Source organism: Gordonia sp. (in: high G+C Gram-positive bacteria) (assembly GCF_047606305.1).
In the GTDB taxonomy this organism is placed as follows: Bacteria; Actinomycetota; Actinomycetes; order Mycobacteriales; family Mycobacteriaceae; genus Gordonia.
Genome location: NZ_JASGER010000043.1, coordinates 1 through 44,717 on the forward strand (window position 1 = coordinate 1; position 44,717 = coordinate 44,717).

General features: G+C 69.6%; 39 protein-coding genes. 19 read left to right on the forward strand and 20 right to left on the reverse strand.

Going from position 1 to position 44,717, the window contains the following annotated elements; all coding sequences use genetic code 11:
• Positions 1-1,435, reverse strand: a 1,435-nt coding sequence (gene nadB, locus QM634_RS06305) for an L-aspartate oxidase (protein ID WP_415041919.1), incomplete at its 3' end; no start/stop codon positions are given.
• 119 nt (positions 1,436-1,554) lie between these two features.
• Positions 1,555-2,349: an alpha/beta fold hydrolase gene (locus QM634_RS06310; RefSeq protein WP_415041920.1), complete on the reverse strand. Its 795-nt coding sequence runs from the start codon at positions 2,347-2,349 to the stop codon at positions 1,555-1,557.
• Positions 2,350-2,460: 111 nt separating this feature from the next.
• Between QM634_RS06310 and QM634_RS06315 the strand changes: the two genes are divergently transcribed.
• Both QM634_RS06315 and QM634_RS06320 read left to right on the forward strand, forming a co-directional pair.
• A complete protein-coding gene (locus QM634_RS06315) occupies positions 2,461-3,852 on the forward strand; it encodes an ABC1 kinase family protein (RefSeq protein ID WP_415041921.1) in 1,392 nt (463 codons plus the stop codon).
• Between the two features lie 36 nt (positions 3,853-3,888).
• The gene (locus QM634_RS06320; protein ID WP_415041922.1) at positions 3,889-5,379 is read left to right on the forward strand and encodes a DUF3068 domain-containing protein; all 1,491 of its coding nucleotides are present in this window, start codon (positions 3,889-3,891) and stop codon (positions 5,377-5,379) included.
• Here the strand turns inward: QM634_RS06320 and QM634_RS06325 are convergent.
• Together QM634_RS06325 and QM634_RS06330 are read right to left on the reverse strand one after the other, a co-directional pair.
• Entirely contained in the window at positions 5,376-6,107 is a 732-nt protein-coding gene (locus QM634_RS06325; RefSeq protein WP_415041923.1) for a TMEM165/GDT1 family protein, read from the reverse strand. The genes QM634_RS06320 and QM634_RS06325 overlap by 4 nt on opposite strands.
• 191 nt (positions 6,108-6,298) lie before the next feature.
• Positions 6,299-7,303 (reverse strand): alpha/beta hydrolase, encoded by a 1,005-nt coding sequence (locus QM634_RS06330; RefSeq protein ID WP_415041924.1) that lies wholly within the window; start codon positions 7,301-7,303, stop codon positions 6,299-6,301.
• 388 nt (positions 7,304-7,691) lie between these two features.
• On the opposite strand from QM634_RS06330, the gene QM634_RS06335 reads away from it, so the two are divergent.
• Complete coding sequence (locus QM634_RS06335) at positions 7,692-8,534, forward strand: 3-hydroxybutyryl-CoA dehydrogenase (protein ID WP_415041925.1); 843 nt, start codon at positions 7,692-7,694, stop codon at positions 8,532-8,534.
• An 89-nt stretch (positions 8,535-8,623) separates the two neighbouring features.
• Here the strand turns inward: QM634_RS06335 and QM634_RS06340 are convergent, their stop codons facing one another.
• Positions 8,624-9,676 (reverse strand): alpha/beta hydrolase, encoded by a 1,053-nt coding sequence (locus tag QM634_RS06340; RefSeq protein WP_415041926.1) that lies wholly within the window; start codon positions 9,674-9,676, stop codon positions 8,624-8,626.
• A 60-nt stretch (positions 9,677-9,736) separates the two neighbouring features.
• On the opposite strand from QM634_RS06340, the gene QM634_RS06345 reads away from it, so the two are divergent.
• The 6 genes from QM634_RS06345 (at position 9,737) to QM634_RS06370 (ending at position 17,610) form a co-directional block, all read left to right on the forward strand.
• On the forward strand, positions 9,737-11,410 hold the full coding sequence (locus tag QM634_RS06345; RefSeq protein WP_415041927.1) for an FAD-binding dehydrogenase: 1,674 nt from the start codon (positions 9,737-9,739) through the stop codon (positions 11,408-11,410).
• 30 nt (positions 11,411-11,440) lie between these two features.
• Positions 11,441-11,890, forward strand: coding sequence for a hypothetical protein (locus tag QM634_RS06350; protein WP_415041928.1), 450 nt, complete (start codon positions 11,441-11,443; stop codon positions 11,888-11,890).
• A 117-nt stretch (positions 11,891-12,007) separates the two neighbouring features.
• Positions 12,008-13,033, forward strand: coding sequence for a Dyp-type peroxidase (locus QM634_RS06355; RefSeq protein ID WP_415041929.1), 1,026 nt, complete (start codon positions 12,008-12,010; stop codon positions 13,031-13,033).
• 28 nt (positions 13,034-13,061) lie between these two features.
• Positions 13,062-13,856 carry a family 1 encapsulin nanocompartment shell protein gene (locus QM634_RS06360; RefSeq protein WP_415041930.1) on the forward strand — a complete coding sequence of 265 codons (795 nt, stop codon included), beginning with the start codon at positions 13,062-13,064 and terminating at the stop codon, positions 13,854-13,856.
• Between the two features lie 89 nt (positions 13,857-13,945).
• Positions 13,946-15,685: an ABC transporter ATP-binding protein gene (locus tag QM634_RS06365; protein WP_415041931.1), complete on the forward strand. Its 1,740-nt coding sequence runs from the start codon at positions 13,946-13,948 to the stop codon at positions 15,683-15,685.
• Between the two features lie 32 nt (positions 15,686-15,717).
• Entirely contained in the window at positions 15,718-17,610 is a 1,893-nt protein-coding gene (locus QM634_RS06370; RefSeq protein WP_415041955.1) for an ABC transporter ATP-binding protein, read from the forward strand.
• Positions 17,611-17,679: 69 nt separating this feature from the next.
• Here QM634_RS06370 and QM634_RS06375 read toward each other — a convergent pair whose 3' ends face one another.
• A complete protein-coding gene (locus QM634_RS06375) occupies positions 17,680-18,606 on the reverse strand; it encodes a hypothetical protein (RefSeq protein WP_415041932.1) in 927 nt (308 codons plus the stop codon).
• A gap of 166 nt (positions 18,607-18,772) precedes the next feature.
• Between QM634_RS06375 and QM634_RS06380 the strand changes: the two genes are divergently transcribed.
• On the forward strand, positions 18,773-19,963 hold the full coding sequence (locus QM634_RS06380) for an acyl-CoA dehydrogenase family protein (protein ID WP_415041933.1): 1,191 nt from the start codon (positions 18,773-18,775) through the stop codon (positions 19,961-19,963).
• Positions 19,964-19,966: 3 nt separating this feature from the next.
• On the opposite strand, the gene QM634_RS06385 is transcribed toward QM634_RS06380, so the two are convergent.
• A complete protein-coding gene (locus tag QM634_RS06385; RefSeq protein WP_415041934.1) occupies positions 19,967-20,857 on the reverse strand; it encodes an RDD family protein in 891 nt (296 codons plus the stop codon).
• 66 nt (positions 20,858-20,923) lie between these two features.
• Here QM634_RS06385 and QM634_RS06390 point away from each other — a divergent pair, with 66 nt between their 5' ends.
• Positions 20,924-21,922 carry a stage II sporulation protein M gene (locus QM634_RS06390; protein WP_415041935.1) on the forward strand — a complete coding sequence of 333 codons (999 nt, stop codon included), beginning with the start codon at positions 20,924-20,926 and terminating at the stop codon, positions 21,920-21,922.
• 4 nt (positions 21,923-21,926) lie between these two features.
• Here QM634_RS06390 and QM634_RS06395 read toward each other — a convergent pair whose 3' ends face one another.
• From QM634_RS06395 to QM634_RS06415, 5 genes are read right to left on the reverse strand one after another with little or no spacing between them, the layout of a single operon-like run.
• Positions 21,927-23,339 carry a DUF58 domain-containing protein gene (locus tag QM634_RS06395; protein WP_415041936.1) on the reverse strand — a complete coding sequence of 471 codons (1,413 nt, stop codon included), beginning with the start codon at positions 23,337-23,339 and terminating at the stop codon, positions 21,927-21,929.
• Positions 23,339-24,310 carry an AAA family ATPase gene (locus QM634_RS06400; protein ID WP_415041937.1) on the reverse strand — a complete coding sequence of 324 codons (972 nt, stop codon included), beginning with the start codon at positions 24,308-24,310 and terminating at the stop codon, positions 23,339-23,341. Before QM634_RS06400 ends, QM634_RS06395 begins: the two co-directional genes overlap by 1 nt.
• On the reverse strand, positions 24,307-25,581 hold the full coding sequence (locus QM634_RS06405) for a DUF4350 domain-containing protein (RefSeq protein WP_415041938.1): 1,275 nt from the start codon (positions 25,579-25,581) through the stop codon (positions 24,307-24,309). The genes QM634_RS06400 and QM634_RS06405 overlap by 4 nt, the downstream gene beginning before the upstream one ends.
• The gene (locus QM634_RS06410) at positions 25,578-26,261 is read right to left on the reverse strand and encodes a DUF4129 domain-containing protein (RefSeq protein ID WP_415041939.1); all 684 of its coding nucleotides are present in this window, start codon (positions 26,259-26,261) and stop codon (positions 25,578-25,580) included. The genes QM634_RS06405 and QM634_RS06410 overlap by 4 nt, the downstream gene beginning before the upstream one ends.
• Complete coding sequence (locus tag QM634_RS06415) at positions 26,258-27,124, reverse strand: hypothetical protein (protein ID WP_415041940.1); 867 nt, start codon at positions 27,122-27,124, stop codon at positions 26,258-26,260. Before QM634_RS06415 ends, QM634_RS06410 begins: the two co-directional genes overlap by 4 nt.
• A gap of 279 nt (positions 27,125-27,403) precedes the next feature.
• Between QM634_RS06415 and QM634_RS06420 the strand changes: the two genes are divergently transcribed.
• On the forward strand, positions 27,404-27,793 hold the full coding sequence (locus tag QM634_RS06420) for a nuclear transport factor 2 family protein (protein ID WP_415041941.1): 390 nt from the start codon (positions 27,404-27,406) through the stop codon (positions 27,791-27,793).
• 3 nt (positions 27,794-27,796) lie between these two features.
• Here the strand turns inward: QM634_RS06420 and QM634_RS06425 are convergent, their stop codons facing one another.
• Positions 27,797-28,474, reverse strand: coding sequence for an SDR family oxidoreductase (locus QM634_RS06425; RefSeq protein WP_415041942.1), 678 nt, complete (start codon positions 28,472-28,474; stop codon positions 27,797-27,799).
• A gap of 26 nt (positions 28,475-28,500) precedes the next feature.
• Between QM634_RS06425 and QM634_RS06430 the strand changes: the two genes are divergently transcribed.
• From QM634_RS06430 to QM634_RS06445, 4 genes are all read left to right on the forward strand, one after another.
• Positions 28,501-28,965 carry a hypothetical protein gene (locus tag QM634_RS06430; RefSeq protein WP_415041943.1) on the forward strand — a complete coding sequence of 155 codons (465 nt, stop codon included), beginning with the start codon at positions 28,501-28,503 and terminating at the stop codon, positions 28,963-28,965.
• A 56-nt stretch (positions 28,966-29,021) separates the two neighbouring features.
• A complete protein-coding gene (locus QM634_RS06435) occupies positions 29,022-29,888 on the forward strand; it encodes a hypothetical protein (protein ID WP_415041944.1) in 867 nt (288 codons plus the stop codon).
• Between the two features lie 716 nt (positions 29,889-30,604).
• Positions 30,605-31,075 (forward strand): MarR family winged helix-turn-helix transcriptional regulator, encoded by a 471-nt coding sequence (locus QM634_RS06440; protein ID WP_415041945.1) that lies wholly within the window; start codon positions 30,605-30,607, stop codon positions 31,073-31,075.
• Positions 31,076-31,155: 80 nt separating this feature from the next.
• Positions 31,156-32,403 (forward strand): MFS transporter, encoded by a 1,248-nt coding sequence (locus tag QM634_RS06445; protein ID WP_415041956.1) that lies wholly within the window; start codon positions 31,156-31,158, stop codon positions 32,401-32,403.
• A 65-nt stretch (positions 32,404-32,468) separates the two neighbouring features.
• On the opposite strand, the gene QM634_RS06450 is transcribed toward QM634_RS06445, so the two are convergent.
• The 7 genes from QM634_RS06450 to QM634_RS06480 all read right to left on the reverse strand — a co-directional run bounded on the left by QM634_RS06450 (position 32,469) and on the right by QM634_RS06480 (position 40,515).
• A complete protein-coding gene (locus QM634_RS06450; protein ID WP_415041946.1) occupies positions 32,469-32,804 on the reverse strand; it encodes a hypothetical protein in 336 nt (111 codons plus the stop codon).
• Entirely contained in the window at positions 32,801-33,466 is a 666-nt protein-coding gene (locus tag QM634_RS06455) for a hypothetical protein (RefSeq protein WP_415041947.1), read from the reverse strand. Before QM634_RS06455 ends, QM634_RS06450 begins: the two co-directional genes overlap by 4 nt.
• Before the next feature lie 47 nt (positions 33,467-33,513).
• Positions 33,514-36,069 carry an ABC transporter permease gene (locus tag QM634_RS06460; RefSeq protein ID WP_415041957.1) on the reverse strand — a complete coding sequence of 852 codons (2,556 nt, stop codon included), beginning with the start codon at positions 36,067-36,069 and terminating at the stop codon, positions 33,514-33,516.
• A gap of 14 nt (positions 36,070-36,083) precedes the next feature.
• Positions 36,084-36,950 (reverse strand): ABC transporter ATP-binding protein, encoded by an 867-nt coding sequence (locus QM634_RS06465; protein WP_415041948.1) that lies wholly within the window; start codon positions 36,948-36,950, stop codon positions 36,084-36,086.
• 118 nt (positions 36,951-37,068) lie between these two features.
• Positions 37,069-38,898 carry a phosphoenolpyruvate carboxykinase (GTP) gene (locus tag QM634_RS06470; protein WP_415041949.1) on the reverse strand — a complete coding sequence of 610 codons (1,830 nt, stop codon included), beginning with the start codon at positions 38,896-38,898 and terminating at the stop codon, positions 37,069-37,071.
• 197 nt (positions 38,899-39,095) lie between these two features.
• On the reverse strand, positions 39,096-39,410 hold the full coding sequence (locus tag QM634_RS06475) for a DUF6802 family protein (protein ID WP_415041950.1): 315 nt from the start codon (positions 39,408-39,410) through the stop codon (positions 39,096-39,098).
• 55 nt (positions 39,411-39,465) lie between these two features.
• On the reverse strand, positions 39,466-40,515 hold the full coding sequence (locus tag QM634_RS06480; RefSeq protein ID WP_415041951.1) for a hypothetical protein: 1,050 nt from the start codon (positions 40,513-40,515) through the stop codon (positions 39,466-39,468).
• A gap of 73 nt (positions 40,516-40,588) precedes the next feature.
• Between QM634_RS06480 and trmB the strand changes: the two genes are divergently transcribed.
• From trmB to QM634_RS06495, 3 genes are all read left to right on the forward strand, one after another.
• On the forward strand, positions 40,589-41,332 hold the full coding sequence (gene trmB, locus QM634_RS06485) for a tRNA (guanosine(46)-N7)-methyltransferase TrmB (protein WP_415041952.1): 744 nt from the start codon (positions 40,589-40,591) through the stop codon (positions 41,330-41,332).
• A complete protein-coding gene (locus tag QM634_RS06490) occupies positions 41,329-42,018 on the forward strand; it encodes an NYN domain-containing protein (protein ID WP_415041953.1) in 690 nt (229 codons plus the stop codon). The genes trmB and QM634_RS06490 overlap by 4 nt, the downstream gene beginning before the upstream one ends.
• Positions 42,019-42,207: 189 nt before the next feature.
• A partial coding sequence (locus tag QM634_RS06495) for an MMPL family transporter (RefSeq protein WP_415041954.1) occupies positions 42,208-44,717 on the forward strand: 2,510 nt, incomplete at its 3' end.

The following is a 44,717-nucleotide window of genomic DNA, read 5'->3' on the forward strand; positions in this document are numbered from 1 at the left end:
GCGCCGCGTCCTCGTGGTCGCGACGAGCGCGCAGGTCCTGCACCGGGGCGGCCGCGAGCTCGGCCGCGACGGCGCGCAGGCCCTCCTCGTCGCGGCGCAGGGCGACGCGGCGGGACATAAGGTCCTGCAACTGCTCGCGCGGCAGGATCCGACGGGCGGCGGGCGCGGGGTCGGGCACATGCTCGACGGGGGTCGTCGCACGGCGGGCGATGGCCTCGTCGGCCGCCCGCCCACCCATGACGAGTCCCTCGAGAAGGCTGTTCGACGCCAGTCGGTTGGCGCCGTGCAGCCCGGTGCGCGCGGTCTCGCCGGCGGCGAGCAGGCCGGGGATGTCGGTGCGACCGGACTCGTCGGTGACGACCCCGCCGCAGAAGTAGTGGGCGCCGGGGACGATGGGGATCAGCCCGTCGGCGATGTCGACGCCCGCGGCCTCGATCCCGGCGCGGACGGTCGGGAAGCGGCCGGCGAAGTCGTCCATGCCGTTGATGTCGAGGTAGGCGCAGTCGGCGCCGGTGCGCTCGATCGCCGCCTCGACGGCCCGCGCCACGACGTCGCGCGGGGCGAGATCGCCCATCGGGTGCACGCCCTCGGTGACCGGGTTTCCGTCGGCGTCGACGAGCCGGGCACCCTCCCCGCGCAGCGCCTCGCTGACCAGCGAGCGCCGTCCGCGCGCACCGGCGACGTACAGCATCGTCGGGTGGAACTGGATGAACTCGACGTCGGCGACCCGTGCCCCGGCGCGCAGGGCGAGCGCGATGCCGTCGCCGGTGGCGCCGCCGGGATTGGTGGTCGCGGCGTAGAGGTGGCCGGCACCGCCGGTCGCGAGCAGGACGGTCGGGGCAGCGAGCACGCCGGTCGTCTGCGCCGATGAGCCGTCGTCGATCAAGTAGGCGACCCCGGCGACGGCCCCGTCGTCGATGAGGATCTCGGTGGCCGACGCATGGTTCAGGCACTCGAGGTCGAGGCCGTCGGACATCGCCTCGTTGGTCGCGCGCTCGAGGCTGCGCTGCACCTGGGCGCCGGTCGCGTCACCGCCGGCGTGGATGATGCGGCGCACGCTGTGTCCGCCCTCGCGGGTGCGCAGCAGTCGGCCGTCGGCGTCGCGGTCGAACCGCGCACCGTCGTCGATCAGTGCGGAAACGGCCGTCCAGCCGTCGGCGACGATGGTCTCGGTGGGACCGGGCGCGACGAGCCCGGCGCCGGCGGCCAGGGTGTCGGACACGTGCAACGGCACCGAGTCCTCGGGATTGTCGGGCAGCACGACGGCGATGCCGCCCTGCGCGTAGAACGTCGACGTCGGGCGTTCGACCTCACCGGAGTCCGCCCCCGACCCCTTGTTGAGCACGACGACGCGCAGGCCGGCGCGGGCCGCGCGGAGGGCGGCGGTGAGCCCGGCGACGCCGGCTCCCACCACGACAAGGTCGGCACTGCGCATCGGGGCGCCTCCCGGTAGTTTTCGACTGATAATCGAAAACTCTACTCTCTCCGCCGACGACCGCCCACTCGGCGAGATTCACCGCCCACTCGGCGAGAATTACCGCCCACTCGGCGGGGTCAGCGGAGGAAGTCGGCGGCGAGCTGTCCCCACGTGGCGTGGTCGGTGGGGGTGTCGGCGACGTGGAGCTCCGCGTTCGGAAGCGCCTCGGCGAGGATCTCCCCCGACGAAACGGGATGCGTCGGGTCGCCGGTCCAGCTGAGGATCAGCGTCGGCTGGATGATCGTGGCGAGCTGATCGCGCGGCGGCAGGTCGGTCTGCGCGGCGCCGCGGAACACCGCGGGCAGCACCTCGCGGGTGCACATGATCGGTGTGATGTTGCGCTTGCCGTCGGCGAGTGCGGGCGAGGCCGGAACGTCGACGCTGAGTTTCGCCAGCGCGGCGATCCCCTCGTCCTGCACCAGCTGCGCCGACCCCATGCGCACGCCGTTGGTCGGCCGGCGGGTCTCCCAGAACGTCGGCGGGTTGCACAGCACCAGGCGACGGAAACGGTCGCGCCGGGTCAGCACCGCGCTCAGGATCGTCGCCGACCCCATCGACGACCCCATCGCATCGACGCGCGGCCCCACCGGCGGCTGCACGGCCTCGATGAGGCCCAACAGGTCTTGTCCCAACTCGTACCAGGTGTACTCGAGCGGATCGGTGCCACCGCTGGAGCGGCCGTGCCCGCGGGCGTCGTAGCGGATCAACCGGTGCTCGGCCGACACCGGCCGCCAGTCGAACTGCCCGGCGCTTTCCTGGGTGTAGGCCGCCGAGTTCATGCCGTGCGCCCAGATGACCGGCGAGCCGGTCCCCGTCGAGTTGTAGGCGAGCCGCGCGCCGCGGACGTCGGCATACCGGAATGGCGGGGTCATGGCCGCAGCATACGGGCGGTCGAGGAAAGCGAGGGGGATTCGACTCGGTGGGACCTAGGCCCCACCGCACGGATTCGAGGTCAGCGCGGGTGCTCGGTAGAATCGAGCGCCATGAGTGCAGGACGACCCAACCCGCGGCGCGATGCCCCGAAGAAGGTGCGCGCCACCTTGCCGACGGTCAACCCGCTGCACGAGCTGGGCCGCGCCGGTGTCACCGGCTTGGCCGCCGCAGCCGGCGTCGGCCGCTTCGCGACCAAGGCCGCCCTCGGAGCCGCGGCAGGCCGCAAACCGTCGCGGCGCGACATCGCCCACGAGGTCCGCAACACCTTCGAGGGCCTCGGCCCGACCTACGTGAAGCTGGGCCAGCTGATCGCCTCGAGCCCCGGCGTCTTCACCGAGGAGATGTCGGCCGAGTTCGAGTCCCTCCTGGACGACGTGGCGCCGGCCGACCCGAAGGCCATCGCCGCGCTGTTCAAGGAGGAGTTCGGCAAGCGACCCGACGAGGTCTTCGCCGAGTTCGACCCGACGCCGATCGCCTCGGCCTCGATCGCGCAGGTCCACACCGCCACGCTGCACGACGGCACCGACGTCGTCGTCAAGATCCAGCGGCCCGGCATCGGCGACCGCCTCGCCCCCGACGTGGCCATCCTCGAGCGGGCCGCCGGCCTGATCGAGATCAGCGAATACGGTCGCATGCTCTCGGCCCGCCACGTCGTCGAGGACTTCGCCAACGGGCTCGACGAGGAGCTCGACTTCCGCAACGAGGCGGCCGCGATGCGCGAGTGGTTTGCCTGCCTGCAGTCCAGCGACTTCGGCGACCAGGTGCGCGTGCCGACCGTCTACGACGACTACACGACCCCGCGCGTGATGACGATGGAGCGCATCTACGCGACTCGCATCGACGACGCCGCGGCCGTGAAGGCCGCCGGGCACGACGGCGTCGCGCTGTGCCGCACCCTGTTCCTCTCGCTGATGGAGTCCGCCTTCCACGGCGGCCTGTTCCACGGCGACCTGCACGCCGGCAACGTCCTCGTCGACGAGGACGGGAAGCTGGTCCTGCTCGACTTCGGCATCGTCGGCCGCTTCACCCCACGCACCCGGCGGATCCTGCGCCAGCTCGTCTACGACTTGATCGTGCGCAAGGACTACGAATCGGCGGGCCGCGGGATCTTCCTGCTCGGGGCGGTGCACAAGCCCGGGTCGACGACCAAGGGCGGCGCGGACATCAAGCAGGTCGCGATGCCGATGACGAGCACCGAGCTCGGCGAGATGTCCTACACCGACCTCGGCCGTCAGATGGCGGCGGTCGCCAAGGCCCACGACGCCCGGCTGCCGCGCGAACTGGTGCTCGTCGGCAAGCAGCTGCTCTACGTCGAGAAGTACATGAAGCTGCTCGCCCCGCGTTGGAAGGCGATGGCCGACCCGCAGATCTTCGGCTACATGTCGTCGATCATGAAGGAGGCCGAGCGGGATCGTCGTGCCGACAAGGCCGCCGAAGGCTAAGGCCCCCGTCGGGCCGCGCCCGTTAAGGTGGACGCCATGAAACGTTTCGTCCTGGGCGCGCTGGCATTCCTCGGTTTCGCCTGCCTCACCGCGGCCGTCGGGACGAAACTGTTCCTCGTCCCGCAGCTGCGCGTCGTGCCGCTCGACCTGGACATCACCAGCGTCGCGACGACGGTCCCCGCCGACGGACAGGCCGGCAACCGCTTCCCGGCAACGATCTTCGACCGCTGCTCGATCCGCGGCAAAGAGGCCAAGACCCTGCAGGCCCACCTGACCCAGCAGCGGCGCTCCCGGATCGTCGAGCCCTCCGACCGGCGCCAGGCGACGGTCCAGTCCGCGCAGACCGTCCGCATCGACCGGATCCGCGCCGACGGCAAAGAGTCCGATCCGACGATGGCCAAGGGCGGCGAGGAGCGCACCTGCGGCGACGCCCTGCTGAACGCGACCATCGACCGGGTTTCGGTCAACCGCCGGACGTCGGTGCCCAACGGTGCGGTGAACTCGATCCAGACCGAGGCGACCCCCGACGGCGGCAAGCCCGGCGACGTGTCCGTCGTAGCCAAGCGCGAGGGCTTCCAGTACAAGTTCGGGTTCAACGTCAAGAAGCGCGACTACCTCTACTACGACCTGACGACCCGCCAGGACACCCGCGCCAAGTTCGTCGACGAGAAGACGATCGACGGGGTGAAGACCTACCACTTCGTCACCGAGGTGCCCGAGACCGACCTGTCGACGCTGGAGACCCCGCAGGGCAACGCCGCGCTCGGCACGATGTTGACGATGCCGGCGCGCTGGTGGGGCATCAGCGGCAAGGGCGTCAAGCCCGGCGACAAGATCGCGATGCACCGCTACGCCTCGTCGACGCGGCACGTGTGGGTCGAGCCCAAGACCGGGACGATCGTCGACGGCCGCGAGGACCAGAAGCAGTACTTCAAGTCCCCCGACCAGACCGAGGACGTGCCGGGGCCGGTGCGCGAGTTCACCATGCCCGCGCTGCAGGGGACGTTCCAGTGGAGTCCCGAGACCTCCAAGGAGCAGGCGGCCCGGGCGCAGAAGTACATGAACCAGCTGCGCTTCGGCCAGGACCTGCTGCCGCTGATCCTCGGCGGTGTCGGCGCGGTCCTGCTGCTGCTGTGGGCGCTCGGCACCTACCTGACCCGCGGCTCGAAGAAGGACGCCGGTCCCGACGACACCCCGACCACCGTCGAGCCCGCGATGGGCGAGGTCCCCGACGACCGGCCGGCGCCCGCCTGGCGCGAGGAGTCCCCGTGGCGCCCAGAGGAGGCGCCGGGTGCGTCCACCGGCGTGACGACCACCGGAAGCGTGCCGATCATCGTCGCCGATCCGGCGGCACCGACCACCCAGTTCCCGTCGACGTATCCGCCGCTCGGCGACCAACCGCCGGTCGACCCGAATGCGCCGACCACGGCCGTGCCGGTCGATGACGAGGCCCACTGGCACTACAACCAGCACGGCCAGTACGTCGCCGACCACGAGGACCCGCCCCAGCCGGGCGAGGGCCGCTAGCGCCGGGTCAGCTCCGGCTCGTCGCCGGCCGACGACCGCTCGGCCGCATGCCGTCGCGCCACCGCCGCCCGGCGGGCGTGTTCGCGGCGGATGACCACGACGCCGGCCGCCAGAATCGCGGCGGTCAGCACCAGCGTGCCGACGATCAGAGCGGGGCTCGCGTCGCGGAGCCCCTCGTAGAGCAGCCACCCGCCGAAGGCGAAGAACAACGTCGCCGCGCCGCGGCTGATCACCGTCGGCGGCAGGTTCTTGGCCAGGGCCGCGCCCAGGAGGATCGCCAGTGCGTCGGCGGCGACCATGCCGAGGGTCGACCCGATCCACACGCCGAACCAGTTGTTGTTGGTGGCCAGGGCGATGGTCGTGAACATCGTCTTGTCGCCGAGCTCGGCCAGGAAGAACGCGCCGGTCACCGCCAGGAAGGCCGACGGTCCCAGGCGCGCCGGGCGCATCGGCCCCGGGTCGATGGTGTCGCCGCGGATGGTCCACAGCGCGAAGACGATCATCGCCAGGCCCGCGACCACGGCGGCGAGGTGCGTCGGGATGGAGGCGCCGAGGAAATGGCCGACCGCGACCGACACGAGGTGGATGAGCGCGGTGGCCGTCGCGATGGCGGCGATGACCAACCAGGACCGGTAGCGCATCGCGAACATCATCGCCATCAGCTGCGAACGGTCGCCGAGTTCGGCGACGAACACGACGCCGAAGCTGAGCACCAGAGCAGCAAACATGCGCTCGACGGTAATAGTCCCTCAGCCGGGTCGCAACAGATGGATTAGCCGTATTTCCGCAGGTAGGGGGCACAAAATATCGGTTTTGGGTTGCCTAACTCATCGACCCGGGAAGCCTTCCGCGTGGAGGGCGAAAAGAAACCCGGGGCCACCGCGTTTGCGGTGACCCCGGGTTTCATCGGTCTCTCGGACTAGCTGCTGCCCATGCTGCCGGTGCCGAAGTTGTTGACCCCGCTGCCGCCACCGTAGAAGGACGGGCGGAAGGTCTTGTAGTACGACTCCTTGAAGCGACGCTGCCAGTAGTCCCACCAGTGTCCGCCGTCGGGCGAGATGTGGGTGGTCAGGCGCGCGCCCACGGTGGAGACGCGGGTGATGTACATCTGGCTGCTGATCGACGCGGCGGTCTCCAGCGGCACCATCTGCACGAAGCGCATCGGGTCGAAGTTCGGACTGCCCGGGTTGATCGCCGTGTCGTACTTGCTGGTGATGCCGGTGCCCGAGGACACGTACACGTAGTGGCCGGCCAGGTTGCCCGCCGACAGGAACGGGTCGTTGGCGAACCACTGGCCGCCGGGGTACACGCCCCACATGTTGTTGGCGTCGCCGCCGACCTGGGCGACCGAGGTCTGGATGCCCTGGGTGAAGCCCGGCATCGTGACCGTCGGGTAGCCGCTGTAGGAAGCGACCGAGCGGTAGAAGTTCGGGTGGCGCGACGCGAGGTTCAGCGCCGAGGTGCCCGACATCGACAGACCGCCGATGGCGTTGCGTCGGTTGTCCGAGCTGTACTTCTTCTTCATGTAGCGCGGGAGCTCACGGGTGAGGAAGGTTTCCCACCGGTTGAGGCCCAGCTTCGGGTCGCGACGCTCCCAGTTGGTGTAGAAGCTGCCGGCACCGCCGAACGGGAGCACCAGGTTGACACCCTTGCCGCGCATGAAGCGGGCGACGTTGGTGTTGATCAACCAGCCGGTGTCGTTGTTCGGGGCACGCAGGCCGTCGAGCAGGTAGATCGTCGGGGCGTTGGGCCGGTTGGCCGGCACGACGTACACCGGGATCGACTTGTGCATGGCGCGCGAGTAGACGCGGTCGGTCGCCCGGCGGGCGTCCGCGTCCGGTGCGGTGACGGCCGTGGCAAGGCCGGCGCCGACCATCAGCGTCATGGCTCCGGCGATCAGCCGCGAGCTTGCTCGAGTCAACATTCGTAATAGTCCTTTGATTGGACAGCCCGCACCTCGTGGGCGGTGGGCTGCTTCGTCTTCTGGAATTGCGCGGGCGTCCCGTCGTTTCGGACGACGTGACTCCGGTCGCCGACAAGTGTAACGGCTAGATAACGAGCGGGCAAAAGGTCGCGGATCGCCGGGCTCCCCGGCGGCGGTGCGACGTGCATCCGTCAACCCTATGACGTGGGGGTATTCAACCCACATCGGATCTGTCACAGATTAGGCACAGTGCCACTCCAACAACAGCGGCACCACCGGCCCCATCGAACGGGTCTCGTCTTGGAGTCGCGGGCCGGGTGCGGTTGGATCAAGCGGGAACCACGCCCGCGCGACGACGCGGGCCTCGACTCGATCAGGAGCGGTGTTGATGAAGAAGGTCGGAGTTATCGGCGGCGGCACGATGGGGGCGGGTATCGCCGAGGTGGCCGCGAAGGCCGGTTCGACGGTGCGCGTGCTCGAGCGCGAGGAGGCCGTAGACGCCGCCCGCGAGCGGATCGCCAAGAGCCTGGCCCGCGGCGTGAAGTCCGGCAAGCTGAGCGAGGAGGACTCCAAGGCTGCGCTGGACCGCATCACGGTGACCACCGACATCGACTCCTTCGCCGACTCCGACCTGGTGATCGAGGCGATGCCGGAGATCGAGTCGTTGAAGCTGGAGTACTTCCACAAGCTCGACGCGATCATCCGCGAGGACGCCGTCCTGGCGACCAACACCTCGTCGATCCCGGTGATCCGCCTGGCGAATGCCACCAAGCACCCCCAGCGCGTGCTGGGCATGCACTTCTTCAACCCGGTGCCGGTGATGAACCTCGTCGAGATCGTCACCACGCTCAAGGTCGACCCCGCCGTCGTCGCGAAGGTCAAGAAGTACGCCTCGGAGACGCTCGGCAAGAAGACCATCGAGTCCAAGGACCAGGCCGGCTTCATCGTCAACGCGCTGCTGGTGCCGTACCTGCTGAGCGCGATCCGCATGTACGAGACCGGTTTCGCCAGCGCCGAGGACATCGACGAGGGCATGGTGAACGGCTGCGGCCACCCGATGGGACCGCTGCGCCTGGCCGACACCGTCGGACTGGACGTCTGCCTGCCGATCGCGGAGAGCCTTTACGCCGAGTTCAGCGAGCCGCAGTACGCGCCGCCGGTCCTGCTGCGCCGCATGGTCGACGCCGGCTACTACGGCCGCAAGTCCGGCCGCGGCTTCTACGAGTACTGATCGCCCAGCTTTCCGCCGAGCGTGCCCAGAATCTCAGCGACCGTGCCCAGAATCTCGCCGAGCGTGCCCAGATTTTCGCCGAGCGTGCCCTAGCCGGTGACCCGGCGCAGGAAGTCGATCGACTCCTGCAGGGCCCGCTGCCCCTGCGGCGTCCCGAGTTCGAACTGGAACTCGTGCTGCAGCTGGGCGGGCTCGGACTTGTCGTAGATCAGCGTCGAGACGTCGACACCCTTGTCCCGCAGGGCCGCGGCGAACGGGATGCTCTGCGTCGGGGTGAGGGCATCGGCGTTGCCGCCGCTGATCCACGTCGGCGGGTACTGCGCGGTGATGTGGCGGATCGTCGACATCTGGTCGCGGCCCGTCGACGGTGAGTCGCGCTGCCCGGTGTAGGCCCACAGCGTGTTGTCCACGCCCCAGCTGAAGATCCGCGCGATCGTGCTGTGCGGGTGGTCCGACGGTCCGAGCGTGTACGCGTCGTAGACGCCGCAGTTGAGCAGCGCCCCGCGCAGTCGCTGCGGTCCGATGCCCGGCGTCACGCCGACCTGCTGCGCGAACGCCGGGTTGGTGACGATCGCCGACAGCTGCGACGCGAGGTTGGCGCCCGCCGAGTCGCCGGCCAGGACCAGGCGGTCGGGGTCGATGCCGTACTCGGCGGCGTGGTCGACGAGGAAGCGCAGGCCCTCGTTCAGCTGCTCGACCGCCAGCGGGTATCGACGGTCGGGGGCCAGGGAGTAGTTCAGCGACACCACCGTGAAGCCCGCACCGGCGATCCGGCTCAGGTAGTGCGCCATGTCCGTCTTGTCGCCCGACAGCCAGCCGCCGCCGTGGATCCACACGACCGTCGGCGCCGATCCCGTCGCACCGTGGGCGCGGTAGACGTCGAGCATCGTGTCCGCCGGGTACTTGCCCGCGACCGGCGACTCCTTCCCGACGTAGGAGACGTTGCCGGTGACCCGCACGTTCTTGTCGGCGAATTGCGCGTTGCGCTCGTGCATCGCGGCGCCGCCCTTGTCGAACACCTGGCGCGTCAGCACGGCGCCCGGGGTCGGGGTCACCTGGAGCAGGAAGACGAGCACGGCCAGGACGAACACGGCGAGGCTGAGGAACCACCACAGCCATCCGCTGGTGACAATCCGTTTCATGGCGTACAGCATGCCCGACGGCCTGTCCTGGTGCCGGGATTCCCACTACGCTCGGCACCCATGGGTTCCCACTCGGACTTCCCCGCGGATGCGATCGTCGTCGGCTCGGGCCTGGCCGGCCTCGTCGCCACCTACGAACTGACCAAAGCCGGCAAGAAGGTCCTGGTCGTCGACCAGGAAAACCGCAACAACCTCGGCGGCCAGGCGTTCTGGTCGCTCGGCGGGCTGTTCATGGTCGACACCCCCGAACAGCGGCGCCTGGGCATCCACGACTCCGAGGAACTCGCCCTCACCGACTGGATGGGCTCGGCCGGCTTCGACCGCGACGACGAGGACTACTGGGGCCGCCAGTGGGCGCGCGCGTACGTGCATTTCGCCGCCACCGAGAAGCGGTCCTACCTGCACGACCTCGGGCTGCGCATCACCCCGGTCGTGGGCTGGGCCGAGCGCGGCGGCGGGTTCGCCGACGGCCACGGCAACTCGGTGCCCCGCTTCCACCTCACCTGGGGCACCGGCCCCGAGGTGGTGCGCGTCTTCAACGAGCCGGTGCTCGACGCCGAGCGCCGCGGCTTGGTGCGCTTCGCCTTCCGGCACCGCGTCGACGACCTGATCGTCGAGAAGGGCGCGGTCGTCGGGGTGCGGGGGTCGGTGCTCGAATCGACCGACGCCCAGCGGGGCGTCGAAACGTCGCGCGAGGTGACCGGCGACTTCGAGTTCCGCGCGCCGCAGACGATCGTCACGACCGGCGGCATCGGCCACAACCACGAACTGGTCCGCGCCAACTGGCCCGTCGACCGGCTCGGCCCGGTGCCGAAGCACATGATCGCCGGCGTGCCCGCCTACGTCGACGGCCGCATGCTCGGCATCGCCGAGGCCGCCGGCGCGAACCTGGTGAACCGCGACCGCATGTGGCACTACACCGAGGGCATCCACAACTGGGACCCGATCTGGCCCGACCACGCGATCCGCATCATCCCCGGCCCGTCGTCGCTGTGGCTGGACGCCAACGGTGAGCGGCTGGCCCCGCCGAACTTCCCGGGCTTCGACACCAACGCGACGATGAAGGCGATCCTGGCCACCGGATACGACTACTCGTGGTTCATCCTCACGCAGTCGATCGTCGAGAAGGAGTTCGCGCTCTCCGGGTCCGAGCAGAACCCCGACATCACCGAGAAGGACCTGAAGGTGACCGCGAAGAGCCGCCTGGCCAAGGGTGCGCCCGGTCCGATCAAGGCCTTCCTCGAGCACGGCGAGGACTTCGTCACCGCCGGCAGCCTGGCCGAGCTCGTGACCAAGATGAACGCGATCAGCCGCGGCCCGGCGCTCGACCTCACCCAGGTCGAGCGGGTGGTGTCGGCCCGCGACGCCCAGCTGGACAACAAGTTCTCCAAGGACGCCCAGCTGATGGCGATGACCAATGCCCGCCAATACCTGGGCGACAAGGTCGTGCGCGTGGCCAAGCCGCACAAGCTGACCGACCCCAAGCACGGCCCGATGATCGCGGTCCGGCTGAACATCCTTACCCGCAAGACCCTCGGCGGAATCCAGACCAACCTCGACTCGCAGGTGATGAACGCCGACGGCAAGCCGGTCGCCGGGCTGTACGCCGCCGGCGAGGTCGCCGGTTTCGGCGGCGGCGGCGTCCACGGCTACAACGCGCTGGAGGGCACCTTCCTCGGCGGCTGCATCTTCTCCGGCCGTGCGGCGGGTCGGGCCGCGGCGCGCAACGCCTGAGTGTCGGTGGTCGCCGCTACGGTTCTGCGCATGGAGAACCTCATCGGTGAACTCGGAGCGGCGATGACGGCGGCCCCCGCCGACCGGAAGACGAAGCTCGACGCGCTGTGGGGCGCTCTCGCCCCCTCCGATCACGCGGCGCGGTGTATCGCCGCGCACTACATCGCCGATGCCCAGGACGACCTCGACGCCGAGGTCGCGTGGGACGAACGGTCGCTCGCCGAATCCGCGCACGTCTCGGACGCCGAGCTGCAGGCAATCCACCCCTCCCTGTCGGTCGTCGGGTTCCTGCCGTCGTTGCATCTCAACCTGGCCGACGGCTATCGGCGCCGAGGAGAGTTCGGGCAGGCGCTGGGCCACCTCGACAAGAGTCGCGAGTTCGACTTCGCCCTCGACGACGCTGATCCGGGATATACGGCCGGTATCCGCGAGGCGCGGGAATCAGTCGCCGCCAAGATCGCCGCGCAGGACCGGTCGTGAGCCGGGCCGACCCAGCCTGACCTGCGAAAACCAAAGCTCGCCTAAGCGAGTTACGTCCGTCACCGTTTCGCCCATGACACGGGCGGGCGGCCGGTGGTTCCACTAGCGTGGAGAATCGTGGCCGAGCCGCAGATGATCATCACCCGCAAGCATCAGCACGCGATTTTCCTCGTGCTGACGCTCAACGCCGGCGCGAACGTCACCGAGGTCCGCGACGTCATCGAGGGCTTCTCGGGCACCGTCCGATCCGTGTCCTCACGCGACCCCGCGGCCAACCTCGTGGGCATCCTCGCGATCGGTTCGCAGGCGTGGGACCGACTCGTCTCCGGTCCCCGACCGGCCCTGCTGCACCCGTTCAAGGAGCTGCGCGGACCGCACACGGCACCGTCGACCCCGGGCGACCTGCTCGTCCACCTGAAGTCCGACACCGCCGGCCTCTGCTACGAGGTCGCCACCAAGGTCACCGACGCGTTCGGCGACAACGTGACGGTCGTCGACGAGGTGCACGGCTTCCGCTACTTCGACCTGCGCGACCTCATCGGCTTCGTCGACGGCACCGAGAACCCCGTCGGCCAAGATGCCGTCGACGCGATCACCGTCGTCGACGACGACGAGAGCCTGCAGGGCGGCAGCTATGTCGCGGTCCAGCGCTACGTCCACGACATGGCGCGCTGGTCGGCGCTCTCGACCGAGGACCAGGAGCGTGCGATCGGCCGCACCAAGGCCGACAACATCGAGATGGACGACGACGTGAAGCCGTCGAATTCGCACATCGCGCTCAACGTCATCACCGACGACGAGGGCAACGAGTTGGAGATCCTGCGCGACAACATGCCCTACGGCTCGGCCGAGGGTGATCGCGGCACGTTCTTCATCGCCTACTCGGCGTCGCCGGAGATCACCGAGCGGATGCTGGAGAACATGTTCCTCGGCGACCCGCCCGGCAACACCGACCGTCTCCTGGACTTCACCACCGCGGTCACCGGCAGCCAGTACTTCGCGCCGCCGGTCGAGTTCCTCGACGAGCTGCCTCCCCCGCCGCAGGGCGAGGACGAGACCGTCGCGGATGCGTCGCCCGCCGACGTCGACGGGCAGGAGCCGGCGACCGTGGACGGATCGCTCGGCATCGGATCACTGCGCTGACCACCCACCCCCGCACGAGAGGAAACCCATGAACAACCTGCACCGCGAACTCGCCCCCATCTCGTCGGCCGCGTGGGAGGAGATCGAGGAGGAGGCGTCGCGCTCCTTCAAGCGCAACGTCGCCGGCCGTCGTCTCGTCGACGTGGTCGGCCCGCTCGGCCTGGATGCCGCGTCGGTCGGCACCGGCAAGACGCACAAGATCGATTCGCCCGCCGAGGGCATCCACGCGTCGCTGCGCGATTCGCAGTCGCTCGTCGAGCTGCGCGTGCCGTTCACCGTCACCCGCGAGTCCATCGACAACGTCGACCGCGGCGCCAAGGACTCGGACTGGGATCCGGTCCGCGACGCCGCCCGCGACCTGGCGCTGGCCGAGGACCGCGCGATCTTCGAGGGCTACACCGCCGCCGGCATCGACGGCATCGGCTCCAAGGCGCTCGGCCCGATCAAGCTGCCCGCCGACGTCGCCGACTACCCGCAGGCACTGGCCGAGGCGCTGTCGGCGCTGAAGCTCGAGTCGGTGGACCGCCCGTACTCGATGGTGGCCTCGACCAAGCTCTACAACGCGATCAGCGAGACCTCCGACCACGGCTACCCGGTGCGCCAGCACCTGCAGCGCCAGCTGGTCGACGGCGAGATCCTCTGGGCGCCGGCGCTCGACGACGCGTATGTCATCTCCACGCGCGGCGGCGACTTCGAGATGACCATCGGCCAGGACGTGTCGATCGGCTACGACTCGCACGACGCCGACGTGGTGAACCTGTACTTCATCGAGTCCTTCACCTTCCTCGTCTACACCGGCGAGGCCGCGGTCGCGCTCAAGTAAGTCGGATTTGTCCGATTAGCCGACTCCCTCCCGGTGGGAGCCGGTAAATCTCGTGGCGCGCACCCCGTTTTACCAGTACCGTCGGCGGGGTGCTGATCCGCCTCCTGCGCATCTATCTGGCCCGATACAAGCGCAATATCGCGATCGTGATCGTGCTGCAGCTCATCGCCACCGGCGCCATGCTGTACCTGCCCACGCTCAACGCCGACATCATCGACGACGGCGTCGCCAAGGGTGACACCCACTTCATCCTGCGCACCGGAGCCATCATGCTCGCGGTCACGCTCGTGCAGGTCGCCTGCAGCGTGACGTCGATGTACTTCGGCTCCCGCACGTCGCTGGGCGCCGGCCGCGACATCCGCCACGACCTGGCCCACACGATCAACTCCTTCTCCCAGCGGGAGGTCGGCAAATTCGGCGCGCCGTCGCTGATCACGCGCACGACCAACGACGTGCAGCAGGTCCAGATGCTCGCCGTGATGAGCGTCAGCCTCCTGGTGATGGCCCCGATCATGTCGATCGGCGGCATCATCATGAGCATCCGGGTCGCACCGGGGATGTGGTGGCTGATGGCCGTCGCGGTCCCCGTCCTCGGCGTGTTCATGGCCCTGATCATCGGCCGGATGATCCCCGGCTTCCGCGCCATGCAGGAGCGCATCGACGCGGTGAACCGGGTGCTGCGCGAGCAGATCACCGGCATCCGCGTGGTGCGCGCCTTCGTCCGCGAGCCGGAGGAGATCACCCGCTTCGCCGCCGCCAACAACAGCCTCGCCGACGCGTCACTGCGGGTCGGCCGGATGTTCGCGCTGATGTTCCCGATCGTCATGGGGATCACCAACCTCACGATGGTCGGCATCATCTGGTTCGGCGGCCACCAGATCGTCGACGGCCACCTCGAGATCGGGGCGCTGACCGCGCTGATGAGCTATGTCATGCAGATCATGATGGCGGTGATGATGGCGTCGTTCCTGGCGATGACCGCACCGCGCGCGGCCGTGTGCGCCGAGCGGATCATGGAGGTCCTGCAGACCCGTTCGAGCGTCAACCCGCCCGCCGCCCCGCTCGCCTTCACCGGCGACCCGTCGACCGTGTCCTTCCGCGGCGCCACCTTCGCCTACCCCGGCGCCCAGGAGCCCGTCCTGGACGGCCTGACCTTCGACGCCGCACCCGGCACGACGACGGCGATCGTCGGCTCCACCGGCTCGGGGAAGACGACGCTGCTCTCGCTCATCCCGCGGCTGATCGACACCACTGGCGGCGAGGTCCGCGTCGGCGGTGTCGCGGTGAACGAACTCGACCCGGACCTGCTGCGCTCGGTCATCGGTTTCGTCCCGCAGCGGCCCTACCTGTTCTCCGGCACCGTCGCCTCCAACCTGCGCTACGGCAAGGCCGACGCCACCGACGAGGAGCTGTGGGAGGCGCTGCGGATCGCACAGGCGGAGGATTTCGTCCGGGAGATGCCCGACGGCCTGGAGTCGGCCATCGCGCAGGGCGGCACGACCGTCTCCGGCGGCCAGCGCCAACGCCTGGCGATCGCCCGGGCCGTCGTCCGGCGACCGTCGGTCTACCTCTTCGACGACGCCTTCTCCGCGCTCGACGTCGCCACCGACGCCCGGCTGCGGGAGGCGCTCGAACCGGTCACCCGCGACGCGACCGCCATCACCGTCGCCCAGCGCATCTCGACGATCTCCGGCGCCGACCAGATCATCGTCCTCGACCACGGGCACATCGTCGGCAAGGGCCGCCACGAGCACCTGCTGACCGACTGCCCCACCTACGCCGAGATCGCCGAATCCCAGCTCGCCGTCAACGCCGGGGGTGCGTCGTGACGCGCGGCGGCGGCGGCCGCGGCGGGCCCGGCATGATGGCCGCCGGCCCGGCGGAGAAGGCGCGCTCCTTCGGACCGTCGATCAAGCGGCTCATCGGGCTGCTGGGCCACTACCGGATCGCGATGGTCGTGGTGCTGCTCGCGATCGTCGGATCGGTCGTCGCGACGTCGGTGGCCCCGCGCGTCCTGGGTCGCGCCACCGACCTCATCTTCAACGGCGTCATCGGCGCGCGGCTGCCCGCGGGCGTGAGCAAGGACCAGGTGGTCGCCGGGCTGCGCGCCAAGGGCCAGGGCACCTTCGCCGACATGGTCGCGTCGATGAACCTGACCCCCGGCGTCGGCGTCGACTTCAGCGCCGTCGCCCACGTGCTCGCCTGGGTGCTCGGGCTGTACATCGGGGCGAGCCTGCTGAGCTGGCTGGCGTCGTACCTGCTGAACATCGTGGTCGTCGGCACCATCACGCGCCTGCGCGCGGACGTCGAGGAAAAGGTCCACCGACTGCCGCTGCGTTACTACGACGAGGCGCAGCGCGGCGACCTGCTCAGCCGCGTGACCAATGACCTGGACAACCTGTCGCAGACGCTGCAGCAGACGATCATGCAGTTCCTCAACTCGGTGCTGACCGTGATCGGCATCCTGGCGATGATGCTGTGGATCTCGCCGCTGCTGTCGGTGATCGCGCTGCTGACCATCCCGGCCGCGGGCATCGCGACCGCGCTCATCGCCAAGCGCTCCAAGCCGCACTTCCTGCAGCAGTGGTCCTCCACCGGCAAGCTCAACGCCCAGATCGAGGAGGCCTTCACCGGCCACGAGCTGGTGACCGTGTTCGGCCGCCAGCAACAGGTGATGCAGTCCTTCGACGAGCGCAACGAGAAGCTCTACGCGGCGAGCTGGCGGGCCCAGTTCATCTCCGGGATCATCATGCCGACCATCATGTTCCTGGGGAACGTGAACTACGTCGTGGTCGCGGTCGTCGGCGGGCTGAAGGTCGCGTCCGGGTCGCTCAGCCTGGGCGACGTGCAGGCCTTCATCCAATACTCGCGCCAGTTCACCCAGCCGCTGACCCAGATCGGGTCGATGTTCAACCTCATGCAGTCCGGCGTCGCGTCGGCCGAGCGGATCTTCGACATCCTCGACGCCGACGAGGAGCTGCCCGACCCGTCCGCTCCCGACACCCCGGACGTCGACCACGGCCGCATCGAGTTCTCCGACGTGTCCTTCCGCTATCTGCCGGACGTGCCGCTCATCGAGGACCTGTCCCTGCTCGCGCAGCCCGGTCACCTCGTCGCCATCGTCGGGCCCACCGGCGCGGGCAAGACGACGCTGGTGAACCTGATCATGCGGTTCTACGACATCGACGAGGGGGCGATCACCCTCGACGGCGTCGACACCCGCGCGATGACGCGCCGCGATCTGCGGTCGCGCACCGGCATGGTGCTGCAGGACTCGTGGCTGTTCGGCGGCACCATCTACGACAACATCGCCTACGGCAATCCGGCGGCCACCCGCGAGGAGGTCCTCGAGGCGGCGCGCGCCAGCCACGTCGACCACTTCGTGCGGACCCTGCCCGAGGGCTACGACACGATCATCGACGAGGAGGGTGGCGGCGTCAGCGCCGGCGAGCGCCAGCTCATCACGATCGCCCGCGCCTTCCTGGCCAAGCCGACGATCCTCATCCTCGACGAGGCGACGAGCTCGGTCGACACCCGCACCGAGCTGCTGATCCAGCAGGCGATGGCCGCGCTGCGCAGCGACCGCACCTCCTTCGTCATCGCCCACCGACTGTCGACGATCCGCGATGCGGACACGATCGTCGTCATGGAGCACGGGCGGATCGTCGAGAAGGGCACGCACGACGAACTGCTCGAGGCCAAGGGTGCGTACTACCGGCTCTACCAAAGCCAGTTCAGCGGCGCCCTCGACTAGCGCTCGCGCGTTGGAATTGTCCTCGCGCGTCGACGATCGTGGCCGCGCGATGACAATTCCTACGCGCGACTAGGCGGCCAGGAGGCCGAATCGGATCAGCCACGGTCGGAGCAGCGCCTCCAGTGTGCCGCGCACGAGATCGTTCCAGGTCCAGCGGACGACCATGAACCCGAGTGCGCGCAGCTCGTCCTCGCGCCGCTTCTCGCGCACGACGGCATCGGTGACGCTCTCGCCCGGCCTGCGCAGGCGCCCGAACTTGACCATTCCGTCGAATTCGCCGATCAGACTGTCGCCCCAGCAGAAGTCGCACCGATAGACCCCACTTGGACAGCGGAACTCGCGTTGGAGCAAGGGAACCGGCAGCCGCGCATCGATCATCTGCGCGCGACTCCATGATTCTCCGACGCTCTCGCCGCCGCGGTGCGCGCACTGCAATCCGCGCCGCGCTGCACGCACCCCGTAGCGCCGGCCGGCCAACACCTCGGCCAGGTGGTCGCGCTCCACCCCGGCCCGCAGGACACCGTCGAAGGCGGTCACCGCCTGGGCGAAGTCGCCCGACGTTGCAATGTCGACGGCGGTGCGCGCCAGCGACGTCGTGGCAATGCCGTCGACGTCGGTGACGTCCCCCGGTGCCAGCAGTGAGGAGTGCAGATGCCGGTCGTCGCTGACGTTGCCACCGCGACCGGCACCACTCGTCAGGTGGACGCGTCGGCGATCCGGGCGCAGCAGCGCCAGGTCGTGGACGGCGGCGGCCGACGCGTGGCTGAGCGGGTGGCCGCCGCTCGCCTCCGACGTCGCGACGGCAATCGACCGCAGGCGGTAGAGCCGGTCGGCGCCCCGCGGACCGTCGAACTCCTCGCCCGCCACGACGAACACTCCGGGCGTGAGGCGGATCAGTTCGCCGGAGCCGACCGCCGCGCGGAGTTCGTGGTCGGAGATGTCGGCCGCCAGGGCCGCCTGTCGGCGGACGAGACCGTATCGGTCCTTCGGGTACATGCCCCTTAGACGCACGACCCCAGCCTGGTGGTTCCACACGTCGGTGTGCGCGTTCGGCTCCCGCGGGCACATTGTCATCGCGCGTCGACGATCGTGACCGCGCGACGACAATCCCCTCGCGGGACCCACTGGACGCAGAACCTTACCGCCGAGTAAGGTATCGGCCATGGCTATCAACACCGAGCTCCCGGAGAAGCTGAACTCCGCCGCTGAGCAGGCACACCTCGCCGCCGAGCACATCTTCCGGCCGATCTCGCGCAAGTACGACAAGGCCGAGCACGAGTACCCGGTGGAGCTCGACGACTTCGCCAAGCTGGCCAAGCAGGCCGCCGAGCGCGACAAGGCCGAGGGCAGCGAGAAGCCGGCCGCCGGTGACACCGTCAACGGCGCCAACCTGCGCGGTGTCCTGACCGCTGCGGAGATGAGCTGGGGCGACGTCGCCCTCATGCTCTCCATCCCCGGCCGCGGCCTGGGCAACGCGGCCATCGCCGCGGTGGCGAGCCCCGAGCAGCTGGAGCGCTTTGGCGACGTCTGGGCCGCCATGGCGATCACCGAGCCGTCCTTCGGCTCCGACTCGGCCGCGGTCACCACGACCGCCACCGTCGACGGCGACGACTACGTCATCAACGGCGAGAAGATCTTCGTCACCGCCGGTTCGCGCGCCAGCCACGTCGTCGTGTGGGCGACGCTGGACCGCTCGATCGGGCGCGCCGCGATCAAGTCCTTCGTCGTGCCGATGGACACCCCGGGCGTCACGGTCGCCCGCCTCGAGCACAAGCTCGGCATCAAGGCCTCCGACACCGCCGTCGTCGTCTTCGACAACGTCCGCGTGCCCAAGGAGAATCTGCTCGGCTCGCCGGAGATCGACACCAAGAAGGGCTTCGGCGGGGTCATGCAGACCTTCGACAACACGCGGCCCGTCGTCGCCGCGATGGCCGTCGGCGTGGGACGCGCGGCCCTCGAGGAGATGCGCCGGCTCATCGAAGAGGCCGGGCACGAGATCGACTACGACAAGCCCGCCGCCGCGCAGCACGCCGCGGTCGCCGAGTTCATCCGCCTCGAGTCGGACTGGGAGGCCAGCTGGCTGCTCACCCTGCGCGCCGCCTGGATGATGGACAACCGCGAGCCCAACTCGGTCGAGGCGTCGATGTCCAAGGCCAAGGCCGGGCGCACCGTCACCGACATCACCAACAAGGCGGTCGAGGTCGGTGCGACCGTCGGCTTCACCGAGACGATGCTGCTCGAGAAGTGGGCCCGCGACTCGAAGATCCTCGACATCTTCGAGGGCACCCAGCAGATCCAGCAGCTGATCATCTCGCGCCGCATCCTCGGCAAGTCGAGCGCCGACCTCAAGTAGCCGCTACCGCGACGGCGTGAACAGCGCCTCGCGCAGCCGCTGGTTGCGCCCGATCCGCTCCGCGTCGCGCTTGTAGCGCTCGGCGGCGATGGCCTCGAGCACGCGCTCGGGGCGCGCCGACGGCGGGGGCGGCGGCGAGACGAAGCGCAGCGCCTGGTTCATCAACTGCTGCCCGGTGACCGCCTGCACCTGCGGCGTGTACGTCGGGAAGCGCATCAGGAACCCGCGGATCCCGTTGGCCAATGTCGGCGGAAGCGGCGCCAGGTCGGCGGTCGACGCCCATTCGGCCAGTTCGGGCGGCATGACGACGTGCTGGGCGGTCGGGGCGGAGAACCGGTCCCGGATCACGTAGGTGCCTGCCAGGAGGTCGCCGAGCCGCTTGTGCTTGGCGTTGATCGCCGCGGTCACCAGCGCCGGCACACCGAAGGTGTAGTACATCTCCGGGATGCCGATGAGCGCCCGCGCAAAGGCCTGCCGCGCGGTGATCGGCGCGGCGTCGTCGTTGACGGTCCGCAGCCCGCAGATCAGGTGGCCGAGAGTCTTGCCGCGGGTCAGCGTCTCGACCGTCATCGGCAGCAGCAGGAAGCAGGTCAGGTTCCACATCAGGAGCAGACCCATCCCGAAGGCGCCGTCGATGCGCACCCGCGACACCATCTCGAAGAAGGCGATGAGTCCGGCGATGAACAGCCCCCAGCCGATGACGTAGTCGATCAGGCCGGACAGGGTCCGCAGCCCGATGTTCCCCGGCGGCAGGTCGAGGGCGACCGCCTCGCCCGACACGAAGTCGTCGCGCCCGACGCCCTTGGTCCCACTGTGCGACGGCGCGACCGGCGGCGGCAGCGGGCGCAGCGGCGCGGGCGGCACCGCATAGGGGCCGGGGGCGGGGCGGGACATGCCCACGACTCTAGCGACGATTCGATGAGCCGACACCGGCTCGGACCGCTGACTAAGGTGTGAGCCGTGGACTTGGACGCCTATCTCGACGCACACCGGGCCGAGTGGAATCGGCTCGACGACCTGGTGCGACGCCGCGGATTGACCGGCGCGGAGTCCGACGAGCTGCTCGACCTGTACCAGCGCGCGGCCACCCACCTGTCCGTCATTCGCTCGACCGCCCCCGACGCGCAGACCGTCGAATACCTCTCGACGCTCGTGGCGCGCGCCCGCTTCCGGGCGACCGGTTCCCGACCGTTCTCCTGGTCGACGGTCGCGACGTACCTGACGCGCACCCTGCCCGCCGGCTTCTACCGCCTGCGGTGGTGGTGGGTGCCGATCATGGTCGGCTCGTTCGTCGTGATGACCCTGATCACCGTCTGGTGCCTGAACCACCCGACCACCATGGCGTGGCTGCTGCAGCGCTCGGGCGGCAAGAACTACGTCGACCACGCCTTCGCCGACTACTACACCGACCACCAGGCGCAGTACTTCGCCTTCCAGGTGTGGACCAACAACTTCCGGCTGGCGTTGCTGGCACTGGCCTTCGGCATCTTCTTCTTCCCCGTGGTGTGGGTGCTCTACGAGAACGTGCTGGGCGTGGCCCAGGCGGCCGCGGTGATGATCGACAACGGCCGCGCCGACGTCTTCTTCGGCCTGATCCTGCCGCACGGGCTGCTGGAGCTGACCTGTCTGTTCATCTCCTGCGGCATCGGCCTGAAGCTGTTCTGGACATGGGTCGCCCCCGGCCACCGGACCCGCACCGCCGCCCTCGCGCAGGAGGGCCGCACGGCGGTCTCCATCGGCCTGGGGCTGGTGGTGCTGCTGCTGGTCTGCGGCATCATCGAGGCCTTCGTGACGCCGTCGCCGCTCCCGACGTTCCTGCGCATCGGCATCGGCCTCACCGCGTGGCTGGGCTTTCTGGCCTACGTCTTCATCCTCGGCCGCAAGGCCTACCTCGACGGCGCCACCGGCGACCTGGAGAGCGAGATCGACCGCGGCTCGCAGGCCCCCGTCGCCGCCTGACGGGCTACAGCAGCCCGCGCGCCTTCAGTGACAGGTAGTGGTCGGCCAGCGCCGGGGGGAGGTCCTCGGGCCCGCGGTCGATCACCGCGACGCCGAGCCGGGCGAGCACGGCCGCCGTCTCCTCGCGCTGGGTGAGCGTGCGGGCGGCCGCCGACGCCCGGTAGGCCGACGTGGAGTCACCGCGCTCGGCGAGCATGTCGTCGAGGGTCGGGTCGGAGACCGACGCGATCACCACCTGGTAGCGCTGGGCCAGCACCGCCAGCGTCGGCAGCAGCGACTCGGCGATGGCGGCCGGTTCCAACGGCGTGAGCAGCACGACCAACGCGCGCTGCCCCACTGACCTCGCCACCTCGGCACCCAGCAACCCCCAGTCGGCCTCGAGCAGCGCCGGTTCCAGCGGCGCCATCGCGGTGACCATCTCGTTGAGGAGGTTGACCCGCCGCGTCGCGCGGACCTTCTTGTGGATGACGCGGTCGCCGGCGATGAAGTCGATGCGGTCGCCGGCGTGCGATGCCAAGGCGGCGAGCAGCAGGGCGGCGTCCATCGCGGCGTCCAGGCGCGGCTGGTCGCCGATGCGCCCGGCCGAGGTCCGCGACGTGTCCAGCACCAGCACGACGTGTCGGTCGCGCTCGGGCTGCCACGTGCGCACGACCGTCGCCCGTCGGCGGGCGGTGGCGCGCCAGTCGATCGAGCGGACGTCGTCGCCCTCGACATAGTCGCGCAGCGAGTCGAATTCGGTGCCCTGACCGCGGGTGCGGACCGCCGACCGACCGTCGAGCTGGCGCAGCGAGGCCAGCCGCGACGGGAGGTGCTTGCGCGAGTCGAAGGCGGGCAGGGCGCGCACCGAGCCGGGCAGGAACAGCGAGCGCTGTCGACCGCCCAGGCCCAGCGGCCCGTTGCGGCGCAGCGTGATCCGGATGGCGAGCCGGTCACCGCGGCGGGTGGGCTGCAGGCCGACGTCGAAGAACTCCCGCTCCCCCGGCGCCAGCGAGAGGTTCCGCCGGTTGCTCAGCGGGCCCGGCGGAGCGGGGTCGCCGGACAGGTCGAGCCGCACCCGTTCCCACCATGCGGCGAGGTCGGCGACGAAGCCCGGGTCGCGGGCCTTCTGCTGGTGCACCGGGGCGGTCGCGCCGGCGCCGGCCGACGGCTGCCACGCGTCGCGGAGGCGACCGCGGTAGCGACGGCCCGAGGAGTTCACGACCGACAGCCGGGTCGTCGTGTGCTCGCCGAGGCGGATGGGTGCGGTCTTGGCGCGCGTCACCGTCACCGCCGACGTCGGGCCGGCCACCAGCACGTCGAGCAGCAACAACGCGACCGCGATCGCGATCCACGCCCACACCGTCGCGCCCGACGGCCAGATCAGCACCGGGATGGCGCCGAGGGCGACGAGCAGCGCGAAGCGGCCGGTGACGAACATCAGCGCGGGACGGGCACGGAGTTGATCGCGGCGTCGAGTACCGCCGAGACGGACACGCCTTCCAGTTCCGCCTCGGGCCTCATGCCGAGGCGGTGGGCCAGCGTCGACTGGGCGAGCGCCTTCACGTCGTCGGGGGTGACGAAGTCGCGTCCGGACAGCCACGCCCACGCCCGGCTCGTGGCGAGCAGGGCGGTCGCGCCGCGCGGGCTCACGCCCAGCGAGAGCGACGGCGACATGCGGGTCGCACGGGCGATGTCGACGATGTAGCCCAGGACGGCCGGGGCGACCGACACCTGGCGCACCGCGGCCACACCGGCGGCGATGTCGTCGGGGGAGGCGACCGCCGTCATGCCGGCGCCGGCGAGGTCGCGCGGGTCGAAGCCGGCGGCGTGGCGGGACAGGATCGAGATCTCGTCCTCGCGCGGCGGCAGCGGCAGCGTCACCTTCAGCAGGAAGCGGTCGAGCTGGGCCTCCGGCAGCGGGTAGGTGCCCTCGTACTCCACGGGGTTCTGCGTGGCGGCGACGACGAACGGCTCGGGCAGGGCGCGCGGCACACCGTCGATGGAGACCTGGTGCTCCTCCATGGCCTCGAGCAGCGACGCCTGCGTCTTGGGCGGCGTGCGGTTGATCTCGTCGGCGAGCAGCAGGTTGGTGAAGACCGGGCCCTCGCGGAAGGTGAACTCCGAGGTCGCGTTGTCGAAGACCAGGGAGCCGGTCACGTCGCCGGGCATGAGGTCGGGGGTGAACTGCACGCGCTTGGTGTCGACGTCGAGTGCGGCAGCCACCGAGCGCACGAGCAGTGTCTTGGCGACGCCGGGCACGCCCTCGAGGAGGATGTGGCCGCGGCAGAGCAGGGCGATGAGGATGCCGGCGACCGCCGAATCCTGTCCCACGACGGTCTTGGCGACCTCGCCGCGGACCGCGGACAGTGCGGCGCGGGCCCGGTCGGAATCGGTGTTCGGTTGAGTCATAGTGCGGGTCTGACTTCCTCTTCAAGGGTGGACAGGTTTGCGGCGAACTGGACGAGACCGGCGTCGCCCGTGGGGAGTGGTCCGACGAGCAGGGCGTGGATCTCGCCCGGTGCGCGGCCGGTGGCGCGGGAGACGGCGGCGACGATGTCGTCGATCGGGGCGTGGCGGGAGACGCCGAGTCGTCGGGGGATGGTCCGCAGCGCATGCTCCCGCAGTTGCGCGGCGGCGCGGGCGGCATCGCCGGAGGATTGGTAGAGCCGGCCGCGGGCCTCGGTCGTCTCGGCCGCCTTCACCACCGCCGGCAGCGGCTCGGCGACCAGCTGGCCGAAGCGGCGGCCGCGCCAGATGCCGACGGCGACCATGACGAAGAAGCCGAGCCAGATCATCGGCCACACCCACGGCGGGACGTCGGGTTTGAGTTTCGGATCCGCCTTGGGCTTGGGGGCGTCGTCGTCGTTGTTCTTGTCGTTCTGGTCGGGGGCGAACCAGTTGACCGCCGACCCCGCGCCGAGGACCCGCACGCCGATGCCCGCGTGGTCGGCGTTGAGGATCTCGTTGTTGGTGAACCAGAGCTGCGGCATGATGACGATCTCCGGTCGCGACCCGGTCGCCGGGAGCACGACCACCGCCGACGGGGAACCCGGCACACCGGGCGAGGATCCCGCGGTGCGGAAGCAGCCGACCGCACCGGCGTTCAGCACGCGGATCGCATAGTCGGTGTAGCCGGCGGAGTCCTCCGGGTGGATCCCGGCGACGTTGCACCCGGCCGGGCCGGCCGTCGTGGCGTAGATGTTGGAGACGTCGGCGTCGACGCCCCACGCCGGCAGCATCGTGTTGGTGGGGCCGAGCAGCACGATCCGCTTGGCGCCCCGCGACTTCGCGAGGAGGATCCGCGAGGTGGCCTTGGAGGCCTCCCCCGCGCCGGACACGACGACCACGGTGTTCGACGAGGCGTCGGAGAAGTCGCGCACCTGGCGCTGGGTGCGGGCGACGGTGACCTTCACGCCGTGGGTCTTGAGCGTCTCGGCCAGGGCTGCGCCGCCGTCGACGCCGTAGTTGGCCGGGTCGCCGGGGCGGAAGTTCTTGTCCTGCGGCCCGACCTTCCCACCGCCGACGATCACCGCGATCGCCAGCGCCACCACCAGGCCGATGACCAGCAGGACCAGCCCGACGACGATGGCGACCGTGCGCTTGGACCCGCTCGGCTTCTCACCGGTCGGCGGGGTTGACGGGGGTACGGGGGCGAGCGGCGCCGCGACGGGGGCGCTCATCGGTTCACCGGCGGCAGCAGGGGCAGGGACATCTCGGCCAGCTCGTCGTCGACGAAGCCGGTCGGTTTGGTGTCGCGCAGGTCGGTGTCCAGGTGGACCAGCGCCGACGCGGAGTCGGCGCTCGCGTGCCGACCGCCGTAGGCGACGGCGTCGAAGGCGTCGGCGGCCGAGTGCAGGGCCAGCGCCTGGGCGCCGAACACGTGGCGCAGGCGGCGCGCGACGTCGTGGGCGGTGGCCGACTGGGCGCCGAGCAGCAACGTCCGGTCCGAGGCGGTCTGCGCGATGGCGCGCATGGCGTTGACGACGGCGCCGTCGTAGTCGCCGGCGGCCAGTGCCGCGGCGGCAGCCTGTCGGAACTCTTCCTGGGTGCCGATGACGCCGCCCAGGACCGCGCCCGGCTCGCCGTCGCCGGCCCGCTCGTCGCGCGGTCGGGTCTCGCGCCACACGCGGTAGGCGATGTAGGCGGCCGCGATCAGCAGGAGGATGAGCAGGATGACGCCGATCGTCTTGGGCCAGCCGCCGTTGAAGAGGTTCTGCAGCCAGTCGAAGGTGTGGCTCTCCTCCTTGGGCTTCGACTTGGGCGCCTCCGGCTTGAGGTACCGCGACTTGGACAGCTCGTCGAGCAGCCAGCGGCGCGCGGTCGGGTTGTCCGGGTCCAGCGCGAGGATCGTCGTGCTCATCGGGCCGCCTCCGCGGCCAACAGCTCGACGTCGAAGGCCTCCTGCCGGATCCGGGCGTCGACGTAGGTCATGACGGCGAAGCCGGCGACAACCGGCGACACCAGGGCGGCGCCGACGAGCATGCCCAGTCGCGGTGGGAACGACGAGTTGGCGGCCAAGAGCATGAACACCGCATAGGCGATGCTGGTGAGCATGAGTGCGCCGAAGAGCGTGGGGACTGTTTGGCGGAGGGCGCCGCGGCCGAACAACCCGAGCGCGCGCGGCACGCAGCGGCTGAGCGGTCCGCCCTCGACGGCGACGACGGTCTGCGCCAGCAGTGCCGGGGTGGCGAGGAAGAGGTAGACCGCCACCACCGCGGCGAGCAGGAACGGCTGCGCCAGCACGAGGAGTGAGAACACGGTCCCTTTGACCAGCCACACCAGGAGGAAGCCGACGACGATCGCGGGACCGGCGAGCAGGACCGCGCTGACGAGGTCGAGCGTGAGCAGGCCGACGGCGCGGTTGCCGAGGATGCCCAGCGCGGTGCGGAAGGACATCGGCGTGCCGGTCGCGCGCGCGTGCATCGGTGCGGCGAGCAGGCCGGTCAACACGACCGGTCCGACGAGGGCGGCGATGCTGATCGCGACCGTGCCCATGGTCGTCTCGACGTGGAAGACCGCTGCCGCAACGGCGATGGCCGGGACCCAGACGATCGCCCACGCAAGGGCCACAATGCCGAGGTTGCCACCGAGGGCGCCGACCGACCCGCTGAGGATGTCGGCAGGCCGCAGGGGACGCAGGGGCACCGACCCGGGTTTGTGAGCGGCCAGGCCCGCCTGGACCGACGGTTGGGGCTCGGGCAATCGGTGGTCGAGTGCCGACATTCTTTGGTGGTCGAGTGCCGACGAGCCGCTAGGCGAGTCGGTGTATCGAGACCCCGGAACGGTGTATCGAGACCCCCGCACCTCCTGCCACTCTGCATCCACCGGCGCGCCTGCGGGAGTCGCGGGATCGACGTTCGGCGCGGTCCACGACGAGGGGGTGTCGTCAGCCGACATCTGCCCTCCTTGGTCGTAGATCCGCGAACACTCTAAGCAAACACCATCCTGCTGCTACGGTGACTAGAACCTGTTCTAGTTTTGTCATTCGAGGAGAACACCCAGATGGCTGATGCCGCCGACCTGACCGCGACGATCAACAGCGTCGTCGACTCCTACATCGACCTGCTCACCGACGGTACGCCGGAGCAGATCGCCGACCTTTACGCCGAGGGCGCGAGCGTCGAGGACCCGATCGGTGCACCGCTGCGCTCGACGCGCGACGAGCTGGTCGAGTTCTACGGACTCATCTGCAACCTCGACGAGCACAAGGCCACGCTGAAGTGGAAGAAGGTCGTCGGTGACACCGCGGTCTTCGAGTTCCACCTCTTCACCAAGGCGGGCGATTCGGGCTTCGAGATCCAGCCGGTCGACATCATGGTTTTCGACGAGAACGGCAAGATCAAGTCGATGCGCGCCGTCTGGGATCCGGCCACCGACCTCAAGCAGGTCTAGCTCCTACCGACGGCCGGTCGGCCGCAGCACCACCTCGACGGGGTGCGCGTCAGCGGGCGTGCCCACCGCAGCGGCGACCGCAGCGGCGACGGTGCCCGGGTCGAGGAACTTCTCGGGTGCGTACTCGTCGCCCTCGATGGCGACGATGTCGCGCTGCATCTCCGTGTCGATGCGCCCGGGGAAGATCGAGGTGACGCGTAATCCCGGCTCCTCGAGCCGCAGCGCATCGGCGAGCGCCCGCAAACCGAACTTGCTGGCGGCGTACGGCGCCCACCCGGCGTTGGCGCGCATCCCGGCGCCCGAGTTGATGAAGACGACGTGGCCGTCGGCCGCGCGCAGCGCCGGCAGCAGGAGTCGGGTGAGTTCGGCGGCGGCGACGAGGTTGACCTCGAGAAGCCGGTGCCATTCCTCGACGGGAGTCTTGGCAATCGGCTGAAGTTTCGACGCGATGCCGGCGTTGTGGACCAGGACGTCGAGCTCGGTGATCCCCTCCACTGCGGTGGCGACGGCGGCATAGTCGGTCAGTTCAACCGCGAAGGTCGTTGCATTCAGCGACGCGGCGAGGTCGTCGAGCTCCGACGACGGTCGGCCGCCGAGCAGAAGGTCGTGGGTTGGTGCGAGGGCCTTGGCGATCTCGGCTCCCAGGCCGCGGCTGGCTCCGGTGATCAATGCGGTGGGCACGGATCGACAGTACCGACCCGAGCACCGTGGCGGTGCGCGATGATGGCCGGATGGATACCAACCGTCGCCTCACCCCCGCCTTGATCGCCGCGCTTGTGGTGGGCCTGGTGCTTGCCGCGGTCTTCGGCCCGCGCGCCTATGACAAGGACATCCTGTCGTACGAGTTCTCCGGCGATCCCGGTGATCGCGCCGAGGTCCTCGACCGCGCCGTGCGCGCCGACTTCGGCTTCATCGTCGGCTACACGCTGGTGTTGGGTGCGCTCGCGTTGATGCTGCGCTCTCGGGCCAGGACCGAACGCATCCACCGGATCGCGAGCGCCTTCGTCGTGATGACGGTTGCCGCGGCGATGTGCGACTACGTCGAGGATGCGGCGCTGCTCCAGCACAACGGCACCTGGTCGGCGCCCTTCGCCGCGGTCAAGTTCCTGATGATCGTGCCCGTGGTCATCGGTATCCCTGTGCTGTGGATCGTGAACCGACGACGCTCGTAGCCGACTTCCCGAGTCACTTGAACAAGCCGATAGCTCCTTAGACTCTGTTGTCGTGAATGGCCGGTGGCAGCGTGTCTGATTCTGTGCTGGGGGTTGTCTGGCTGATTTGGTTGGTTCTCTTCGCCGGGTCAGGCCTCATCATTGGCTCGGCTCTTAGCCGTCGATCGCTTTGGATCATGCTGCCCGCGACCGCGATCTTCTCAATCGTTGCCGCAATGGCCGAAGGCCCCACCGCTTTCGCTCTTCCGTGGGCGCTTTACGCGGTCATGCTGCTTCGCTTGGAGCACCTGGCATCCATTCCCAAGGTCGGCCGGCCCGTACCTCCCGAGAGGTACACACCGCGCAACGCCTACGAGAAGGCGAGCGACCTGAGCCCCATAGTGATCGCCCTCGTACGCACCGGCAACCTCCGCGCCAGTGTGTGGGCCTTAATATTCCTGCTGTTCTTCGTCGCGAGCGGTATCGCACTGATGGTGAGCGCGGACGCTTCGGCTTCCGCCATCGCCGTGGGCACCGCTCTCATCGTCACCGGACTCGCACTAGCATTTCGGTACCGCCCCAACCGTCTACTCAGCCGCCGTCCTTACACGCGACGCCCGAACGGTCTCGATGTTCACAAACATCGGTGGTTCGCTCCCCGGGTTGCCGAATTCAACCGCGGATGTGTGCGGGTGCGCGGTCGCACTCTCTGGTCGACGCTGGATTTCGAGGTCACCGAGATTCGAGGTGCGAAGCTCAAGCTCAGCGATACCGGCCTGTGCGAACTGCTCATCCTGGGGCGCCAGAGCTACACGAAACGCCCCTTCGCGATTCGCAGCACCCAACCGCTCACTGGTATCGCAATGCCCTGGTGCCCTGAACGCCCCCTCCTCGTCCACCTTGAAGAGATCCAGGAGCTTCTTGGTGTCACCATCGGCGCTTAACGAGGTGCGACGGGGCGCATCCCCATCTTCACGGGTCCAACTGGATCTTGCAGAGTCGCGGTCATGCGCCTCCGACGCTAGAGCGCCCCACGCATCCATGACGGCCATCCCGGCGGAAGGCCTGATGGGCAAAGGGAGCCCGATTGGCGGTCAACTAGGAGCCACACCAGGAACACTGCGACGATCACACCTAACACGAGAGCGCCCGCGACGCCCAGATATCTCGACCCGTACGCCCCGAGTACTAGGGAAACCACGAGGAAGCCGATAGCGCCTGCGATGCTGAGATAAACGAGCAAGTTGAAGTTGGCGGTTCCTTCGGATCTATCGGTTTCGCTCACGCAGTTCACGAAGACATACATGTTCACAAATAGTGCGACTGATCCAGCAATCAGCGCGATCGTTCCAGCGCCAACCGCAGCGGCAAGCCAACCACGACGTGTGTAGCTGGCTCTGCGCGCAATGCTCCTCATCGGCACCTCACTCGCGGATTCACAATCCCGACTTCTGTGTGAGTCTACGAGAATCGTTGCCTCGCCCAGGACGCCTGGCTGGACGCCCTCAGTCTCGACTGGCTGATCCCCTAGCCGCCTACTCCCTGATTGCGGTCGCGCTCCGCCGATCGATGGAGCGCGAGCAGATTCGGGGAGCGCGCCGTGGCGAGCATCACCCTCTCCCAGCTTTTATTTCGTAAACCTAAGTAATAACCTGGAGCCATGCGCTCCAACGACGACTTGGCCCGGGACCTCCGCCCCGCGATCACGCGTCTGTACCTCGCCCTGCGCCGCCGGGCACCGGTCGCCGAACTGAGCGCAGCGCAGGCCTCGGCACTCTCGACGCTGCTCTTCTACGGGCCGCTTCGCATGGGCACCCTGGCCGAGCGCGAGGGCATCCGGATGCCAACGGCAACCGCCCTCGTCGACGGGCTGATCAAGGTCGGCCTCGTCGACCGGCGTCCCGACCCCGACGACCGTCGCGCCGTCCTCGTCGAGCTCACCGACACCGGGCGCGTCCAGGTGGAGGCGGTCCGCCGTCGCCGCGACGACGCCCTCGCCACCGCCCTCGGACAACTGCCCGAAGACAAGAAGCACGCCCTCGCCGACGCGGCCGATGCGCTCGACGAGCTGCAACGACTGCTCGAGAACACCCCGGGCACCAGCACCACTAAGGAGAACCCCGAACCGTGACCGCCACGATCGACGACACCGGCGCAACCACGCCCTCGCCCGCCACCCCTCCCCCGCACCACGACGAGCACCCGTCGCTGATGGAGGTCTTCCGCCAGCAGCCGCGCACCGTCTGGGTCACCGCCTTCGCCGCCATCATCGCCTTCATGGGCATCGGCCTGGTGGACCCGATCCTCAACACCATTGCCGAGGCGCTGCACGCCCCCGAGTCCAAGCTGACCCTGCTGTTCGGCGTGTACCTGGGCGTCCAGGTGTTCGCCATGCTGATCACCGGCTGGGCCGCCTACCGCTTCGGCCCCAAGCGCACCCTGACCGTCGGCCTCGCGCTGATCGTCTTCGCCGCCGGGCTCAGCGCCTTCGGCTCCAACATCGACCAGCTCATCGCCCTGCGCGTGTTCTGGGGTCTGGGCAACGCCCTGTTCATGGCGACCGCGCTCGCCTTCATCGTCGGCCAGGCCAAGGGCGGGCAGAAGGGCGCGATCCTGCTGTACGAGGCGGCGCTCGGCGTCGGCCTGGCGGTCGGCCCGCTGCTGGGCGCGCTGCTGGGCACGTTCTCCTGGAAGGCCCCCTTCGGCGGCACCGCCGTCCTGATGCTGATCGGTGCCATCCTGTGCGCCTGGATGCTGCCCGCCGACGGCCCGCACACCGACCGCACCCCGGTCGGCTTCTCCGCCCCGTTCAAGGCCCTGCGCAACCGCACGCTGCTGGTCACCGGCGTCGGTTCGGCCTTCTACACCGGCGCCCTGTTCACCATCGTCGCGTGGGCCCCGCTGGCCCTGTCGATCGCCAACAAGGCCCACGGACACGGCGGCGTCGGCCCCATCGGCGCGGGCTTCGTTTTCTTCGGCTGGGGCGTCCTGACCGCCCTGTCCGGCGTCTTCCTCGCCCCGCGCATCGCCGACGCCATCGGCCAGAAGGCCGGCGTGATGACTGCGATCGGCGTCTACGCCGTGATCATGGCGCTCGCCGCCATCGGCGCCGGGCTGAACTCGGTGTCGCTGATCGGCCTCGCCGTCATCCTGTCCGGCTTCCCGTCGGGCGTGCTGAACACCCTGTTCACCAGCGTCGCGATGTCCAGCGGTGACGCCAACACCCCCCGCTCGGTGTCCAGCGCCGGCTACAGCTTCCTGCGCTGGTTGGGCGGTGCCACGTCGGCGATCCTCGTCGCCCATCTCCCGGTGTGGCTGGGCACCCCCACCGCCCCGTTCTGGTTCGCCGCGGCCTACTGCGTCATCGCCGTCGCCGTCGTGTCGCTGGTGCGCACCGGCAAGCGGGACCACGACCCGGTCGCCGACGATGCCGCTCTCATCGGCGCCGAAGAGATGTAGCCGGCCACAAGCCGACTGACCCAAAGCGGCCCGAGGGGGAACACCCCTCGGGCCGCTTTGTCATTTCAGTCCAGCGTGACCTTCACCGACGTCCCCTTCGGACCGCGGCGCGCAACGGCAAAACCCGTCCGGTCACGACCGTCCAGGTGGAGCGTGATCGGCCCGCCGTCGGGGTAGAAGTTGCGCCACCACGACTTCTGGTCGGGCGCGGCGACGCCGATGAGCACCTCGTCGCCGCGGCGCTGGTAGGCCACCACGAGCTTGACGTGCTTGCCGCTGCGCCGCCCGGTGTAGGAGACCTCGGTCATCGACTTGCCCAGGGCGCCGCCGATCACCGGCGCCGACATCAGCGGGATCACCACGCGGTTGGCCGCCGCCGCCACTCGTTGGAATACGGTCATTCCGGCACCACCGCCGCGCAGCTCAGCGGCCCGCCCGAACTCTGGCCCTCGGCGATCACCTTGCCGCCGGACAGGATCTGGCACTTCACCGACCCGCGCACGACGATCGCGTTCAGGCTGGCCTGGCCGTCGGAGGCGTAGGTGGTCACCGACCAGGGCGAGCGCACCGTCGCGACCGTCATCGGCACACCGTCCTCGGTGTAGCGCACGACGATCAGGTCCCCGTCGCCGACCAACCGGTACACGACCTGCCCGGCCGGGGTCTGCGCCGTCGTCTCGGTCTTGGTGGTCGACGGCGTCTCGCTGGTGGTCTCCGAGCTGGTCGTGTCGGTCTCCGACGTCGTCGACGAGCTGACCGCCGGGCTCGCGTCGTCGCGGCCGTGACCGCCGGTCACCGTGATCAGGAAGGCGACCAGCAGGATCGCGAGCAGGGCGCCGACGACCGCCGCGATGAGGGTCTTGGTGCGACGGTCCATGCCGCCGCCCCCGCCGCCGGAGCCGTACTGGGTGGCGGTGGTGTACTCACCGGGGTACTGCGCCGTGCCCGGGTACTGCTGGGTGCCGGGGTACTGGTCCGCCGGGTACGCGCTGGTCGGATTGTCCGGATCGAACCGTCGCGTCGAGGACGCGAAAGGATCATTCGGATCGTTCTGATACGTCATGCGACCATTCTGCACGGCTCGCCCGCATCACGCCCGAACCCGCCGGATCACTCCCCGGCGATCGCGTCCAACGGCTTGGTGCGCGCCGCGCGGATCGCCGGCCACACCGCGGCGACGACGCCGACGACGGCCGCCCCGACGAGCGTCACCGCGATGAGGGTCCACGGCAGCACCGGGCTGCCGATCCCCCACTCGCGCAGCGTCCGGACCACCGCGATCGCCAGCCCGCTGCCCAGCAGCACGCCGAGCAGGGCGCCGAACACCGCGATCAGCACCGATTCCAGGTAGACCATCCGCCGGACCTGGCCGCGGACCATCCCGATGGCCCGCTGCATGCCGATCTCCTGGCGGCGCTCCACCACCGACAACGCCAGGGTGTTGATGATGCCGAGCACGGCCACCAGCAGCGCCAGCCCGAGCAGCGCGTACAGCACGCCGAGCATCTGGTCGATGAGCGAGGAGACCGAGCTCTTGTACTCGTCCTCGGTCTGCACCTGCACGGTCAGGTACTTGTCGGTGGCGTCGGTCAGCCGCTTCTGCAGCGTCGCCTTGTCGGTGCCCGGTGCCGCTCGCGCCCACACGCCCAGGAACATCTGCGTCGCCGGCGGCATGACCCGGTCGTAGGCGGCGGTGCCCAGCAGCCACGGTCCGAGCGCGTCGTTGCGCTCGTACACCCCGGTCACCGGCACCTCGACGGTGCTGCCGTCGCCGCGGGTGAAGTCGACCGTCGTGCCCGGGGTCCAGCCCTGGGCGCGGGCGGTCGGTGCGTCGACGAGCATCCCGCCGGGCGTCACGTCGCCGCCGTCGACGATCTTGTAGTGGACCATGTCGCTGAGCTTGCCGCCGACGACGCCGCGGCCCATCACCTGCTTGCCGTCGATGGTGGAGACGACCAGCCCCGCGCCGACCACCGAGGAGACTCCCTCGGTGGTGCGCACGGCGGCCAGCACCGGCGGCGGCACCGGGCCGTTGTTCACGCCGGTGACGAAGAAATCGGCGCGCACGGTCTTGTCCAACGCGTCGTCGACGGTCGCCTTGAACGTCGAACCCAGCGTCCCGATCACCGCGACCAGCATCAGGCCGATGGTGAGGGCGAACGCGGTGGCCGCGGTGCGTCGCGGATTGCGTGCCGCGTTGGTCCGCGCCAATTGGCCGATCTTGCCGAACGGGCGGGTCAGCACCCCGATCACCGCGATGACCGGGCGCGACAACGCCGGCGCGATGAGCACGACCGCGACGATGAGCAGCACCGCGCCCGCACCGACGGCGACCGCCGGGACGACTCCCTGGTGCAGTGCGGCGACGACCGTCAGCACGATCCCCAGCAACCCGATGACACCGCCGACGACGGTCCGGGTGTGCAGCGACCGCGGCTCGGCCATGGTCGCGCGCATCGCCTCGACCGGCGCGACGCGGGCCGCCCGTCGGGCCGGCAACCATGCGCTGAGCATGGTGACGACGATGCCGACCGCCAGTGCGGCGAGCACCGCGGTCGGGGTGATCCGCAACCCGCCGTTGGGCAGTCCGGTGGTGGCGATCGCGATGGCCCGCAGCGCGGCCGCCAGCCCGATGCCGACCGCCAGCCCGATGACCGCGCCCAGCAACCCGACGATGAACGCCTCGGTCAGCACCGACCGCGACACCTGGGTGCGGCTTGCGCCCACGGCCCGCAACAGGGCCAGTTCACGATTGCGCTGCGCGACGATCATCGCGAACGTGTTGTAGATGATGAAGGTGCCGACGATGATCCCGATGCCGGCGAAGGCCAACAGGATGTAGGTGAAGATCTGCAGGAACTTGTTGATCGCGTCCTTGCTCTCCTGCCGCACCTGCGCGCCGGTCTGGACCTTCAACTTGGTGGGGCCGAGCAGCGCGCGCACCCGTTGCTGCAGCTCGGCGTCGGAGACGCCCGGCTGCGCGGACAGGGTGACGGTCCCGGCGTGGTTCCCGTCGGAGTAGAGCCGCTGGGCGGTCTGCTCGTCGAAGGCGACGTTGACGAAACCGCCGACCTCGAACGGCCAGTCGAGCAGCCCGACGACCGTCACGTTCTGCGGCTCGGCGGTGCCCTGGCCGGCGACGACGCGCGTCGTGGAGCCGACCTTCAGCCCCGCCTTCTCGGCGGCGGTCGAGTTGAGGGCGATCTCGCCGGCGCGCTGCGGGCCGCGGCCACCGGGCAGGATCGTGTTCTCGCCTTTGGCGACGGCACGGTCGGGCGGCAGGTAGGTGGTGCCGATGCTCGGCGCGTTCCCGGTCTGCAGCGCCTTGCCCTCGGCGGTGGCGACGGCGACGAGGCCGTTGTAGTTGACGGCGAGGCGGTCGTAACCGAGCTTCGCGCGGTTGGCGCGCAGCGTGTCCACGACGGTGTTCGGCACGCCGGGGCTCACCTGTGCGCCCGACGCGGCGACCTGCGACGGGTTGTCCGGCGACACCTGCACTGCGACGCCCTGCGCGGTCTTGTCGAAGATGCTGGTGAACGCGTTGGAGATGCTCGAGGTGAAGATGATCGACCCGGCGACGAAGGACGTGCCGAGGACCACCGAGAAGACGGTGAGGAAGAGCCTGACCTTGTGGGCGGCCAGGTTGCGCACCGAGACCCGGCGCATGACCGATGCCACGGCTAGTCGTCCTCCCGCCGGATCCGTTCGGTCACCGCGTCGCCGCCGGCCTCACCGTTGACCGACAGCACCGTCGTGTCCGGGTCGTCGTCGGGGGCGACCGCGTCGTCGAGGTGGCGCATCACCTCGAAGACGCCGTCGGCGTCCGGGTTGCGCAGCTGGTTGACGATCCGGCCGTCGGCGAGGAAGACGACGCGGTCGGCGTAGGAGGCCGCGCGCGGGTCGTGGGTGACGATGACGACGGTCTGGTCGAACTCGTCGGTCGCGGCGCGCAGGATCGAGAGCACCTCGCCCGACGAGCGGGAGTCGAGGTTGCCGGTCGGCTCGTCGCCGAAGATGATGGCCGGCCGACCCACCAGCGCCCGCGCGCAGGCGACGCGCTGCTGCTGGCCGCCGGACAGTTCGCTGGGCCGGTGGTCGAGGCGGTCGGTGAGGCCCAGGCGGGTGACGACCGCGTCCATCCACTGCTCGTCGACGTCGCGGCCGGCGATGTCGCACGGCAGCGTGATGTTCTCCCGCGCGGTCAGCGTCGGCACGAGGTTGAACGACTGGAAGACGAACCCGATGCGGTCGCGCCGCAGCACGGTCATCGCCTTGTCGCCGAGCCCGTCGAGCGAGGTGTCGCCGATCAGGACCTGCCCCGACGACGGGTTGTCGAGCCCGGCGAGGCAGTGCATCAACGTCGACTTGCCCGACCCCGACGGGCCCATGATCGCGGTGAACTCGCCGACCGGGAAGTCGACGCTCACCCCACGCAGGGCGTGTACGGCGGTGTCCCCCTCGCCGTACACCTTCGTCAGGTCGGTGGCGCTGGCTGCGATCCCCGCGGACGTCGGGGAATCGTCGATGGCGGCGTGACGAGGCGGCATGTCTCTACCGTGCCATATTCGGGATGGCCGAGCGATCGTTCCGACATCTGCTCACCGGGTCTCGATACACCGTCTCGCCTAGCGGCTCGCCGGCACTCGACCACCGGTGGTCGGTGCGCTATTCGGACAGGCGCTTGGTGAGTGCGTCGAGCTCGTCGCTGAGCTGCTTGGGCAGCTTGTCGCCGATGAAGTCGAACCACTCGTTGATCGAGGGGAGCTCGCCCTGCCACTCGGCAGCATCGACCTTGAGCGCCTCGGCCACGTCGGCCGGGTCGACGTCGAGCCCGTTCAGGTCGAGCGACTCGGGAGTGGCGACGATCCCGATCGGGGTCTCCTTGCCCTCGGCGCGACCCTCGATGCGGTCGACGATCCACTCGAGCACACGGCTGTTCTCGCCGAAGCCCGGCCACAGGAAGCGACCGTCGTCACCGCGGCGGAACCAGTTGACGTAGTAGATCTTGGGGAGCTTGTCCGCGTCGGCCTTCTCACCGATGGTCAGCCAGTGCTGCAGGTAGTCGCCGACGTTGTAGCCGATGAACGGCAGCATGGCCATAGGGTCGCGGCGGACCTTGCCGACGGTGCCCTCGGCCGCAGCGGTCTGCTCCGAGCCGACGGTCGCGCCCATGAACACGCCGTGCGCCCAGTCGCGCGCCTCGGTCACCAGCGGGATGGTCGTCTTGCGACGGCCGCCGAACAGGATCGCCGAGATCGGCACGCCGGCCGGGTCGTCCCACTCGGGGGCGACCGACGGGCACTGCGACAGCGGGGTGCAGTAGCGGGAGTTCGGGTGGGCGGCCGGGGTCTGCGTCTTACCGCGGTACCAGTCGTTGCCCTTCCAGTCGACGAGGTGCTCGGGGTCGCCCTCCAGGCCCTCCCACCAGATGTCGCCGTCGTCGGTGCGCGCGACGTTCGTGTAGATCGTGTTGCCCGCCTCGATGGTCTTCATCGCGTTGGGGTTCGACGAGTGGTTGGTGCCGGGGGCGACGCCGAAGAAGCCGAACTCCGGGTTCACCGCGTAGAGGCGGCCGTCCTTGCCGAAGCGCATCCAGGCGATGTCGTCGCCGACGGTCTCCGCGCGCCACCCGGGGATGGTGGGCTGGATCATCGCGAGGTTGGTCTTGCCGCAGGCGCTGGGGAAGGCCGCAGCCACGTAGTACGACTTGTCCTCCGGGCTGATCAGCTTGAGGATCAGCATGTGCTCGGCGAGCCAGCCCTCGTCGTGGGCCATCGCCGAGGCGATGCGCAGCGAGTAGCACTTCTTGCCCAGCAGCGCGTTGCCGCCGTAGCCCGAGCCGTACGACCAGATCTCGCGGTCCTCGGGGAAGTGGGTGATGTACTTGTCCGGGTTGCACGGCCACGGCACGTCCTGCTGGCCGGGCTCGAGCGGGGCGCCCACCGAGTGCAGGCCCTTGACGAAGAAGCCGTCGTCGCCGAGCGCCTCCAGCACCTTGGGGCCGACGCGCGTCATCACCCGCATCGAGAGCACGACGTACTCCGAGTCGGTGATCTCGACGCCGAGCTTCGGGTCGTCGCTGCCGAGCGGGCCCATGCAGAACGGGATGACGAACATCGTGCGGCCGCGCATGCACCCGCGGTACAGCTCGGTCATGGTGGCCCGCATCTCGTCGGGATCCACCCAGTTGTTGGTCGGGCCGGCCAGTTCCTCGGTCTTGCTGCAGATGTAGGTGCGCGACTCGACGCGGGCGACGTCGGCGGGGTCGGACAGGGCCAGGAACGAGTTGGGCTTCTTCTCGTCGTTCAGCTTGACCATCGTGCCGGCCTCGACGAGCTGCGCGGTGAGTCGATCCCACTCCTCGTCGCTGCCGTCCGACCAGACCACGCGGTCCGGCTGGGTCAATTCGGCGACCTCGGCCACCCAGGCGAGCAGGCCGGCATGTTTCGTGGGCGCGCTGGCAGCGTCCAGCCCGGGGATCGTGGCAGAGGTCATGTGAAGCGTCTCCTGAGGTCTCCAACCGCCTGCAACGCGGTCAGTCTGCCCCTCAGGATACGCGATCTACCTGCTCGATCGGGAGTCGGGTTCGCCACGTTCGGGTCATATGTCCCTATCGGCGGGCACCCGCCCGAGAAGGAGGGTCGGGGCCAGTCACCCCCCCGATCGACTGGCCCCGACCGCCCCGATGGCGGCTAGCGCAAACGCCCCGGGCGCACCGTGCTCCACCGGCCGGTTTGCTCGTCGTAGGTCGACGACGTCACCGATCCGTCCGTCCCCACCCGGGTGATCCGGTCGACGCGGCCGTCGCGGTCGGAGTCGGTGAACACCGTCAGACCGTCGGCGTCGTTGCGCGACAGACTGTCGCGGATGCCGTCGGCGTCGGTGTCGACCGTCGCCGGTCCCAAGTCCCACAGGCGCTGGGCGTCCGCGAGCCACAGATGGTCGCCAACGCCACCGCCAACCGCGTCGTCGCCGGTCTGCTCGTCGTAGATCTCGCTGCCGTCCATCAGTTACTTAGACGCAGCGGCCCGTCGAACGGTTCCCTCGGGTTTGCCCGGGCCGCTAGCCGGTCGCTCGACGGACCCGCGCCGCGACCGCCGGTTCGACGCCGCCGAGCATGGCGGCCACCCGCCATTCGGTGCGCGCCCGCGCATCGGCGACCGTCTCGACCACCCACGCCCGCGCCTGGTTGCGCAGGAGCACGCGGCGGCGCAGCGCCACCGCACCCGCGGCCACCGCGACCCCCAGCAGCGCCGCGACGATCAACGCGGCGGCCCCCGGAAACCAGGCGGCCATCGACCCCGCGGCCAGGCGCCCGACGCCGAGACCGCTGGAGGCGCCGATCAGCACGATCACCGCGTCTTCGGCTCCCCACCCGCGGTCGCGCCAGGGCACCGGCGGAACCGGCGCCGACGCGGAGGGCACCGGATCGCCGTTGCGGTCGTAGCGGCGCAGTCCGATGGTGGCGGTCGACTGCAGGTGGGCGGCCTGTCCGGCGGCCGCCCCGACGACCGCCTCCTCGAAACCGGCGGTCGAGTGCCGGAACCACCGGGTGAAGGTCGCGACGTCGCCCGAGCGCAGCGCAGCCGCCTCCCGTGCGCCCGCCGCGGCCAGCTCGCGGAATCCCGAGTGGATGGCACCGCCGGCCCAGGTGCGCACCGCCGCGGACCCGACGCGCAGCCCGGTGAGCCGCTCGACGGTGTCGCGGCCCGCCAATTCGACCGAGGCCGCCGCGTCGGCCGATTCCTCGACCCATGCCGACAACTCGGGCAGACCGGAGGCGTCGGGATCGTCGTCGTGCAGGCCCGACGCCACGGCGAAGAGCGCCAGCCCGCCGTCGGGATCGACCACCGTCGACCACCGCGACACCCGCTCGGGCCACGATGGGCAGTTCTCGATGCCGGTGCCGACCAGCGCTACCGCGTCGCACCGTTTGCGCAGCGCGCGCAATGCGACGACTGCCTCGGCACTCGGCTCGCCGGACACGTCGAAACACCACAGCCCGACCGTCGCCGACCCGCCGACGACGAATCCCGACGCCGTCAGCGCCCGCTCGAGTACTCCGGAATCAGCGGCGCCCGGCCCGATCATCTCGACCCGGCCGAAGCGCACACACCTGTCCTCCCCCACCTCGAACCTCCCCCGTAGTCCGGACTCCCATGTAAACAGGTGAGACGATGGTCCGGTGAGCGAAACCGTCGATCAGTCCCGGCTCTACCCGCGGGTGACCAGTTTCCGGTTCCGGCGCGGCACCCTGACCCCGGGGCAGCGCCGCAACTGGGACAACCTGTGGCCGGTCCTCGGCCGCGACCTGCGGATCGGGCGCGAACCCGACGGCACGATCGACGAGCCGCCGCTGAACGCCGACGAGTGGTTCGACCGCTCCGCTCCGCTGATCCTGGAGATCGGGTCGGGCACCGGCATCTCGACCGCCGCGATGGCCGCCGACGAGCCGCAGTTCAACGTGGTCGCCGTCGAGGTCTACCAGCCCGGCCTGGCCCAGCTCGTCGGTCTCGTCGACCGCGGCGGGCTCACCAACGTCCGGATGATCCGCGGCGACGCCGTCGTCGTGCTCGACGAGCTCATCGAGGACAAGAGCCTCCTGGGGATCCGCGTCTTCTTCCCCGACCCCTGGCCCAAGGCCCGCCACCACAAGCGACGGCTGATCCAATCCGGCACGCTGGCGACGATGGCGACCAAGCTCGTCGACGGCGGGGTGCTGCACATCGCGACCGACCACGCCGACTACACCGAGTGGATCCGCGAGCTCCTCGAGAACCAGGACACCTCGCGCACCCACCTGGTGCCACTCGAGGCCGAGTCGCCGATCTCGCTGGCCCGCCCGACCACCAAGTTCGAGGCGCGGGCCGCCGACGAGGGCCGCGTCGTCACCGAATTCGTCTACACGCCGAAGGAGGGGGATCGATGAGCGCCGAGACGATGAACACCGGCGAGGTGATCTCCGGCCAGTCGCGGGCCCGACGCGTGCTGCTCGTGTGGGACGCGCCGAACATGGACATGGGACTGGGCGCCATCATCGGCGGCCGCCCCACCGCCGCGCACCGCCCGCGCTTCGACGCCGTCGGGCGCTGGCTGCTCGCCCAGACCGATCACCTGCGCGCCAAGGACGACGCCACCCACCTGCCCGACGGGGTGTCGCCGCAGATCGAGGCCGAGGCCACCGTCTTCACCAACATCAGCCCGGGCAGCGCCGAGGTCGTGCGGCCCTGGGTCGACGCGCTGCGCAACGTCGGCTACGCCGTCTTCGCCAAGCCGAAGGTCGCCGAGGACACCGACGTCGACGACGACATGCTCGACCACATCGAGATGCGTCATGCGACGACCGGGCTGGCCGGGCTGATCGTCGCCTCCGCCGACGGACAGGCCTTCCGCGAACCCCTGCTGCAGCTCGCCGCCGACGGCGTCCCGGTGACCGTGATCGGCTTCCGCGAACACGCCAGTTGGGCGCAGGGCGTCGACCAGCTCACCTTCGTCGACCTCGAGGACATCCCCAACGTCTTCCGCGAGCCGCTGCCGCGCATCACCCTCGACGCCCTGCCCGACGACGGCGCCTGGCTGCCGCCGTTCCGCCCGCTGTCCTCGCTCCTGCGCTGACCCGCGCAGCCGCTCCACCGACTGTCATCCGCTCCGCGAATCCCCGGAGCGTTCGGCGGCTGATGCGGCGTTTGTGCGACGAAACGGGCCCTGCTCAGCCTGTATTCAGGCGATACCTGGAAGAATGGCCCGACGTGGGTCTCGCGCCGTACACCGGCGGACCCGGTCGGGTGACGAAAGGAACCGAAGGTGTTCGGATGGATCGGCGCGTTCGTCTATCGAATGCGATTCGCCGTGATCGCCGTGATGGTGGCGCTCATGGCCGGTCTCGGCCTGTACGGCCTGGACCTGCCCAAGCACCTGTCCCAGAGCGGTTGGTTCGACCCGACGTCGGAGTCGGTGAAGGGCTCGATCATCGCCGACACGGCCCTGGGCCGCGACCACAAGTCCGACATCGTCCTCATGGTCACCCCGCCGCCCGGGCAGAAGGTCGACGACCGCGAGTTCTCCACCAAGATGGAGAACTTCGTCAACGACCTGCTGAACAACAAGGACAGCAAGGACCTCGTCGGCCGCAACGACCCCGGCATCTACGACCCGTTCAACCCCGGTGACGGCAGCCCGCTGGCCAAAGAGGCGCAGAAGCAGATGCAGGCGCGGATGTTCGCGCCCGACCGCAGCAAGGCGTTCATCAGCATCGGCGTCAAGGGGCACGACGACACGTCGATCCTGACCAACTTCAAGAAGCTCAAGCCCGCCTTCGACAACATCGACACCCGCTTCGACCTGCAGGGCGCCAAGTTCGACCTGGCCGGTCTGCAACCCATCGCCAACGCGATGAGCGAGGGCATGGAGAAGGACATCCACCGCGCCGAGGTGATCGCGCTGCCGGTCGTCGCGCTGATGCTGTTCTTCGTCTTCGGCGGTGTCGTCGCGGCCGCGCTGCCGGTGCTGATCGGCGGTCTGACCATCGCCGGGTCGCTGGGCATCATGAAGTACCTGGCGACCGTCACCGAGCTGAACATCTTCGCCCAGTCGGTCGTCACGCTGATCGGCCTGGGCATCGCCATCGACTACGGCCTGTTCATCGTCAGCCGCTTCCGCGAGGAGTTGGCCGAGGGCTACACACCAAAGGCCGCGGTCCGAAGATCGGTCATGACGGCCGGGCAGACCGTCTGGTTCTCGGCGACGATCATCATCGCCGCCATCGCCTGTCTGCTCCTGTTCCCGCAGGGCTTCCTCAAGTCGGTGGCCTACGGCGCGATCGCGTCGGTGGCCCTGGCGGCCTTCCTGTCGATCACGGTCCTGCCGGCGATCCTGAGCATCCTCGGCCGTCGCATCGACGCCTTCGGCCTGTCCTTCCTGCGCAAGACCAAGACCAAGCAGGAGGTCGAGGACGGGTTCTGGGGCCGCCTCTCGGGCTGGGTCATGAAGCACCCGGTGAAGACCGCGGTGCCAACCGTCCTGCTGCTGCTCGCACTGATCATCCCGTTCTTCAACATCAGCTTCGGCGGCATCAGCGAGCGCTACCTGCCGCCGACGAACCCGACGCGCCAGGCGCAGGAGTCCTTCGACAAGGCCTTCCCCGCGGCGCGCACCGAAGAAGTCAAGATCATCGCCGTCTACGACTCCAACAAGGACGGCCAGGAACAGAAGCTCAAGCAGTTGGAGGAGGCCGCCAACTCGCACGACAACGGCGTCCCCCAGGAGCAGAAGTACTTCACGAAGAAGTTCACCCTGGAATCCGATCCCTCCGGCAGCGGCGGCGACGCCCAGCCGTGGGGCGACTCGGGGCTGATCGTCGCGCAGATGTCGGCCGGCCTGCAGAACCCGGGCGACCCCAAGCGGACGGCCGAGGCGGTCAAGTTCCTCCGCTCGGTCGACAAGCAGGGCCTGGACCGCGTCTACATCGCGGGCACGCCGACGCTGACACAGGACTCGATGGACGCCATGATGAAGCGGCTGCCGCTCATGACGGTGATCCTCGTGTTCGTCACCGGCTTCCTGATGTTCCTGGCCTTCGGGTCGGTGGTGCTGCCGATCAAGGCGGCGCTCGTCTCCGCGTTGGGCCTGGGCGCGACCCTGGGCATCTTGACGTGGATCTTCGTCGAGGGCCACGGCGACGGACTGCTCAACTTCAGCCCGGGTCCGCTGTTCGCGCCCGTGCTGGTGCTGATCATCGCGATCGTGTTCGGCCTCTCGACCGACTATGAGATCTTCCTGTTGTCCCGCATGGTCGAGGCGCGCCAGAAGGGGCTGTCGACGACCGAGGCGATCCGCGTCGGCACCGCGCACACCGGCCGCATCATCACCGCCGCCGCCGCGATCCTCATCGTGGTGACGGGTGCCTTCGCACTGTCGGACATCGTGATGATGAAGTACATCGCCTTCGGCATGATCGCCGCCCTGATCCTCGACGCGACGATCATCCGCATGCTGCTCGTGCCGTCGACGATGAAGCTCCTCGGCGACGACTGCTGGTGGGCGCCGCAGTGGATGAAGTCCCTGCAACGCCGACTGGGCCTGGGCGAGACGATCCTGGAGGTCGAGCCGGACCAGATGGTCGACGCCAACTCCGCCGCCGGCGCCAAGTCGATGTCGGCCGGAGCCGTGATCGCCACCGCCCCGACGTCGGCGTTCACCGGGGTCAACCGGGTGTCGCGACGATCGCGCCGGGCCGCCGAGCGCGCCGCCGAGGCCGCGCACGAGGCCGGTCTGCCCGTCGCACCGGTGCCCGACGTCGCTCCGCAGCGTCCCGC

Coding starts and splice junctions, on each gene's coding strand:
- QM634_RS06455 (WP_415041947.1), bottom strand. CDS start 33,466: ATGACGTATCAGAACGATCCGAATGATCCTTTCGCGTCCTCGACGCGA.
- QM634_RS06410 (WP_415041939.1), bottom strand. CDS start 26,261: ATGAGCACGACGATCCTCGCGCTGGACCCGGACAACCCGACCGCGCGC.
- QM634_RS06420 (WP_415041941.1), top strand. CDS start 27,404: ATGGCTGATGCCGCCGACCTGACCGCGACGATCAACAGCGTCGTCGAC.
- QM634_RS06310 (WP_415041920.1), bottom strand. CDS start 2,349: ATGACCCCGCCATTCCGGTATGCCGACGTCCGCGGCGCGCGGCTCGCC.
- QM634_RS06440 (WP_415041945.1), top strand. CDS start 30,605: ATGCGCTCCAACGACGACTTGGCCCGGGACCTCCGCCCCGCGATCACG.
- QM634_RS06415 (WP_415041940.1), bottom strand. CDS start 27,124: ATGTCGGCACTCGACCACCGATTGCCCGAGCCCCAACCGTCGGTCCAG.
- QM634_RS06460 (WP_415041957.1), bottom strand. CDS start 36,069: ATGCGCCGGGTCTCGGTGCGCAACCTGGCCGCCCACAAGGTCAGGCTC.
- QM634_RS06465 (WP_415041948.1), bottom strand. CDS start 36,950: ATGCCGCCTCGTCACGCCGCCATCGACGATTCCCCGACGTCCGCGGGG.
- QM634_RS06475 (WP_415041950.1), bottom strand. CDS start 39,410: ATGGACGGCAGCGAGATCTACGACGAGCAGACCGGCGACGACGCGGTT.
- QM634_RS06450 (WP_415041946.1), bottom strand. CDS start 32,804: ATGACCGTATTCCAACGAGTGGCGGCGGCGGCCAACCGCGTGGTGATC.
- QM634_RS06380 (WP_415041933.1), top strand. CDS start 18,773: ATGGCTATCAACACCGAGCTCCCGGAGAAGCTGAACTCCGCCGCTGAG.
- QM634_RS06375 (WP_415041932.1), bottom strand. CDS start 18,606: ATGTACCCGAAGGACCGATACGGTCTCGTCCGCCGACAGGCGGCCCTG.
- QM634_RS06345 (WP_415041927.1), top strand. CDS start 9,737: ATGGGTTCCCACTCGGACTTCCCCGCGGATGCGATCGTCGTCGGCTCG.
- QM634_RS06490 (WP_415041953.1), top strand. CDS start 41,329: ATGAGCGCCGAGACGATGAACACCGGCGAGGTGATCTCCGGCCAGTCG.
- QM634_RS06470 (WP_415041949.1), bottom strand. CDS start 38,898: ATGACCTCTGCCACGATCCCCGGGCTGGACGCTGCCAGCGCGCCCACG.
- QM634_RS06445 (WP_415041956.1), top strand. CDS start 31,156: ATGGAGGTCTTCCGCCAGCAGCCGCGCACCGTCTGGGTCACCGCCTTC.
- QM634_RS06395 (WP_415041936.1), bottom strand. CDS start 23,339: ATGTTCGTCACCGGCCGCTTCGCGCTGCTCGTCGCCCTCGGCGCCATC.
- QM634_RS06360 (WP_415041930.1), top strand. CDS start 13,062: ATGAACAACCTGCACCGCGAACTCGCCCCCATCTCGTCGGCCGCGTGG.
- QM634_RS06400 (WP_415041937.1), bottom strand. CDS start 24,310: ATGACTCAACCGAACACCGATTCCGACCGGGCCCGCGCCGCACTGTCC.
- QM634_RS06435 (WP_415041944.1), top strand. CDS start 29,022: ATGGCCGGTGGCAGCGTGTCTGATTCTGTGCTGGGGGTTGTCTGGCTG.
- QM634_RS06405 (WP_415041938.1), bottom strand. CDS start 25,581: ATGAGCGCCCCCGTCGCGGCGCCGCTCGCCCCCGTACCCCCGTCAACC.
- QM634_RS06385 (WP_415041934.1), bottom strand. CDS start 20,857: ATGTCCCGCCCCGCCCCCGGCCCCTATGCGGTGCCGCCCGCGCCGCTG.
- QM634_RS06330 (WP_415041924.1), bottom strand. CDS start 7,303: ATGTTGACTCGAGCAAGCTCGCGGCTGATCGCCGGAGCCATGACGCTG.
- QM634_RS06315 (WP_415041921.1), top strand. CDS start 2,461: ATGAGTGCAGGACGACCCAACCCGCGGCGCGATGCCCCGAAGAAGGTG.
- QM634_RS06340 (WP_415041926.1), bottom strand. CDS start 9,676: ATGAAACGGATTGTCACCAGCGGATGGCTGTGGTGGTTCCTCAGCCTC.
- QM634_RS06335 (WP_415041925.1), top strand. CDS start 7,692: ATGAAGAAGGTCGGAGTTATCGGCGGCGGCACGATGGGGGCGGGTATC.
- QM634_RS06350 (WP_415041928.1), top strand. CDS start 11,441: ATGGAGAACCTCATCGGTGAACTCGGAGCGGCGATGACGGCGGCCCCC.
- QM634_RS06370 (WP_415041955.1), top strand. CDS start 15,718: ATGATGGCCGCCGGCCCGGCGGAGAAGGCGCGCTCCTTCGGACCGTCG.
- QM634_RS06325 (WP_415041923.1), bottom strand. CDS start 6,107: ATGTTTGCTGCTCTGGTGCTCAGCTTCGGCGTCGTGTTCGTCGCCGAA.
- QM634_RS06320 (WP_415041922.1), top strand. CDS start 3,889: ATGAAACGTTTCGTCCTGGGCGCGCTGGCATTCCTCGGTTTCGCCTGC.